This window comes from Aquibaculum sediminis (assembly GCF_040712085.1).
Classification (GTDB): domain Bacteria; phylum Pseudomonadota; class Alphaproteobacteria; order Kiloniellales; family DSM-21159; genus Aquibaculum; species Aquibaculum sediminis.
On the sequence record NZ_JBFCVK010000007.1, the window covers coordinates 1 to 55,493 of the forward strand.

Sequence of the window (55,493 nt, forward strand, 5' to 3'; positions counted from 1 at the left end):
CACAGCCATCATGCGCAAGCTCGTGATCCTCGCAAACGCCCTCCTCAGAGATCAGCGTCCATGGGTCAACTTTCCTTCTTGATCAACACGGATACTCTAAGCGACTGCTTCTTGTGCCGCCGACCGGGTGGCATCCAGGAAAGCATCGACCTCCTCGTCGCGCGTCGACCAGGCGGTCACCAGGCGCGACGCACCCTCGTGCATCTCGGCATAGAACTGGAAGCCCTGGGCCTGCAGCTTCTGCGTGACCGCCCTCGGAAAGCGCGCGAAGACCTGATTGCTTTCCACAGGGTAGTGCAACGCGACTCCCGGCACCTTCTCCAGCCCTTCGGCCAGGCGCGCGGCCATGGCGTTGGCATGCCGGGCATGGCGTAGCCAGGCATCGTCGGTGAGGTAACCTTCGAACTGCGCTGTGAGCAGGCGCATCTTCGAGAAGAGGTGCCCGGTGCGCTTGCGCAGGAAGGCGGCATTCGCGGCCAATTCTGGTCGGAAGAAGACCACGGCTTCCGCTGCCAGGCAGCCGTTCTTGGTGCCGCCGAAGGACAGCACATCGACACCGGCCTTCCAGGTGACGTCGGCGGGATGGCAATCCAGCGCCGCCACGGCGTTGGCAAACCGCGCCCCGTCCATGTGGACGTGCAGACCCGCGTCTCGGGCAATCTGCGTCAGCGCTGAGATTTCAGCCGGTCGGTAGAGGGTGCCGGCTTCCGTACTTTGCGTCAGCGAGAGGGCCGCCGGCTTGCTGTGGTGGACGGAACCGCTGCGGTCGATGGCCGCCTCCAGCGTTGCCGCCTCCAGCTTGCCCTGCGATCCGGCCACGGGCATCAGTTTGGCGCCGCCGCTGAAGAGCTCAGGCGCACCGCACTCTGAATTCTGGATGTGCGCCTCTTCATGGCAGTAGACCGCGCCCCAGGGCGGAGCGAGCGCCGCCAGAGCAAGGGAATTCGCGGCGGTGCCGGTCGCCACCAGGAAGACCTTCACATCAGTACCGAAGACTTCACCCAGGCGCGCCTCGATCGCCTGCGTGGCGGCATCATTGCCATAGGGCATCCGCGGCCCGCTATCGTTGGCGTCGATCACCGCCTGCAGGACTTCGGGGCAGGCGCCGGTCACATTGTCGGAAGCGAAGTTCACCATTTTTGCAGCACTCTCGATTCATTCCGCCGGGAGGTCGATGCGGCCACGGAAGCCCCCCTGGCGCGCGTCAAACAGCAACACCGCCCGACAGCCTTGTTCCACCGGCCCTGCCAGGCGCAGCAGCAACAATCCGCGTCCATCGGCCGTCACCTCGGCCAGCGTACAAGCCTCCGGGACGGTCTGCTGCGCCGCGACGACGTCAGGCGCATCGCGCAGGCCGTCAGCTTGGCGCACCATTCCGTAGACCACCAACCCCATCCCCGCGACGATCACGACCGCCATTCCGATCACCAGGGCCTTGAGCGCCGCCATTGCTTCGTGTCCTCTTGTTCCATCATGCCAGCAAGCACTCCCCCTCCCCGCTCCCCGAGCGGAACCGTCCATCCCGGTCGCTATTGCTTCAGCGTGGAAGAGGCCGATGTCGGGCTGCGGCTCGATCGCTTTCTTGCCGCAAGCCTTGTCGGAATGTCACGCAGCCGAGTCAAGCAGTTGATCGAGGAAGGGAGGGTCAGCAGCGACGGCGCGACGATAGTCGAGGCCTCATTCAGGGTCAAATCCAGTCAAAGTTTCGCCATAGAAATACCGGAGATTAAAGAGGCTCCGCCCGAGGCCCAGGCCCTGGATCTCTCTATCCTGTACGAGGATGCAGAACTGATCGTGATCGACAAGCCCGCCGGCCTTGTTGTCCATCCCGCACCCGGTAACCCGGACCACACCCTGGTCAACGCTCTGATGGCCCACTGCGGCACGGAGCTGACCGGGATCGGCGGTGAGCGTCGGCCGGGAATCGTCCATCGCCTGGACAAGGACACCAGCGGGGTGATGGTCGCGGCCAAAACGGAAAAAGCGCTGCACTCACTGACCGAGCAGTTTGCTGCGCGCAGCATTGAGCGCGCCTACGACGCTTTTGTCTGGGGCAGTCTCTCGCCGCCCGCCGGCGAGATCAGCGGCAACATCGGCCGCAGCCCGCGCAATCGCAAGAAGATGGCCGTGTTGCGTCGGGGCGGCAAGACCGCTGTTACCCGCTATCGCACGATGGCCCGCTACGCCGGAGGAACAATCAGCCGGCTCGAGTGTCGTCTCCTCACGGGGCGCACGCACCAGATCCGGGTTCATCTGACCGATGCAGGTCATCCGCTTTTGGGTGATCCAGTCTACGGCGGCAGCGTACAACGAAAGATAAAGGAACTGCCCGTGGAACTGCGCGAAACAATTGCGGAGCTTGGCCGCCAGGCGCTGCACGCGCGTACCCTGGGCTTCACCCATCCGGTCAGCGGAGAACGTCTCAGCTTCCAATCGGATCTACCACCCGATCTGAGGAACTTGACCACTCTTCTGGAATTAGTCTAATATCACGCAATTCGGATGGCATTGGTATGGATTGGGCAACGGGCCGGTTCAGCCAAGTGAAAAGTCCGATCGAAAGGGGTGATAGATCATGAGTACAGCAACCGCTTCCCCCAAGCTTCCGGTGCTCACCGCCGAGAGCAATCTGACGCGCTACCTGCAGGAAATCCGCAAGTTTCCTATGCTGGAAGTCGATCAGGAATACATGCTCGCCAGACGCTGGCAGGAGCGTGAGGACCTTGAAGCGGCACATCAGCTTGTGACCAGCCATCTGCGGCTCGTGGCCAAGATCGCCATGGGCTACCGCGGCTATGGTCTGCCTCTGGCTGAACTGATCAGCGAAGGCAACGTCGGCATGATGCAGGCCGTCAAGCGCTTCGATCCTGAAAAGGGCTTCCGTCTCGCAACCTACGCAATGTGGTGGATCCGCGCGGCCATCCAGGAATACATCCTGCACTCCTGGTCGCTGGTGAAAATGGGCACCACGGCAGCGCAGAAGAAACTCTTCTTTAACCTGCGCAAACTCAAGGGCCAGATGCAGGCGATCGATGACGGCGACCTTCATCCTGAGCAAGTCAGCCACATCGCCACGCAACTCAGCGTGCCCGAGGTCGATGTGGTGAATATGAACCGTCGTCTGGCCGGACCGGACCATTCGCTCAACGCGCCGCTTCGCATCGATGGCGATGGTGAGTGGCAGGACTGGCTCACCGACGATAGCGAGGATCAAGAAACCCGCTATGCGGAGGACGAGGAACTGACCAAGCGGCGCGCGCTGCTGGTCAGGGCCATGGAGAACCTCAACGATCGGGAAAAGCACATCCTGAACGAGCGGCGCCTCAAGGAGGAGCCGACCACCCTGGAGGAGTTGAGTCAGGAGTACGGCATCAGCCGCGAGCGTGTGCGCCAGATCGAGGTGCGCGCCTTCGAGAAGCTGCAGAAGGCGATCCGCAACGCCGCCATCGAAGAGCGACTGGCCACGGCGTAAGCGGAAACCGTTTCAGGGCCGTCCGACAGGCGGCCCTTGGCGGTTCAAACACCCAAGTATCAGTCCCAACAAAAAGGGCGGCCTGTATAGGCCGCCCTTGATGCTTGTGCGATCCGGATGGGATCAGCGCTTGGAGAACTGGAAGCTCCGACGCGCCTTGGCCCGGCCGTACTTCTTGCGCTCCACCGCGCGGCTGTCGCGGGTGAGGAAGCCGACCTGCTTCAGCACCGGCCGCAGTTCCGGCTCGTAGTGGGTCAGGGCACGAGAGATGCCGTGGCGCACGGCACCGGCCTGGCCGGAGAGCCCGCCGCCGGAGACGGTGCAGATCACATCGAACTGGCCGTCCCGGTTCGACACCAGGAAAGGCTGCGCGATCAGCATGCGCAGCACCGGACGTGCAAAGTAGACATCCAGCGCCTTGCCGTTGACGGTGATGTTGCCGCTGCCCGGCTTGATCCACACACGGGCAACCGACTCCTTGCGGCGGCCGGTGGCATAGGAGCGACCGAACTCATCGCGCTTCGGCTGCGCGGTGACCGGCGCGGCTTCGCTGGTGGGCTCCGCCACCGCGGTGCCGCCGAGTTGGTCGAGGGAGGTCAGGGTCTGTTCGGCCATGGGGTCAGGCCCTCTTGTTCTTCGGGTTCATCGCGGCGAGGTCCAGGACCTCGGGCTGCTGGGCCTCATGCGGGTGCTCGGCACCGGCATAGACGCGCAGTTTCTTGAACTGGGCGCGCCCCAGGGGGCCGCTCGGGATCATGCGCTGCACGGCCTTCTCGATCGCCCGCTCCGGAAAGCGGCCGCCGAGGATCTGTCCCATGGTGCGATCCTTGATCCCACCGGGATAGCCCGTGTGCCAGTAGAAGCGCTTCTGTTGCAGCTTCTTGCCGGTCAGCTTTACCTTCTCGGCGTTGATGATGATGACATGGTCGCCGGTATCGATATGCGGAGTGTACATTGCCTTGTGCTTGCCACGCAGCACGTTGGCAACCCGACTGGCGAGACGGCCGAGAACGACGTCTTCGGCGTCGATCACGTACCACTTTCTCTCGACGTCAGTCGGCTTTGCGGAATAGGTCTTCATGTTTGGCCTTCGCTGGTCGACGGGTGTCGCTGAAAACTGCCTGCGCGCAGAAAAACGCATGGCTTCTGCCGCGCGGTCCGAGGGCTTTTACGCTCCGCTCAGACCAAAGTCAACGCCGGAAAATGGCGATAAATCAGCATCTTTAGTGTTGTGGTAACTATATACCGCATGGTGCAGAGGAGACGCAGCGATGATCGAAAGCCTGAGCGCCGTGACACTGGCCACCCACGACATGGCAGCGGCCGTCGCCTTCTATCGCAAGCTTGGATTTCGGCTCAAGTATGGTGGCGAGAACGCCGACTTCACCAGCTTCCACGCGGGCCCTGGCTATCTCAATCTCATCAAGGTGGGCCCGGAGCAGGAGATTGGCTGGTGGGGCCGGGCGATCTTCTACGTCACAGACGTCGACGACTGTCACGCGCGGGCCGTGAATGCGGGACTTGCGCCCGACTTCGCCCCGGAGGACGCGCCTTGGGGTGAGCGATACTTCCACATCCGCGACCCCGACGGCCACGAAATCAGCTTCGCCCGTCCGCTTTGACCCCTGCCTGCTGTTAACCAGCGAAGGGATCGCGCATCAGGATGGTGTCATCCCGGTCGGGGCTGGTGGAAAGCAGTGTCACCGGCGCGCCGACCAATTCCTCAATGTGCCGGACATACTTGACGGCAGTCGCCGGCAGGTCGCCCCAGCTGCGCGCACCCTGGGTGCTCTCCCCCCAACCAGGCAGGGTCTCATAGATAGGCACCGCCTTGGCCTGCAGCGCCGGGCTGGCCGGCAGGTAGTCGTAGCGCTTGCCATCGATCTCATAGCCTACACCGATCTTGAGTTCGGAGAGACCATCGAGCACGTCCAGCTTGGTCAGCGCGATGCCCGTGATGCCGCCGGTCTGGATCGCCTGGCGCACCAGAACGGCATCGAACCAGCCGCAACGCCGACGCCGACCGGTGACCGTGCCGAACTCGCGCCCGCGTTCGCCAAGCCGCTGGCCGATCTCGTCATCCAACTCGGTTGGGAAGGGACCGGAGCCGACACGGGTTGTGTAGGCCTTGGTGATGCCAAGCACCTGATTGATCACGGCGGGGCCGGTGCCGGATCCGGCCGCCGCCTGCCCGGCGACGGTGTTGGAGGAGGTCACATAGGGATAGGTGCCGTGATCGACATCCAGCAGCGCCCCTTGCGCGCCCTCGAAAAGGATGCGCCTGCCACTGCGCCGCGCGGCCTCCAAGCGCTGCCAGACCCGGTCCACATAGGGCAGCACCTTCGGCGCGATCTCCAGCAGCTGCGCCATGAGTTCCGCCTTGTCGATCTCGGTCTCGCCCAGCCCACGCAGCAGGGCATTGTGATGCACAAGCAACTGATCCAGGCGGTCGGAGAGCAGATCCGGATCGGCCAGATCGCACAAGCGCACGGCCCGCCGGCCGACCTTGTCTTCATAGGCCGGCCCGATGCCCCGACCCGTCGTACCGATGGCCTTCTTGCCCTGCGCCGCCTCCCGCGCCCGGTCCAGGCGGCCGTGCGGTGGCAGTATCAGAGTCACGTTCTCGGCAATCTTCAGATTGTCCGGTGTGATGGCCACGCCCTGCTCGCGAATGCGTTCGATCTCTTCGGCCAGGGCCCAGGGGTCGACGACCACGCCGTTGCCAATGACCGAAAGCTTGCCCGGCCGCACCACGCCCGAGGGCAGCAGCGAGAGCTTGTAGGTCACGCCGTCTACCACCAGGGTGTGGCCTGCGTTGTGCCCGCCCTGGAAGCGCACCACGACGTCGGCCCGCTCGGACAGCCAATCGACGATCTTGCCTTTACCCTCGTCGCCCCACTGGGAACCGACGACCGCTACATTCGCCATGACTCACTCATTCTCCACTTCGTGCAGGACCCCGTCCCGCAGCAGATGGCCACAATGCAGGCGCCGGGCTTCCGCCAGGGGATCTGCTGCAGGTTCCAGCCCCGCCACGGTCACCCATCCCGTCGCCCTCAAGCCCCGGGCCTGCGCCGGATCCGTGCCGATCGGCAGGTAGACGCGCTTTCGGCGCTGCACGGCAGGCAAGGCACGCAGCAGCGTGTCCATGAAGAGCGTAAAGCCCGTCGCCCGATCCTCTTCGCCCTGCGCTCCGATTGCAGCATAGCGCCCTCCCCGGCCCAACTCGCCGCGCACGCCGGTGGCGAAAAGCGTGAAAGACAGACCGGTTTGGTATTCGTAACCGCGGTGCTCGACGGGATCGACGGTCAGGCGCAGATCAGGCGCCTCTCGCTCCACCTGTTCGACCACCTGTGCCAGACCGGCCACCTCGCGCCGCGCAGCTTCAGGCAGGTCCAAGGCCTGGAGCGCCGGCAGGGCCTTGCCCACTGGGCCCACGGCACGCACGAGGCCGTCGAACAGGGGTGCAGCGTCGCCAGCAGCCGCGTGCACAGCGGCAGCGTCCTTGCGGTCGAGGGCGGAACGCAGCGCCCTTCCCGAGTGATCCGAGATGCCAAGATCCGCCAGCAGGCGGCCCACCAGCGTCGGCAGGGAGAGGTCGATGCTGAGAGACTTCAATCCCAGGCTTTGCAGCGCGTCGGCCGCCAGCCGCACCACCTCCGCATCCGCGGCGGGTGCATCGCTGCCCAGCAGCTCGGCGCCCACCTGTGCGAACTGCCGCTCCGGACGCAACTGATTGCCGCGCACCCGCAGCACCTCACCGGCGTAACAGAGCCGCAATGGCCGGGGCGCCCGGCCGAGACGCGAGGCGGCGATGCGCGCCACCTGCGGTGTCATGTCGGCGCGCAGGCCCATCATGCGCTGGCTGATCGGGTCCATCAGGCGGAAGGTTTGCTGTGCCACCTGCTCGCCCGGGCCGGCCAGAAGCGAGTCCTCGAACTCCAGCAGCGGCGGCTTGACCCGCTCATAGCCGTAGCCGGCCAGCGTGGCGATCATCTGCTCCACCAGCGCCGCCTCGTGCGCGGCGTCCGGCGGCAGACCGTCCTGCAGACCGGCAGGCAGCAGTGCCAGCCCGGCCGCATCTGATAGCTGGGTGATGCTCATGGTCTCGCTTCGCTCCCGACTTTCGAGGCCGTTAGTAGCGGGTTTGCCCCGGCCTCGAAAGTCCGGACTCGAAAGCCTCCCCTTACGGGTGACCAGAAGTCAGAAACGCAAGGGCTCGGCGCGCAGCACCTGCGGGAGGGCCCGCACCTCTGCGAGCGCGGCCGGGGGAATCTCTGCGTCGAGCTCGATGAGACAGATGGCATCGCCGCCTGCCTCGGCACGACCCAGGTGGAAGGTGGCGATGTTCATGCCGGCCTCGGACAGAATGCGTCCCACACTGCCGATCACGCCGGGCGTGTCGTGATTGGTGAGATAGAGCATGTGCTGTCCGAGCTGCGCTTCGACCTGGATGTCCTTGATTTCCACCAGCCGCGGCTTCGAACCGCCGAACAGCGTCCCTGCCACCGAGCGCACCTGTTTTTCTGTGTCCAGGGTCACGCGGATCAGGGTCTGGTAGTCGCAATCACGCTCGTACTTGGTTTCCGCCACCGCAATGTCCCGCTGCCGCGCCAGCACGGGAGCGTTCACCATGTTCACGGAATCAAGCATCGGGCGCAGCACACCAACCAGCACCGCTTGCGTCAGCGGCCGGGTGTTGAGGCCGGCCACATGGCCTTCGTATTCGATGCGGATGGCTTTCAGGCCCGTGCGCGTGAGCTGCCCGGCAAAGGAGCCAAGCTGATCTGCCAGCGCCATGTAAGGGCCGAGATGCTTGGCATCTTCCGCAGTGAGCGAGGGCATGTTGAGCGCATTGGTCACCGCACCGGTCAGCAGATAGTCGCTCATCTGCTCAGCCACCTGCAGGGCCACGTTCTCTTGCGCTTCCGCGGTCGAGGCGCCCAGGTGCGGGGTGCAGACCAGGTTCGGCGTGCCGAAAAGCGCGTTCTCCTTGGCAGGTTCGACTTCGAACACGTCGAGAGCCGCGCCTCCAACCTGACCGGATTCCAGCGCGACCTTCAGATCCTTCTCCACCACCAGACCGCCACGCGCGCAGTTCACGATCAGCACGCCCTTGCGGCACTTCGCCATCGCTTCGGCGTCGAGAATCCCGCGGGTCTGGTCGGTCAGCGGCACGTGGAGCGTGATGATATCGGCCCGGCGCAGCAGCTCCTCCAGTTCGACCTTCTCGACGCCCAAGTCCTGGGCGCGATCGGGCGAGAGGAAGGGGTCGTAGGCAACGACCTTCATGCGCAAGCCGTGTGCACGGTCGCAGACGATGGAGCCGATGTTGCCGCAACCGATGACGCCCAGCGTCTTGCCGGTGAGCTCGACGCCCATGAACTTGGACTTTTCCCACTTCCCGGACTGGGTCGAACGGTCGGCCGCCGGCAATTGCCGGGCCAGGGCGAACATCATGGCCACGGCATGCTCGGCCGTGGTCACCGCGTTGCCGTAGGGCGTGTTCATCACGACCACGCCTTGAGCCGTTGCGGCGGGCACGTCGATGTTGTCGACACCGATGCCGGCGCGCCCGACCACGCGCAAGCGCCCTTGCGAGCCTGCCTCCAGGACAGCTGCCGTGGCCTTGGTGGCGGAACGCACGGCCAGGCCGTCGTAATCGCCGATTCGGGCCACCAGTTCCTCTTCCGAGAGGCCCTGGACCACATCCACTTCGACGCCCCGCTCCTCGAAGAGCTTGGCGGCACGCGGGCTGAGCTTGTCGGCAATAAGTACCTTGGGCATGACTCTCTTACTCTTTCCTTCGTGTCATTCTGGGTCGCTGTGCTGGCTTCAAGCCTGCTCGTTACGGAGTTTGGCCCAGGTCCAATCAAGCCAGGGCAGCAGGGCTTCCAGATCGGCGGCTTCGACCGTCGCCCCGCCCCAGATGCGCAACCCCGGCGGCGCATCGCGGTACGCGCCCACGTCGTAGGCGACGCCTTCCGCATCGAGGGTCGCAGCGAAAGACTTGGCGAAGGCGGCCTGCCGCTCGGACGAAAGCTGCTCGAACCAGGGATCGACGAAGCTGAGGCACATGGAGGTGGGCGAGCGGGTTTCTGGCGCCTTGGCCAGGAAATCGATCCAGTCGCGACTCGCAACCCAATCGGCCAGACAGCGGTAATTGGCCTCACTGCGCGCGATCAGGGCCGACAGGCCGCCGATGTCTTCCGCCCAACGCAGACCGTCCAGCGCATCCTCGACCGCCAGCATCGACGGCGTGTTGATGGTCTCGCCCTTAAAGATCCCTTCGATCAGCTTGCCGCCCTTGGTCATGCGAAAAACCTTGGGCATCGGCCAGGCCGGCGTGTGGCTCTCCAGGCGAGCCACGGCCCGCGGCGAGAGGGCAAGCATGCCGTGCGCCGCCTCCCCGCCGAGCACCTTCTGCCAGGACCAGGTCACCACATCGAGCTTTTCGTAGTCGAGCGGCATGGCGAAGGCAGCCGAAGTGGCGTCGCAGATCGCCAGGCCGTCGCGGTCGGCCGCAATCCAGTCGGCATTCGGCACCCGCACGCCCGAGGTGGTGCCGTTCCAGGTGAAGATCACGTCGCGGTCCTTCCCCACCGCGCCGAGATCCGGCAACTCGCCGTAGTCCGCTGCAAGCACGCGGGCGTCGCTCAGCTTGAGCTGTTTGACCACGTCAGTCGCCCAACCCTGGCCGAAGGACTCCCAGGCCAGAACATCGATTCCGCGCGCGCCGAGCAGCGACCAAAGCGCCATCTCCATCGCGCCGGTGTCAGAGGCCGGGACGATCGCCAGGCGCCAATCCTGCGGCAGCCCGAGCAGCCGGTGCGAGCGCTCGATCACCTCCGCCAGCTTGGCCTTCCCGGGCTTGGCGCGATGCGAGCGACCGAGGAAGGCGCCCTGCAGGGCTTCCAGCGACCAGCCCGGGCGCTTGGCACAGGGGCCGGAAGAGAAATTGGGGTTGGATGGGCGGCGATCCGGCTTCTCGGGGAGAAGCGGTAAATCGGCATTCGAGAGCATAAAAAGGCGTTCCTTCGCGCAAGACTGTCGCTTCAGGACTAGCGATGGCGGCGGATAGTAGGAGCCATGTTGCAGTGCGTCAACGCAGCCTCGGCAGCCCCACTCGCCATACGAAACCAGAAGACAATTGCAGCCGCAGGGTAGACCTTGCCGCCGCAAGGTCGCATACTTCGACATTATGACGAGCGGGGGCGGGGGAGTTCGATGATCAGCAGGCGGCAGTTCAGTCTGGTCTGCTTGGCCATGCTCACCACCCCCCTGTCAACCACCCTCTCGTCCGCAGAAGCCCTCCCGATCACCGTCGGTGGCTATGTCTTCCCACCCTTCGTAAGTATCGCTGCCGACGGATCCCCGAAGGGACTGACCATTGAGATGATCGACTGGCTGAACGAAGCTCAGGCCGATTACCACTTTTCCTTCTTCTTGACCTCACCAGCCCGTCGCTTCGCCGACTTCGAGGCGGGGCACTTCGATGTGATGTTCTTTGAGAGCCCGGACTGGGGGTGGAAAGGCAGGGAGTTTTCGATCGATGCAACCGAGGTGTTCCTGCTCGACTACGATCTCTTCGTTGCCCGCAAGGAAGACGGCCGTACCCAAAGCTTCTTTCAGGACTTGAGTGGCAAGCGCATCGCCGGCATGTGGGGCTATCACTACGCTTTCGCCGGTTTCGAGCGCGACCCAGGCAAGCTGGAAAGCGAACACGGGATGATCCTGGTCAATGACAACCGCGCTGCGATCGAACTTGTTCTGGCCGGGCGCGCCGACATGGCTATCGTCGCCCGCTCCTATCTGGAGTACTATTTCGCCCAAACGGGGCAAGGGGTCTCGGGCCTTTTAATGTCGGATACGCCTGATCAGATCTATCGGTACCGCGCACTGGTGCGCGCAGACTCACCTATCGAGGCAAACCAGCTATTCAACTGGATCAGCCGAGCGATCGACGAACTCGGCTACCGGGATCGCTGGATGGAGGCCGGCGGCAGCCTATGAGCGGCTCTTCTGGCACTCACGGGCTGCGTGGTCGCAAGCTGCGCGAGTCGGAACTCGCTGCGCGGCTGCTGTTCCGCACCTTTCCTTTCATCGCGCTGATCGTCCTGCTAACCCAGGGCACCATTGCCTGGCTGGACTATCGCGATCGCTACGACCAGCTTGAGCAGCGTGTGACGGTGGTCGCGCAGTTGACCGCCGAGGCGTTGGCCCGGCCGGTGTGGATGCTCGACCGCCCTACCTATGCCGCACAGGTCAGCGCCATCGAACAGGACCCGGCCTTCGTATCCGCGCGCATCCTAGGCGAGAATGACGAGGACATGCTGTCGATCACCAGTGCACGCTCGACCGCAGCAGGCACGATCACGGCCTCCAGCAACATTCTCGATCCCCGTGGCTCGGTCATCGGACGCTTCGAACTGGTGATGAGCCAGGAAGAACTGCGTCGCGCATTGCAGCGGCAACTCCTGATCGCACTCAGCGCCTTCGTCATCCTGCTGCTCGGCTCCTCCATAGCCTTCCACTACGCCGTGCGCCACCTCGTGATCACGCCGCTCGAACAGATGCTGGAAGCCATGCGCCTGGTCGAACGAAAGGTCTGGCCGCACCTGGGGTGGAAACGCAAAGACGAACTGGGACGCGCAGGACGTGCGTTTGACAGCATGGTCAGCGGCCTGAAAAGCGGCGACGAGGCAAAGCGCCTGCTGGATGAACTGCAGCAGACCCAGAACGCCCTCGTCGAGAAGAACGCGGAGATCGAGTCGGCGCATCGGCAGATCACCGAGAGCCTGAACTACGCGCGCAAGATCCAGGAAGGGCTGATGGCTGATCCGACGGACCTGGAGCGCCACTTCGTGGAAGCTGAATTGCTCTGGCGCCCGCTGCAGCGGGTGGGCGGCGACCACTGCTGGGTGGTGGAGCAAGGCGGCCGATGTGTGATCTTCCTGGCCGACTGCACAGGCCATGGAGTGCCCGGAGCCTTCATGTCCTTGATCACAGCCTCAGCCCTGGATCAGGCGCTGCGGCAGAGCCACACGCCCTCCCCGTCCCGCCTGCTCTACAGCGTGGATCGCCTGGTCCGACAGCACCTCTCGCACAGCGCCAACAACGAAGCCGACGACGGCCTGGATGCAGCCTGCTGTGTCTATGATCCAGAGAGTGGCGAACTGCACTATGCCGGAGCCAGCATCCCATTGCTGATGCAACGCAACGGCAAGATGGAAACCATTCCCGCCACCCGCGGCAGCCTGGGCTATCAGTCCTTGCTGCCGCCCGGCGAACTACCGGAAACGCGGCTCACCATCGAACCAGGTATGAGTTTCTACCTATTCACCGACGGCGTGACCGACCAGATGGGTGCACCGGACCCGAACAGCCGCCAACGGCTGTTCGGACGCCGGCGCATGCTGCGGGTGTTGCAGCAATACGCTGCACTTCCACTGAATGAACAACTCGCACGATTGGAAGAGGCGCTCGCGAGCTGGCGCAGCGACGAGCCGCCCCGCGACGACTATACACTTGTCGCCTTCCGTCCCCTATAATCCCCAACAGTGGTATGAAGGGCAGAACTATATGACTCACACCGGGGGTGCATCGAGCGGGCTGGCCAAGACCTACCTCGCCTTCAAGCGGGACCAGGACGAAACCGGCGCCATTCTCTCCTACAGCGGCTTCGTATCGGAATCGATCCTCTTCGCGCTCGGCGAGACGCTGCGCCGGCGGGTCGAGCAGGAGGAAAGCGATAGCAACCGCACCAAGCGACTGTTTTCCGTTTTCGTCGAGCAGGTCCAGAACATCATTCGCTATTCCTCCGACAAGCTCCCGCAACGGGATCCGGATGATGGAATGCTCGGCTCCGGACTTGTTTCGGTGGGCAAGGACGGGCAGAACTTCTTCATTGTCTGCGCCAACACGCTGGAACGCTCGCGGAAGGATGCTTTGCGCGAGCGCCTGACTCGGCTGTCAGCGCTCGACAAGGACGAACTGAGAACCGTTTATCGAGAGAAGCTGCGCGAACCGCCCGAGGAAGGCAGCCTGGGCGCGTCGCTTGGCCTCATCGAAATTGCGCGGCGTTCAAGCCAACCGATCGAGTTCGATTTCGTCGATATCGATGACCAACGCTCCTTCTTTTGTCTGAAGGTCCACGTATGACCAGCGACCCCAAAATCATCGAGATCCCTTCTGGAGAACGCTCGCCCTATATCTGTTTTGATTTCACCAAAGGTCGGATGAAGATCAGTGGCGAGTCCTACCCCGAAGATGCGGCTGCCTTCTTCGGACCGCTTTTGAAGGAGATCGAGGACCAATTGAGCGCGCCTGGACCAGACCTCGTCCTCGACCTGAATCTGGCCTACTTCAACTCCAGCAGCGCCAAGGCCTTGATGAATATATTCCAGATGCTTGAGGACGCCGCCGCACAGGGGCGGAAAGTCTCCATCAACTGGCACTATCATAACGACGACGATACGATGGAGGAGTTCGGACACGACTTCGCCGAGGATTTCCAGCACGTCAACTTCGCGCTTCAACCCTATAGTTAACCAATGACGGGCCAACGGAAGCAGACCGGCGAGAAGCAAGACGGCTTTACCCTCTTCGATGCGGAAGAGCGACTCATTCTCGAGTCCGAAGAGATGGTCGGGATGCTCCATCGGGCGGCTGACCGACTGGAATGGATGTCCAAGGTCGTGCGCCAGAGCCTGCGCGAGCAACGCCGGCTCATTCGCCTGAGCGACCGCAGCCAGCTCGAACTTCAGGTGGCCAACCGCAACCTGGCCGACCAGGCGAAGGAGCTGACCCGGCTGAACACGGCACTGCAGCAGGAGATCGTGCGCGGCGAAGAATTGGCGGAGGAACTCCGGCGTCAGGCAACGGTCGATATGCTCACCGGCACGGCCTCACGTCGCCACTTCTTCACTCTGGCCGAGCGGGATCTGCGCAACGCGCAGCGCTTCGGCGAAACCTTGGCGGTTCTGCTGTTCGACCTCGATCACTTCAAGGAGATCAATGACCGTCACGGGCATGCAGTCGGTGATGAGGTGCTCAAGCACTTCGGCCAGATCTGCAACGAGATCTTCCGCAACATAGACACTGTCGGTCGGCTCGGCGGCGAGGAGTTTGCCGTGTTGCTGCCGCGCACCAACGCCGCTGCCGCGGAAACGGTCGCTGCGCGCTTTTTACGCCACCTCAGCGACTCGCGCGTGACCCTGGACGACGGGACAAGCCTGCACTATCAGGCCTCAGTGGGGATAGCGGAGTGTCTCGCTGAGGATGTCAGCATCGAACGCGCCCTGGCGCGGGCGGACAAGGCGCTCTACCTGGCCAAGCAAAGCGGGCGCGACTGCTACAGGGTCTATACCGAGGGGACAGATGAGCCCTCGGCTGATCTGCGGCGCAGTATCTGAACCGTTTCCAGCCGCATCACCTCTTCGCGGCGCTGGTTGAACACGCGATAGAGCATGGTCACGATGCCCCGATCGGGCTTCGATTGAGAAGCGCGTGCGTCAAGCACTTCGAGTTCGGTTCTGATCGTATCTCCAGGCCGCACAGGGCGCATCCAGCGCAGCTTGTCCATTCCGGGCGAACCCAAACTGGCGGCCGTGAAAATACGCGCCTGCACCACCATGCGAAAAGCCGCGCAGAGTGTATGGAAGCCGCTGGCGATCAGTCCACCATAGCCCCAGCTTTCCGACGCCTCGACATCGATGTGAAAAGGCTGCGGATCCCACTGCAGGGCAAAGTCCAGGATCTGCGACTCGCTCAAGGTGACGCCCCGCGTTTCGAAGCGGCGTCCGACGGTGAAATCCTCAAACCAGAGATCCTGCGACATTGCTGCGTCCCTTCTTCCTCAAACCGCTTCGATACGATCACTCGCCGGCCGTAGGTCGCGGCAGGCGTTGTCGCGGCGACTCCGGCCAGGCCGCGAGCACGGCCTGCACAACGGTAGCCAAGGGAATGGCGAAGACAATGCCCCAGAACCCCCAGACCCCACCGAAGAAGAGAATGGCCACGATGATCGCCACAGGGTGGAGATCCACGACCTCCGAAAAGAGAACAGGCACCAGGACGTTCCCGTCCAGGGCCTGAATCACCAGGTAGGTCCCCACCGCCCAGATAAAGCCCGGCCCCAATCCGAACTGGACATAGGCGATGACAGCGACCGGCAAGGTGATGACGGTCGCCCCGATGTAGGGCACCAGCACCGACAGGCCGGTCAGGACCGCCAGCAAGAGCGAGAAATTCAGGCCGACCAGCATGAAGCCAATATAGGTCACCACGCCGACGATGATAATCTCGACGACCTTGCCCCGGATGTAGTTGCCAAGCTGTCGATCCACATCGCGCCACACCCGATCCGCAAGGGGACGTTCCTCCGGGAGAAACTGCACCATCCAGTTCACGATCCGCTCGCGGTCCTTCAGCATGAAGAAGACCAGAAGGGGCACCAGCACGGCGTAGATCGCCAGGGCGGCAAGGGTGTAGAGGGAGGTCACCGACCAACCCAACACCCGCTGCCCCAGGATGAGGACTTCACTGCGCAGGGACGCAATGACCTGCTCCATCTGCTGCGGGTCGAACAGCGCCGGATACTGCTGTGGCAATTCCATCAGTGCCGTCTGCATCGCAGCGAAAATCGAGGGCAAGTTGCGCGCAAGATCGACGGCCTGCTGCACCATGACCGGCACCACCGTCAGCATCAGAAAAGCGACGGCCGTCAGGAACCCCACGAACACCAGTACAACCGCCAGCAGGCGCGGCACGTGCAGCCGCTCAAGCAGGCGTACGGGACCAAGCAGCAGGTAGGTGATGACCAGGGAGACGAGGAAAGGAAGCAGAATTCCAGCAAACGCCATCACCGCCAAGGTGAGACCTGTCAACAAAAGCACCAGGATAATCACCTGGGGGTTGTTGAAATGTCGCCGGAACCAATTACTGATCGGATTCATTCAAGATTACCGGGCACAAAGAACGTCCGCTCCATCTGGCCGCTACTCGAAAAAGGTACTCCCGGCAGAGGCGTACGTACAGAGCGGATGAAGCTCATTGCACAGCTATCAGGGCCGCTGCGACAGCGCGCTCCTCAGCCATCAGCACGTTGTAGGTCCGCGCGGCCGCGCCGGTGTCCATGGCCTCAATGACAATGCCGTGGTCTCGCAGGCTTGCGCGGAAATCCTTCGACGGCAGTTGGGCGCCCTTGCCGCAGCCCAGCAGCAACACCTGGATGCGATCGTCAGCCTCGATAAGCGGCGCAAGGCTTTCCAGCGTTATCTGCGCAAAGGCCTGGGGCGCCCAGGACAGCGTCCGCTGCGGCATGATCAGGACCGAGCCCTTCCAGCGCGTGCCCGACACGCGAAAGCCGCCGTCGCCGTAGGTCTCAATGACCTGCCGCCCCTCGGGGATCAGCGGTGTGACGTCCATTCTTGCCGCCTTACCTTAGCCGACGGTTTGATTGCCGGCCTGCTCCTTGCCGCCCTCTTCGGAGGGCTGCATTGTCGCCCGCTTCAGCCCCAGATAGTACAGCAGCGGCACGGCAATTCCGACAGTCGAGAAGGTGCCGATGATCACGCCCCAGATCAAACCCGCCGTGAAGCCGCGAATGACCTCGCCACCAAAGAAATAGAGGGTGCCCAGTGCAATCAGCGTGGTCACTGAGGTCATAATTGTGCGCGTCAGCGTCTGGTTCAATGCCTCATTGAGCATCTCGGGCATCGATTTCTTTTTGTATTTGCGCATTGTTTCACGCACACGGTCGAAGACCACAACCGTATCGTTGATAGAGTAACCCGCGATGGTGAGCACGGCTGCCAAGGTGGTCAGGTTGAACTCGATCTGCGTGAAGGAGAAGAATCCGATAGTGACAATGACGTCGTGCACCAGCGCCAGCAGGGATGCCATGGCGAAGTGCCATTCAAACCGGAACCAGATATAGAGCCCGATTCCCAACAGCGAGAGCAGCGTGGCCATCATGCCGGCGCGCCGCAGCTCCTCGCCCACCCGGGGGCCCACGAACTCGGTCCGGCGATATTCCGCCACTTCATCGCCGAGTTCCGCCCGAACCGCGTTGATGGCGTCCATCTGCGCGTCCTCGGTGCCGTCCTGGCGCTGGAGGTTGATCAGGACGTCCGTCGGTTCACCGAACTCCTGCAGCGTGACCGGGCCAATATCAAGTGCACCCAAGCGGCTGCGCATGTCTTCCAGGTCCGCTGGCGCGTCGGTGCGGACCTCCATGAGGATGCCTCCGCGAAAATCAACCCCGAAGTTGAGGCCCTGGACAAAGAAGGTGGCAATGGAGCCGGTCATCAGGATCATGGCAATCGCCAGGAACCAATAACGGACCGCAAGAAAGGGGATTCGCGGTTCGGCGGGAAGGAGTCGAATCAGTGGCATTGGCGCGCCTCCGTTAGATCGGCAGGGCCTTCTTGGCGCGGCCGGCACGGAGCCAGCCGACCACCATGAGGCGCGTGATCATGATTGCTGTGAACATTGAAGTGACAAGACCGATCCCCAGGGTCACCGCAAAGCCGCGGATCGGACCCGTGCCGAAGTTGTACAGCAGCACGGCGGCGATCAGGGTCGTCACATTAGCGTCGATGATGGCCGAGAGCGCCTGTCGATAGCCGATGTCGATGGCCGATACGGGACCCCGGCCGTTCCGCACTTCCTCACGGATGCGCTCGAAGATCAGCACGTTGGCGTCGACCGCCATGCCGATGGTCAGCACGATGCCGGCGATTCCCGGCAGCGTCAGCGTTGCCTGCAGGCCAGACAGCACCGCTAGGATCAGGATCAGGTTGAGCAGCAGGGCGCAAGCCGCCATCAAGCCGAACAGCCCATAGGCCGCCGCCATGAAGAGCATCACCAGGACAAGTCCCAGCAGTGACGCGGTTTCGCCTGCGGCGATGGAATCCGCACCGAGACCCGGTCCCACTGAGCGCTCTTCCAGTACCGTCAGCTCTGCGGGCAAAGCGCCGGCGCGCAGAAGCAACGCGAGGTCCTGCACCTCCTGGGTGGCGAAACTCCCGGAAATCACGCCGCGCCCGCCCAGAATGGGCTCGCGGATCACCGGAGCGGAGATGACCTCTTCGTCGAGCACGATGGCAAAGAGGCGACCCACGTTGTTGCGCGTGGTGTCACCGAAGCGCTGTGCCCCCACCGAATCGAAGCGGAAGGAGACGACGGGCTGGCCTTCCTGGAAGGTCGCCTGCGCGTCCACCAGGTTGTCGCCACTGACCATCACGCGGTTGCGCACCACATACTCGCGCACCTGTCCGGTCGGGTCGGCTTCCTGAGCCGGAAGGAGGCGCGATCCGGGCGGCACACTGTCGACGCCCGGCACCACATCCTCATCGACGAGATGAAACGACAAGCGCGCTGTCTGGCCCAGCAGATCCTTCACCCGCTGCGGATCATCCACACCCGGCAGCTGCACGAGAATGCGGTCCTCGCCCTGACGGGCGATTGTCGGCTCGCGCGTGCCGGTTTCGTCGATGCGTCGGCGCACAATCTCGATGGATTGCTGCACCACGCTTATGCGACGCTCGGCCATGGCCTGATCGCTCAGCGTAATAGATCCGCTGCCATCATCGGAGATCCGCAAGGTGGCATCCCCGATATAGTCCCGCAGCACCTCTCGCGCCCGGTCGATCTCGGCGGTATCGCGCAGGCTGAAGACGACGCTGTTTCCCTCGAGACCGAGGCCAGTGTAGCCGATGTTCGCCCGACGCAGTTCAACGCGCACGGAATCGACGAATCCGGCGAGTTGCTCCTCGAAAACCCCATCGACATCGACCTCCAGAAGGAGGTGCGAGCCTCCCCGGAGATCGAGGCCAAGATTGACCTGTTGATTGGGAAGCCAGGAGGGCAGCTGATCGAGCGTGGCGCGGGACAGAAGATTTGGCAGGGCAAAGATCAACCCTGCCAACAGCACCACGATCACGGCAAACAACTGCGCGCGGGAAATGTTAACCATCGGCGCTTACCACCCCTACTGCACGACTGGAAGCGCGCGCTTACTTACCTGAACCGCGACGGCCGCTCTTCTCTTCGGCCTCGGCATCATCGTCAGCATCGTCAGACGAAGTTTCCACCGCCTTGGACCGCGTGGCCGGATCGGTCTTGTCCAGCACATCGGTGATGGTGTGCCGGATCACACGCACCCGCGTGCCCTGAGCAATCTCGACCTCGACCTCACCGTCGTTGAGGACCTTGGTGACCTGGCCGACGATGCCCCCGGAGGTGACGACGCGGTCACCGCGGCGCAACGCCTCGACCATGGCCCGGTGCTGCTTCACCTTCTTCTGCTGCGGACGAATCAGCAGGAAGTAAAACACCACAAAAATCAGAACGATCGGCAACAGCGACACCAGAATGTCGCCACCACCACCGCCAGCCGCCTGCGCATAGGCCGGAGAAATCAACATGCTCGCTCCTCGGTAAAGCCTTCATTGAACGGCCAGACAGCCGGCCGCAAATTCAGGCGGGACTATAGCCCCGTGCCCATGAAATGCAATGAAAGCCCGAGCGCTCGATTGACGACGCTCCGGCGCCCTCGCTAGCTTAGCGCTTCGTTCCCGCCTGCCTGTGCGCGACGATGACGCAAGGGCCCTGCCCTGGCGCTCTTCGCGACGCCATGACATCAGAGAAACCATGACCAGTCCCGACCCTCAGGAAACCCACGCCCTGCTCATCCGTATCGCCGACGCGCTTGAGCGCATGGCTCCTCCTCCGCCGCCAGCCATGACGCTGGAGGGCAGCGATGTCTTCGTCTGGCACCCGGAGGAGGGCCGCCTGGCGCCCGTGGGTCGCCCCAACCGCGTGGAGCTGGAACTGCTGCGCGGCATCGACCGGCAGAGTGATCAATTGCACGACAACACGCAGCGCTTCGCCCGCGGACTGCCGGCGAACAACGCCCTGCTCTGGGGCGCGCGCGGCACCGGCAAGTCGTCACTGGTGAAGGCGGTGCATGCTGCCGTGAACGAAGAGGCCAAGGTCGGCGACTATGCGCCACTGGCGCTGGTGGAGATCCATCGCGAGGACATTCCCTCGCTGCCGCGACTCTTGACGCTGCTGCGCGACGAGGAGCGGCGCTTCATCCTCTTCTGCGACGACCTCTCCTTCGATCAGGACGATGCAAGCTACAAGTCACTCAAGGCGGTGCTGGAGGGCGGCGTCGAGGGTCGGCCCGACAACGTGATCTTCTATGCCACCTCCAACCGTCGGCACCTGCTGCCGCGCGACATGATCGACAACGAGCGTTCCACCGCGATTAATCCCGGCGAGGCGGTGGAGGAGAAGGTGAGCCTATCGGATCGCTTCGGCCTTTGGCTGGGCTTCCACAACTGCGATCAGCAGACCTACTTCGAGATGATCGAGGGCTACGCGCGCCGCTTCAATCTCGAGTTGGAACCGGAGACGCTCCGACGCGAGGCAAACGAATGGGCTGTGACGCGCGGCTCGCGCTCAGGCCGTGTCGCCTGGCAGTTCATCCAGGATCTGGCAGGTCGGCTGGGACAGAGGCTCGAGTAGCCTCGACCCGACAAATCGCCCCCTGATCAGCCCCCTGCCCCGTCCAACAGTGGCAGGGGGTCGATTGCCCGGGTGCCCTTGCGAATCTCGAAATGGAGCTGCGGCTGCCCAACGCTGCCGCTGCTGCCGACTTGCGAGATCACCTGACCGCGCGAGACCGTGTCTCCGGCGCTGACCAGCAGGCGGTCATTGTGAGCGTAGGCGGTGATCCACTCATCGGAATGCTTGATGAGCAGGAGATTGCCGAAGCCGCGCAGCTCGTTGCCCGCGTAGGCCACAACTCCATTCTCCGCAGCGCGAACCTCGGCGCCGCGTTCGGCCGCGATGTTGATGCCGTCATTGTGGCGGCCATCGCCCTGGGGACCGAAACGCGCGATCATCTCACCCTCCAGCGGCCAGAGAAAACGTCCTCCCGACCGCGGCGGCGGTGCGCTCACCTGCTCCGGAGTCGCGGTGGCGCTGGCGACGGATTCTTCCTCCTCCTCCGCCGCAGCAGGAGGCGTGGTCTCGATCGCCTCTGCCGGCTCCGGCGCGTCCTGCTCGTCCTGGACAGCACCTTGCTCAGGGGGAGCTTCTTCGGCCGGCACCTGGGTTGGATCCTGACCGGCCGGAGAGGTAGCAGCCGCGGCTTCGGCCAATGTCACATCGACCTCCCCGCGGGACTCAGACGCGGCGCCTCCCGGCAGCACCAGCCGCTGCCCTGTCCAGAGACTGTAGGGTGGTTCGAGGCGGTTGGCTTCGGCCAGCTGGGCCGGGGTCGTCTCGTACTGTCCCGCGATAACCTGGAGGGTTTCGCCGCGCCTCACCTCGTGAACCTGGACCGATGGTATGTCCAAGCGCTGCCCCACCCGCAGATCGAAGGGCGGGGTCAGATTGTTGGCGTCGATCATCGCGGCCAGGGGCACGTCGTAGCTCTGCGCAATGGAAAAGAGCGTGTCCCCAGCCACCACGCGGTGGGCTGATTCCTGCGGCTGTACGCGAGTCGCCGCGGCCGGCGCTGGTTCGCTGGTGGCCGGTTGGCTGGAAGGCGGTTCGCTGGAGAGCGGTTCACTAGAGAGCGGCGCTACGTCAACGTCCCTGTTGTCCGGTGTGGCCGCCTCCGGGAGAATGGGGCCACTGGTTTCCGGCTGCGACTGCGGGCTCGATTGCGGCAGGGTGGCGTTGCGGATGCGCTCGGGGTTGCTGCAGGCCGTCAGCAACGTGGCGCCCAGCAAGCCCAACGCCAGGAGTTTCGCGAATCCGCCTGATCTCATACTTCTGCCCTCATGCCGTCGAGCGTCTTGCGGTGGTGTCCTCGGCAACCAGGGGCACAAAGCGCACGATGCCGAGACTGGTTTGCTCCACGCCGTCCGGCGTGCGCTGGATGCGCAGGAGTTCCTGGGTGCGTCCCTGCGTGCCCACCGGCAGAATCATGATCCCCCCTTCCGCCAACTGACGCAGCAAGGGTTCGGGCGGCAGGGCCGCCGCGCAGGTCACGATGATCCGATCAAACAGGCGCTGCTCCGGCCAGCCCCGCGAGCCGTCGCCGAGACGCGGTGTGATGTTGGTGATGCGCAGTTCATTGAACCGCTTCTCAGCCTCGTTCAGTAAGGCCTTGTGCCGCTCGATGGTGTAGACCCGACGCGCCACCCGCGCCAGAATCGCCGCCTGGTAGCCTGAGCCAGTACCGATCTCCAGCACGGTGTGCTGTCGGGAAGACTGCAAGGCCTGGGTCATCATCGCGACGACCTCTGGCTGGCTCAGGGTCTGTCCCTGACCGATCGGCAGGGCGATGTTCTCGTAGGCCTGGTCCTGAAAGGCTGGCGGGACGAAAATCTCGCGCGGAACCCGTTCGATCGCCGCCAGCGTCGCAGTATCGGAAATACCCGCGCGCCGTAGCTGCATGAGCAGACGTATTTTGCGCGGTTCCGGGGTCACGCGAAGCGTTCCTTGAGCAGCGCGAGCGACTTCTCGTGCGTGAGATCGAGGTGCAGCGGCGTCACCGAAATCGCGCCATCCTGAATCGCCGCCAGATCCGTGTCTTTCTCTTCCGTGGCGTCACCGCCCCAGTGGCCGATCCAGACATAGGGATGGCCTCCGGGATCGCGGCCTTCCACCATCCCCACCATATCGTCCCGGCGCCCCTGGCGCGCCACCCGCACCCCCGTGACCGCATCCGGGCTCACGGGAGGAAAGTTCACGTTGAACAGGCGGTCGCGCATCTCCGGCATCTCATAGAGCCGGCGCACGATGTCCGGCGCATGCTGTTCCGCCACGGCGAAGCTCGTGGGGGCATCGCTGCTACGCAACTGGCTGAAGGCAATGGAGCGGATGCCGAGCAGGGTGGCCTCCATTGCCGCGGCCACCGTACCGGAGTAGCCGACATCCTCGGCCAGGTTGCCGCCGTGGTTCACGCCCGAGAGCACGAGTCCCGGTCGGCGATCCTTCAACAGGTGATTGACCGCCACCACCACGCAGTCGGTCGGCGTGCCGTCCACGGCAAGACGCCGTTCGGCAAAGCGTCGAATGCGCAGCGGCCGGCGAAGGGTCAAAGAGTGGCTTGCGGCCGACTGCTCAACCTCCGGGGCCACCACCCAGACATCGTCGGACAGGCTGCGGGCCACCGCCTCCAGGGCACGCAGACCCGGTGCGTGAATGCCGTCATCATTCGTAACGAGAATTCGCTCTCCGCGCAGCGCCTGTGCAGCCGTCGTCATGCCTTGCTGGTACCCCAAAATTATCGTGGGGCGGTGCTCTGGGCCTCCGTGCCGGAGGAGCGACTCGCCGCCCGGGTTGCTCTCCCCCGCTTATAGAGCTTCACAGGGTCGAGGTCCACGAAACCGGCGGCAGGACACCAACGTGAAGGCACAAGCAACAGCGGGGCGGGCCTCCGCCCCGCGCTGCATCAGTCCTCGATTCCGGCCTCGCGGTTCAGCTCTTCTTCGCGCTGTGCGCGTTTGCGTTCGACCATCTTCGCCAGATAGATCGAAATCTCATAGAGCAGAATGATCGGGATCGCGAGGCTGATCTGGCTGATGGGATCAGGTGGCGTGAAGATGGCCGCAACCACGAAGACGCCCACGATCGCATACTTCCGCTTGGCTGCCATGCCTGCCGACGTCGCGATGCCGGCCCGCGCGAGCAGAGTCATGAGCACGGGAAGCTGGAAACAAATGCCGAAAGCGAAGATCAGCTTCATCGTGAGGGCGAGGTACTCGCCCACCTTGGCCTCGAGCTGGATCGGCAGCGTACCTTCGCCGCCGGTGGTCTCGAAATGCAGGAAGAATTCCCAGGCGAGCGGCAGGATCAAGAAGTAGACCAGCGCACCGCCGGTGAAGAAGAGGAGCGGCGAGGCGACCAGGAACGGTCCAAAGGCCTTGCGTTCCTCCTTGTACAGGCCGGGCGCCACGAACTTCCAGATCTGGGACAGAAAGATCGGGCAGGTAACGAAGGCAGCGAAGAAAAAGGCCACCTTGATGTAGGTGAAGAAGACCTCGGTCAGATCGGTAAAGATCATCCGGGCCATGCGATCGTCGCCGCGCTGCAGCAGAATATCTGCCAGCGGTTGGACGAGAAAATTGTACAAATACTCGGCAAAAAAGAAGCTGACGAAGAACGCCACGAAGAGGGCGATCACCGAGTAGAGCAAACGTTGCCGCAACTCGATCAGGTGTTCGAGCAGCGGCATCTTCTGGGAGTCGACCGTATCGTCTGCCACGGCGGATCAGCCTGCTTTCTGGGTCTTGTCGTCGGAGCCGCTCTTGGCGGTCTCCTCGCCTGACGCCGACGCACTTTTCATCGCGTCATCAGACTCTTCGCCGCGGCCCGGATGTCGGACGACCTTGCTATCCGTGCCTTCAGCTTTGCTTCCGGTGCTGCTCGATCCTGCCGATGGCCTTTTCACCGATGTACCGCCGGACTTGCCGGCGGCGTCACGAGCCGTGCGATCGACATCGCGCAATTCCTTCTCGACCTCGTCTTCAGGGTCGAGGGCCTTGCGAATCTCTCGGTCCAGATTGCGACCGCCGGTCTTCTCGATGGCTTTGCGCGCGTCGTCCAGTTCCGCTTCGCGCATCACTTCGTTCAGGCCAGACTGGAATTCCCGGCTGAGCGAGCGCGCCTTGCGCATGAATTGCCCCATGGTACGCAAGACCCGGGGCAAGTCTTTCGGACCGATGACGAGCAACGCCAGCAGGGCGATGATCGCCATTTCGCTCCAACCGAAATCGAGCATGCCTGAACCTCAAAGGCGTCCGCGGGCAGGCCGAAGCACAACACCGCCCGCCGGCCACCGAGTTGTACTAGCCGTTGACGGCCTTCTTGTTTTCTTCGCTCGACGACGCGGTGGCCTTGTCGGTCTGAGCCGTGGTGGTCCCGGTCTCGTCCTCGATCGATTTCGACTCGGCAGTCGTTTCTTCTTCTTCCTTCATGCCGTGCTTGAACTGCTTGATGCCCGAGCCGAGGTCCTTCATCAGGCGCGGAATCTTGCCGCCACCGCCGAACAGCACCAGAACGACCGCCAGAACAATCAGCCAATGCCAGATACTAAAGGAACCAACCATCGCCACCGTGACCATATCGGTCAACATAATGCTCCCCATCAACAGGGTCTCCTCAACAGCTGTCCCAGCCCCAATGCGGGCCGCCTTTGCGGACTATGGCAAAATCCTTTGATCACCGCAACGACAGCCCATGCCCACTATGCACGCGTGCGTGATTCAAAGACGAAGGCTTGATGCGGATCGAGATCGATGGAGAAAGTCTGCCCTTCTGGCGGCAGAAAGCGTCCCGGCACGCGCACGTGCAGATGAAGGTCGATCTCGTGGCGAGGATCGGCGACGGAAAGGTGTACCAGACTGGTGCGGCCCAGCAGCTTTGCGGTCACCACTGTGCCCGGCACCTGCCCTGATCCGGCATGCTCGCCCGGCGGCAGGAGCTTGATCGCCTCCGGGCGAATCAGCACGTCAACCGCTGCACCTTCTCCAAGGCCCTGAGCATCGAGCATGCCCAGAGGCGTCTCCACCTGGCCGTCGCGGACGCTGGACTCCAACCGGTTGATCTCGCCGAAGAAAGCGGCCACGAAGGCGCTAACCGGTTGATAGTAGAGTTCCTCCGGGCGCCCGATCTGCTGAATGCGACCCTGGTGCATCAACGCAATCCGGTCAGCCATGAACATGGCCTCTTCCGGGTCGTGGGTGACCATGAGGGTGGCGGCGCCGGACCGCTTGAGCACATGCAGGGTCTCGTCCCGCACCTCCTGGCGCAACTGCACGTCCAGCCCGGAAAAAGGTTCATCGAGGAGCATCAGACTGGGCTGGGGCGCCAGCGCACGTGCCAAGGCCACCCGCTGCTGCTGTCCGCCCGAAAGCGTGTGGGGATAGGCCTCGCCGTAATCCTCCATGGCCACCTGCTTCAAGGCGGCACGCGCCCGGGCTGCGCGCTCGTTGCGGCTCGCCTTGCGCACGCCGAAGGCGACGTTTTCCTGCACACTGAGATGGGGAAAGAGCGCGAAATCCTGAAACACCAGCCCAACGGAGCGTTCTTCCGGGGGAACGTCGCGCTGGCCATCGGCCATCACCTCGTCGCCGATCAGGACGCGCCCCCGCTGCAGCACTTCCAGGCCTGCCGCCAGTCGCAATAGCGTCGTCTTTCCACAACCGGACGGACCGAGCAGACACACCAGTTCCCCGGCGTCGACCGAAAGGCTTACATCATCCACAGCACGCAGGTTGCCGTAGGCATGACTGACGTGCTCGAACACGAGATTGGACATGGATCGCTGCTTCTATGGCTTGGGCAGCGGGACACTATTGCCTGTGCTGGGGGAAAACAACGCTGCGCACAATCGTGGATGACCTGGCGACCCGTTCCAGACTTGCCATACCGTCCGACCGTGTGCCTGATGGGTGAAAGCGATGCACAGTGCGGGATCGATACAGCATGCTACACGACCAGAAACTGCCCATGGATCGCATCTACGTTCCGACGAAGCTGCGCACGCTACTGGATCCCGAGAAGGTCGAGGAGATCGCGGCGAGCATCCTGGAAGAAGGGCAGAAAACACCGATTCTAGTGCGGCGCGACGGCCAGCGCTTCGTCCTTGTCGAAGGCGTGCACAGGCTGGAAGCCTGCCGGGCTCTCGGGGAGAGCACAATCACCGGACTGCTGGTGAACGCGCGGCGCTGAGCTGCGGCACACTGCAGTGCTCTCAGCAGTGCGCTCGGGCGTGCCCTCAGGCGCGACGGCCTTCCAACGGCGGTCGTGGCGGCAGGTCGATGTTGACCTCCAGGCGGGCGGAGCCTCCCTCCTGCGCCATACGCACCGACACGTGATCCTCCGGGATCGGCACGTACTTGGAGATGGCGGCCAGGATGTCCTTCTGCAGCCGCGGCAGGTAATCGGGCGCGTCACGCCCCGCCCGCTCATGCGACAACACAAAGCTCAGGCGTTCCTTTGCCGCGGAGGCCGCATTGTCCCGGCGCTTAAAGAGTCCGAAAAGGCTCATGCCGGCCTCCCCATCAAGCGTGCAAAGAAGCTTCGCCGAGCAGCCCTCACGAAACGCTGCTCGATTATATCTCCTAGGAAGCGTCCCACCGCATCCTCGTAGGCCTGGGCCGGCGTGGTGCCCTGATCCAGGATGACCGGCTGGCCGATGTTGGAGGCCCGCAGCACGGCCTGGCTCTCGGGAATCACGCCCAGCAGCTTGATTGCCAGAATTTCCTGGACATCCTCGACTGAGAGCATCTCCCCCTGCTCGACGCGGGCCGGATCATAGCGTGTGACCAGAAGGTGTTCCTTGACCGGATCCTCGCCCTTCTCGGCCCTGTGGGACTTGCTGGAAAGGATGCCGAGAATGCGATCGCTGTCCCGCACCGAGGAGACCTCGGGATTGGTGACGATGATCGCTTCGTCGGCATAGTAGAGCGCGGCCAGCGCGCCCTTCTCGATGCCTGCCGGGCTGTCGCAGACAATATAGTCGAAGTCCTTGCGCAGTTCGTCGAGCAGCTTGCCGACGGCATCGAGTTCAAGGGCTTCCTTGTCCTTGGTCTGCGATGCGGCCAGGATCGAGAGGTTTTCCATCCGCTTGTCGCGAATCAGCGCCTGGCGCAGCGTCGCCTCGCCGTTGATCACGTTGACGATGTCGTAGACCACCCGGCGCTCACATCCCATAACGATGTCGAGATTGCGCAGGCCGACATCGAAATCGACGACGGCGGTTCGATGGCCCCGCGCGGCGAGGCCGACAGCAAAGGCCGCACTCGACGTCGTCTTGCCGACGCCGCCCTTGCCTGAGGTCATCACGATGATTTTGGCCACGTTTCTGTCCTTCCGACCTTTCGCTCTCAGTCGATGGTCTCTATCCGCAGGTTGTCCCCCTGCAAGCGAACCTGTACGGGGCGCCCCTGCACCGCATCCGCAATCTCTTCACTTACCCGGTGATGGCCGGCAATGGAAAGCAACTCCGCCGCCAGCCGCCGACAAAAAATGCGCGCGGAGGTATCGCCCGACACACCGGCCAGGGCGCGGCCACGCAAGGGCGCATAAACATGAATGCTGCCATCAGCCAGCAATTCCGCCCCCGCACTCACCGGCGCAGTGACCACCAGATCGGTGCCCTCCGCATAGATCTGCATACCGGAACGCACCGGCCGATCGATCAACAGGGGCTTTCGTGGCTCAGGAGGCGCCTCCTGCCGGACGCGCTCACTGGCGGGATCGATCGCTCTCGTTGATTTGTTGCTGGCGCGCCAGGAGGGGAAGATTGCCAACCCCACCCCGATTGCAGCCTCATGCTGGCGCTCGTCCCCGCCCTGCACGCCGACAAGGGCCAGGCGCAGTTCTCGGAGTCGGCGCTTCAGTTCCTCGAAATCCTCAGCCGACCCCCCTGCCGTTCCGTCGAGGTCAAGCAGCATGGGCGCGCCCTCGAAGAAGCTCGGTGCCTGGGAGATCTTGGCCTGCAGCCGGCCAAAGAAATCCGGCTGCGCCAACTCCGCCAGACGCAACACCATCATGGTGTAGCTTGCCCCGCGCAGCGGCATAGGCGTCAGGCGCGACGGCTTTTCCTCGCTGGCGTCTGTGCTTTTCTGCGGGTCAACCGCCACCCACTGATACTCCAAATTGCTCCGATGTTCGTGCGGCGTGGCCGGCGAAGAGAGCCGGTCCAGGCGACCGCTGGCACCATGACTAGGACAGCCACAGGAGTCGGGGAAAGTGGCGTTTGTGAGACCTGGCAGAAAGATTGCCGCAAGCGGCAGCCGCGCTGCTTCCATTGCCATAGCATTACGAGTTAAGGTCGCGCCCGGCGCCGGCTGCTCGCGAAGCACAACGCTGGCGCCCACAAGTTTCACTGCAATCAAGAAAAGTTTAACGGGTGGTTTCAATGAGAGTTACGCGTCGCGATACCCTTCGCCATGCTTCTGCTTGGACCCTTGGCGCCGCCGGACTGGCTGCCGGAACTACGGTGATGCCCGGAACAGCTCGTGCATCACGCACCTTGACCATGGTGACAGCCTGGCCACCCGGCTTTCCCGGGCTGGGCACAACGGCCGAGCGATTCGCAAATCGCGTGAGTACGATGTCGAATGGCGAACTGCATATCCGCCTGCTGGCTGCCGGCGAACTCGTACCGGCCTTCGAGATCTTCGATGCCGTGGAAGCCGGCACGGCCGATCTCTACCACGGCGCCGCCTACTACTGGCAGGGACAGCATCCTGCCTATTCCTTCTTCACCTCGGTTCCCTTCGGCCCCACCCCGATTGAGTTCCAGGCTTGGCTGAACTTCGGTGGTGGCCAGGAGCTGCTCGACGAACTGGGCGAACAGTTCGGACTGAAGCACCTCGTCGCCGGTGACACTGGCGTGCAGATGAGCGGCTGGTATCGCCATCCGCTGGAAACGGTGGACGACCTGAAGGGCCTCAAGATCCGCTTCCCCGGTTTCGCCGGTCAGGTCCTGACCCGGCTGGGCGCGGTGGTCGTGAACCTGCCTGCAACCGAAGTGGTCACCTCACTGGCAAGCGGCTCGCTGGATGGCACCGACTGGGTCTCCCCCTGGCCCGACCGCGCCATGGGGCTCTTCCGGGTAGCTCCCTACTATTACTACCCCGGCTACCAGGAACCCAGCGGGCTGCTCGATCTTGGCATCTCACTTGCGGTGTGGAACGACCTCACGGAGGCGCAGCAAGCGATCCTGCGCAACGCGGCCCAGGCCGAAACCCTGGAAACCTTGGCCGAGTATCAGATCCGCAACGCGCAGACCTTGAAGACGCTGGTCGAAGAGGACGGCGTCGAAGTGCGTGCCTGGCCGGAGGATATGCTGGACCGTTTTCTGGAGGTGTCCCGCGAGGTGATCGCGGAGACCGCCGACAAGGATCCCTTGACCGGCCGCATTCGGGAATCACTGGCCGCTTTCCTGGAGAGCTCCGCACCCTGGAGCCAGATCTCCACCGAAGCGTTTCTGGTCGCCCGGCAGCGCCGGCTGGCGTTGTAGGCCGCCCTTGGCGCAGCGCCGGTGAAAACCACGTCCACGAGCAATCCCGTGCAGGAAGGGGCAGTGCCTCTTCCTGCCTTGCTGCTGAATGGTCTTCAGCACATCGCCATCATTGCGCCGATCGGACTCGTGTTTCCGCTCCTGGTGCTTCGGGCAGCTGGCGCGGATACGCAGTTGCAGGAAGCTGTCATCAGCGCTTCGCTGGTGGCGCTTGGGCTCGGAAGCATCCTGCTGTGCGCCCGGCACCGGGCCTTCGGGAGCGGTTACCTGGCTCCTGCAGTCTTCACTGCCGCCTATCTTCCCGCCTCGTTGATCGCCGCGCAGCAGGGTGGTCTGCCGCTCGTATTCGGCATGACGATTTTCGCCGGCTTCTGTGAGGTTCTCTTCTCCTTCTTCCTCAGACGGCTGCGCCCCTATCTGCCGGTGGAGATTGCCGGCCTGGCCGTGGTCATGATCGGCTTCATCCTGGGGCTGATCGGGTTCCGGCTGCTTTTTGGGCTCGATACCCTCGGCGTCTATCGAGGTTCCGGGCCGGATGGTCTGTCATTGGGGCTGGGATTCCTCGCCCTGGCCATCATCATCGGGCTGAACGTTTGGGCCAGAGGCGCCTTCAAGGTCTTCTCCGTGCTGATCGGCGTCGCGCTCATCTATCCTCTCGCATGGATGCTCGACCGCACCGACCTGAACAACGAACTGCTGGAAGGGCACAACACGCTTTTCGCGCTGCCCAACTTTCCCCTGCTGGTTCCGACCTTCGATATTGCTTTGGCCGTGCCCTTCATGGTGGGGGCCCTGGCCTGCGCGCTGCGTGCCATCGGCGACATCACGACCTGCCAGCGGATCACCGATCCCAAGTGGGTGCGCCCTGACATGAGAAGCCTGGAGAAGGGGGTGCGTGCCGACGGCATAGCAACGCTGCTCGCAGGTGCAGTCGGCACAGTGGGCCTCAACACCTTCTCCGGTTCCGTCGGCCTGGCGCAGGCCACGGGCATGATGCAGCGCCGGATCGGCTATGCCATCGGCGGGCTTTTCATCCTGCTTTCGCTTTTTCCGCATGTGGTGGTTCTGACCATCGGCATGCCGGATTCACTTACCGGCGCCATTCTCATCTTTTCGTCCGCCTTCATCCTGGCAAACGGGTTGAGCATCATCGTATCGCGCATGCTCGACGAGCGACGGATCATTGCCGTTGGCGTCGCGCTGATCCTTGGCGTCAGCCACGATATCTTTCCGCAGTTCTACGAGACCCTGCCCCACTGGCTTATGACGATCACTGGCTCGTCGCTGGTGGTCGCGGTGGTCACTGCACTGCTTCTCAACGGGCTGTTCCGCATCGGCATCAGCCGCAAGGCAGGGGCACAGTTCCCGATCAATGCCGACCTCATCAACGAGATGGTTGCATTCTGCCGTCTGCATGGCGCCCAGTGGGGCGCACGGCGCGACGTTATCGATCGCGTGATCAATGCCATGACCGAGGCCGGGGAAATGGCGGTTTCTCAAGGCCATGCCCATGGCTCGGTGGACATCGAACTGCACTACGATGAGTACCGCATCCTTGCACGAATGGTCTTCAAGCCCGACGACGCCAAGGATGGAGGCGGGGCCGGGGCAGATGAAATCGACGATTTCGCGCCGGAGGCCTCGGACCTGGAACTTCGCCTCATGCGCCACTTCGCCGACAAGGTCAGCATCGAGGAGCAAAGGGAACGACGGGTGCTACGGCTGGTCTTTCAGACCTGACGCCATAGACCGAATCGCGTCCAATCTGAGCCACAAGGCATCAGATTAGACGCGTCAATCCGGTCTACACTGAAGAATTAATCCGGATCGCGTTCAATCTGAACCGCAAGGTTTCAGATTAAGCGCGGCCTGCTCTGGCCTCCGCCACGGCATCGCGCAATCGTCGGGCCGCTTGCGCCGGATCTTCCGCTCCGCCGATGGCCGAGACCACGGCCACTCCGTTGGCGCCGGCTTCGACCACCGCTGCGGCGCTGTCTGCCGAGATTCCGCCGATGCCCACCAGTGGCTTGTCGGTCAGACGTCGCATCGATGCCACGCCTTCCAGACCGATCGCGGCCCCGGCATCGTCCTTGCTGGAAGTCGCAAACACCGGCCCGACGCCGATATAGTCGACCGCGTCGAGCGGCACCCTGGCCAATTCCTCGGCATTGCCGGCGGAGACGCCCAGGATCCGATCCTCCCCCAGGCGCGCCCGCGCTGCGGCGGCCTCGTCATCGTCCTGTCCCAGGTGCAGGCCATCCGCACCGAGCGCCAAGGCGACATCCAGACGATCGTTGACGATCAGAGGCACCCGCGCGGCCCGGCACAGCGGCATCAAGGCCTCTCCCAGTGCCAGCATATCGTGGTCGCTGGCCTCCTTGTCCCTGAGCTGGACCAGGGTGGCGCCCCCGGCCAGCGCACGCGCCACCACGTCACTCATGCGCCGGCCGGCACAATCGCCGGGGCCAATAACGAGATAAACCGAAAGATCGAAGGTCGGGCGAGTCATGGCAGCCTGGCTTCCTGGTCCAATTGCTCGGTTTCAAGGCTGTAGAGGGCGTCCAGCAGGGCCACGCGAAAGGATCCCGGCCCGCGCGCCACCGCCGCCGCTCGCTCACCGGCCACGCCCATGATGACGAGCGCATCGCGCGCCGCACGCATCGGGTCCTTGCACACCGCAGCCGCAGCCCCGGTCAGTGCGGTGAGTGCGCAACCGGCCGCGGTGACGCGGGTCAACAGCACATGTCCGTTCGCGATCCGCAGGACGGCCTCTCCATCCGTTACCAGATCCACCTCGCCCGTCACCGCGACCACCGCGCCGGTGTTCAGGGACAGGCGACGTGCCTGATCCAGAACGGCATCGGCGGCCAGGGTCGAGTCGACACCCTTTCCGCCAGAGTCCTGCGCGCTCGCGCCGGAGAGTGCCGCGATTTCCGAAGCGTTGCCGCGGATGATTGTCGGCCGCATCTTCGCCAGGCGCGAAGCATTCGCCAACCGGAACTTGGTGGCGCCGCAGCCCACCGGGTCGAGCACCCAGGGTGTGCCCGTCGCCACCGCCTGTGCCGCTGCGGCCACGGCGGCCTCGAGCCAGTCACTGGTGAAAGTGCCTGTGTTGATGGTCAAGGCGGACGCCAGGGTAACGAACTCTTCCACTTCCTCACCCGCATGGGCCATGGCCGGCGAGGCTCCCACCGACAGAAGCAGATTGGCTGCCAGGTCCATGGCCACGAAGTTGGTGATGTTCTGCACCAGAGGACCCGTGTCCCGAATGGCCGCAAGCGTAGCGCCCGGTCCCTGGTCTGCTGCGAATGACTGTTTCGACATGAGAAACTTTCCTCCCGTTGCTAATTACGGGAGACGTCGCGGCGCGAGGCACAAGCCCCTCGTCAGTCGGCGGCTCCCTGCGCTGGCATGACCCAGATCAGGTTCCATGGGTGTCATCTCAGCCCCGCCCTATCCCCGGCGGGACACCCCAGGCCAGTCGGCACTGTGGCTTTCACCGCGCTCCATGTCAAAGAACCCGAAGCAGTTCGGTCTCAGAAGACATTGCCTCGCAGGGCCAGCCCGCCTATTCACGAAAACCTTCCAGCCGGAGTGACTGCCATGATCCTGTCCGACCAAGAGACGGCGCGGCTGACAGCCGAAACCCTGCTCGATATCGAGGCAGTGCTGTTCCGCCCGCAAGAGCCATTTACCTTTACCTCCGGCCGCAAGAGCCCCGTCTATGTGGACTGTCGGCGGATCATTTCCTTCCCACGGGCGCGTGGGCTGATGATGGATCTGGGGTGCGGGCTGCTGGCACGCAAAGCCGGGGTTGAAGCCTTCGATGCCGTCGCCGGAGGCGAAACCGCCGGCATTCCCTTTGCCGCCTGGGTTGCCGAACGGCTGGGCCTGCCCATGGTCTACGTCCGCAAGAAGCCCAAGGGTTTTGGGCGCAACGCCCGGATCGAGGGGACCTTTCCTGAGGGCGCCCGGATCCTGCTGGTCGAAGATCTCGCCACGGACGGCGGCAGCAAACTCAGTTTTGTAGAGGCGCTGCGCGAAGCCGGTGCCGAGGTGGCGCACAGCTTCGTCATCTTCCATTACGGCATCTTTCCCCAGGGCATTGCGCAGTTGGAAGCGGCCGGCGTGAAGCTGCACGCGCTCTGCACCTGGTGGGATGCGCTCGCCGCCGCCGAGGCGAAGGGCTATCTTGATGAAGCAGGCATCGCCGAAGTGAGACGGTTTCTGCACGATCCGGACGGCTGGGCAGCAGCGCAAACGGACTGACGCACAGGGTACGCACTGGGCGCGGAATGACGGCAAAAGCCCTCTTGCGCAGTACAGCACTCCCAACGATACTGCGAATCATTCGCATCATCGTTGGGAGGCACGAATGCCCGCATGGCAGACACTGAACCTACAGCTTGTCGCGCGCCTGCTGCTCGCGGCTTCGCAGGAATGGCGCCAGCCACCACGGCCGTGTCGTGCTTCCACATCGGACACGCCCGGTCCTGCTGTGAGCCAAAAATCAGCTCGTCGATCACGGTAGGACGTAATTGCAATGGTAGCTGCGTCAGGCGGAGAAAGTGAAACGTGATGATCCTGCTCTACACCGATTTCGGCTGGGCCGGGCCCTATGTCGGGCAGATGCATGCAGTGCTGGCGGCGCAGTGCGCCGATCATACGATCGTGGATCTGCAGCACGACGCACCGACCTTTGCACCGCGGGCTGCCGGCCATCTCCTGGCGGCCGTTGCCGAGCCCCTGCCGCCGGGTTGCATCGTGATCGCTGTCGTCGACCCGGGCGTCGGATCGCCGCGCCGAGCAATCCTGCTCGAGGCCGGCGGCCGAACCTACCTGGGCCCGAACAATGGCCTGCTCACCCCGCTGGCGCTGCGCGATCCCGCGGCACGGGCAGCGGTCATCGAGTGGCGCCCACATGTCCTCTCCGCCAGCTTTCACGGCCGGGATCTCTTCGCACCGGCCGCCGCAAAGCTCGCCAACGGCGAGCCCTTGCCGAGCGAACCACTGCCGCTCCGGGACCTCGTGGGCGCCGATGAGCCCTCTATCCTGGAAGAGGTGATCTACATCGACGGCTACGGCAACTGCTGGACCGGGCTGGCGGTGAAGGAACTCGCGCCCGATAGCCGGATCGTTTGCGCGGGCTCACCCCTCGCCCGGGCGCGCACCTTCTCGGACGTGGAAATCGGCCAGCCCTTCTGGTACGAGAACTCTGCCGGTCTGGTCGAGATCGCCGTCAATCAAGGTTCTGCCGCAGCCGCACTCGGGCTGACCATCGGCAGCGCGATTGGAGTGCGCCCTGGAGACCGGCTGTCTCGATGAAAGGCTTCCGAGGTGGACTGCACGCGATGACAACGCTTACCCGCGGCCTGTTGCTGGGCACCCTGGCAATGGCGCTCCTGGTCACGGCCTCCAATATCCTGGTGCAGTTCCCGGTGAATGATTTCCTCACCTGGGGCGCGTTCACCTATCCAGCCTGTTTCCTGGTCACCGACATCTGCACTCGGACCCTGGGAGCCCAGCGCGCGCGCAAGGTGGTCTATGTGGGCTTCGCCGTGGCCGTCGTGCTGTCCGTCGCGCTTGCAACACCGCGCATTGCAGCAGCCTCCGGCGCCGCCTTCCTGACCGCACAACTCCTGGACGTCGCGATCTTCGACCGTCTGCGGCGGGCGGTCTGGTGGCTGGCCCCTCTGGCCTCCTCGCTCTTCGCCTCGGCCATCGACACTGCCTTGTTTTTCTCCCTGGCCTTCGCCGGCACTGGATTGCCGTGGATCACGCTGGCTCTGGGCGATTATCTGGTGAAGCTGGCCATTGCCTTGATCATGCTGATCCCCTTCAGGGCCCTGATCTCGATCCTGCCCAGTCGCGAGCGGATACAGGGCTCGGGTCTCTCACCCTGACGCCTGGCGTTTCGACGCCGGTGCCCGGGCCGATGTGCCCAGGTGGCGGTTCCACCAGAAAATCAAGGGCGTCAGGGCTACTGTCGGCCCGAGCCATAACAGTAGCGGCGGCAGGAAGGTCAGGTTGACGACGGCGACTGCGGTAATGGTCGCGATCAGGCCGCCCAGCATCCGCCCGAGATGCCGCGCGATACGGGCCTTTCCCTTGTCCCCACCCCGCTTCAGCCAGCCGATGTCCGTCACGGCGAGCCAGAAACCGAGCGCACCGAATACCAAAAGCACCAGGGACTGATCCGAGCCTGATTGCCCCGGAAGCCACGCGCGCAGTCCCCAGAGCATCATGGCCCCGGCCGTCAACAGCATGATCACAGTTGCCACCACATCGATCCTCTGCGGCCGTCCGTCCCGGCGAAGGGCAGCCCGCCACCCGGTGAACACCAGGTAGAAGCTGAACAGGCCGATGGCGAAGAGAAACGGCGAGGGCCGCAGGCTGGCCAAGGCCAGGGCACTGGCCGACACCACAAACATCGACCAGACATAGCAGCGCCCGCTGCGCACATGCCCGTCGCCCCCCTTGCGCAACAGGGCAGCCGCCACGCCGCTCAGCAGTGCCAAGGTGCCCGCTGCGATGTGCAGCACCAGCAACAGCGTGATCACGTTCTGCATCTTGCCTTCCCCCTTCGACTGTTTGCCTGCTCCCCGGCATGCCAACCGCGACCGAAAGGCCGCAAGCCGAATTGCGTGAGCGCCTCGGCCTCTGCGCGGTTGGCGTGCTATCATCCATTCACGATGCGTGAACGACCTCCCCTTCGCTGGATCGCCCGGGTTCTGCGGGTGCTGCTGCCTCCCCTGCTCACGGCAGTGATGCTGGCGCTGCTGGGCCCCTTCGGCACCCATGCCTCTCAGAGCCTGCCGCAGCGGCTCGGCTTCTGGTCCATGGCGGTGGCAGGCAACTGGCTGCTGTGCCATCTCGCCATCCTGTGGCTGGAACAGCTCTGGTTCTCACCCAAGAGCCCGGTCCGTGGCGCCTCGGCTCACCTTCGCCGCCTGGCGCTCCCCCTCCTGGCCGCGCTGCTGGTGCTGCTGCCGGCAACGGCGCTGGTGAAGCTGGCCGGAGACACCTTTGGAGGGCTCGGGGCCGCCTCACTGCCAAGCCTGGCACTGCAGGTCTACCTGATCTGTGCCGCCATCTCCCTGATCGGCTACAACCTCATCGATATGGCGGAAGAGGCACGCACCGCGAGGAACGCGCAGGAAACCGCAACGGCGGAGGTATCGAGCGATGGCCGGAACCCAATCCTGCCACCGCCGGATAGCCTCTTCCGACAGCGCCTCGCCGCAGATGATCCCGGCGGGCCCTTGTTGTGGCTGCGTGCCGAGGATCATTATTTGCGAGTGCGCACCGAAGGCGGCGAAGCACTGATCCTCTGCCGCCTGGAAGACGCGGCACGGGAACTCGGAGACTGCGGACAACGGGTCCATCGCTCCTGGTGGGTGGCAGAGGATGCCGTTCGCGGCTCCTCCGCCGGCACCACGCCGCATCTGACCCTGGCGGACGGAACCCAGGTTCCGGTCAGCCGCAGTTACCGGGCAGACTTGCGAGATCGCGGCTGGATACCCTCAAGGCGCCGGGCATGACACAGAGCCGCCCTCCCCTGCCCCCGGTCATCGCCGTGACCAGCCCGACGGCTGCGCGCATCGCCGCCCACTGCGCGGCAGAACTGGCGCGGCAGGCGCTGCTCCTCTGCCCGCAGGAAGCGGCGGCATTCGGCGGCCCTTCCTGGTACCGCGAACTGGTCGATGCGGCTGCCCGGCAGAGCAGTGCACAGCTGTTTGCCGGTCTGGATGCCGGAGGCGATGCCGGACTCGCCCTGGAGGCCCTTCACCTCCGGCTGGATGTCGTGATCTTTTCCGGACCTGAAGGCACCACCGAACGGCTTCGGCGGTTGGGGGAGAGCCTGGGTCAGCAGGTGCTAACCGATATGCCCGCTGCCCTGCACCTCACAGGTCGGGATCCCGAAGCCGCCTGTCGTGCCTGGCTGGAGCGATCATGAACCGCCGTCGATTGCATCCCTAGCAGCCATGGGCTATTCCACGGGCGGACATTCGCGGGCGCCTGCGGCCCCGCTCTTGCTTGCGTCACAACTCAGCGTGAAAGGGATATAACCATGCGGGTCCACCAACGCGTAAAGCGGATCCTGAGGCACTATGAAAGCGACAACCCCGGCACCAAGGCCAACCTGGCGCGCATCCTGACGCACGGCCGCCTCGGCAACACCGGCAAGCTCGTGATTCTGCCTGTGGACCAGGGCTTCGAGCATGGGCCGGCGCGCAGCTTCGCGCCCAATCCCGACGGTTACGACCCCCACTATCATTACCAGCTTGCCGTCGATGCCGGGCTTAACGCCTTCGCCGCACCGCTGGGCATGCTGGAAGCCGGGGCCGACAGCTTCGCCGGCGCCATTCCGACGATCCTTAAGCTCAACTCCTCCAACAGCCACGCCGCTGCGAAGGACCAGGCGATCACCGGCAGCGTCGGCGACGCGCTGCGCCTGGGCTGCTCGGCAGTCGGCTTCACCATCTACCCCGGCTCGGATGACTGCTTTGCCATGATGGAGGAGATCCGCGAGCTGGCCGAGGAGGCCAAGTCAGTCGGTCTCGCCGTGGTGATCTGGTCCTACCCGCGCGGCGGCAGCCTCTCCAAGGAGGGCGAGACCGCCATCGACGTGACTGCCTATGCCGCCCACATGGCGGCCTTGCTCGGCGCCCACATCATCAAGGTGAAGCCGCCGACCGATTACATCGAGCAGGAAGAGGCTCGCAAGATCTACGAGACTCAGGGCATCGACATCTCCACGCTGTCGGCGCGCATCGCCCATGTGATACAGTCCAGCTTCGCGGGGCGTCGCCTGGTGGTCTTCTCCGGCGGCGGCGCCAAGGGCACTGACGCACTGCTCGACGAAATCCGGGCGCTGCGCGACGGTGGTGCCTCGGGCTCGATCATCGGCCGCAATTCCTTCCAGCGGCCGCGCGAAGAGGCCCTGGCTCTGCTCGACTCCGTGATCGATATCTACCGCGGAAAGGCGTGACGGGCCGAAATGGCCTCCGCACCGACCTGTCGACTCTGTCTGGTGACACCGCCCGAGCTTGTCTCGGGCGGTCTTGCCATTGAGCGCTTTTCAGATTCCTTTGCTGCGGCCTTCACGGGCGGCGATGTCGCAGCGATCATCCTCAGCGGAACCTCCTCCGCAGACACGCCTCCCGCTACCCTGATCGAACCACTGCGCGATATCGCCCAGGCGGCAGATGCGGCCTTTCTCCTGCAAGACGATGTCGATGCGGCAGTCAGGTATCACTGCGATGGCGTTCTGGTCGCGGCCGAGCCTGCCTCGATCCGCGCAGCGCGTTCACGCCTCGGGTCGCAACTCATCGTGGGCGCCGACTGTGGTACATCCCGACACGCAGCCATGATCGCGGGCGAGGAAGACTGTGATTTCGTGGTGCTGGACGCCGGCGACCCCGAACTGCTGGCCTGGTGGGCGGAGCTGATGGAGTTGCCCTGCGTCGCCTGGGGCAGTGTAACCCTTGAGAACGCACCTGCCCTGCTCGCCACCGGTATCGAGTTCCTGGCCGTGGGTGATGCCATCTGGAATCATCCAGAAGGCCCGAAGGCCGGCGTGGCTGCTTTCAATGCCCTTTGTGCAGCTGCAGCAACCCCGGGACCCCCGGGACCGTAGTTCCCCCTCCCTGACAATCAGCTCAGACGGCCCGGGCAAGCGCCAAGGCCTCGCCATAGTCGGTCGCGTGCACCAGGCGGCCGCTCTGAGGTCCCAGATCCATGCGCTGCAGCACCGCAGCGACCTCCGGCTGGACCGAGGTCACGATCACCTTGGTGCCATGCGCTGCCGCCCGGCGCACCAGACCGGCCAGGGCTTCCGCGCCACTGGCATCGATCATCGGCACCTCCCGCATACGCAGGATAAAGACCCGGGGCGGCTCGCCCACGCTGTCCAGGAGGTCTCCCACGGTCGAGGCCGCACCGAAGAACAGCGGACCGCGCATCTGGAACACCTCGACGCCGGACGGCAGGGCGTCGCGCTGGTCATAGGTTTCGGGGTCGCGCTGGAAGTCGTCGATGTCCCGTTGCAGCACGGCATCGCCCTTCTCCACGGCCACGAGCCCGGCCATGCGGTGCATGAAGAGAATGGCTGCCAGCACGACGCCGACCTGGATGGCGACCGTGAGGTCCACCAGGACGGTCAGCAGGAAGGTGAGGACCATGACCAGCCGGTCGCCCAAAGGCGCGCGCAACAGCAGGTGAGTGAGCTTTCCGACCTCACTCATGTTCCAGGCCACCACGACCAGGATCGCAGCCAAGGCCGCCAGAGGCACCCAGTAGGCCAAAGGCGCCAGCAGCAACATGAACAGCAGCAGGAAGACCGCGTGCAGGATGCCCGACACCGGGCTGCGCGCGCCGGCGCGGATGTTTGTGGCCGTGCGGGCTATGGCACCGGTGGCGGGCAGACCGCCGAAGAACGCAGAGCCAATATTTGCCACACCCTGGGCCATGAGTTCGCAGTTTGACCTGTGTCGCCGCCCGGTCATGCCGTCCGCGATCACAGCGGAGAGCAGGCTTTCGACACCCGCCAGGAAGGCGATGGTAAAGGCGCTGGGCAGCAGGACGCCCATACGCTCCAGGGTGATCTCCGGCCAGACCGGCGCCGGCAGGCTGCTGGGAATGCCACCGAAGCGGCTGCCGATGGTATCGACCGGTAGCCCGAAGGTAAGCACGATGAGCGACGCTCCGGCAACCGCGAGCAGGAAGCCAGGAAGTTTCGGCGCCCAGCGGCGCAGCCCCAGGATCAAGGCCAAGGAGGCCCCTGCCAGCACCAACGTGGTCAGCGAAAGACTGTCGCGGGCAGCCCAGAAAACCACCAGTCGTTCCAGAAAGTCGCCGGGCACACTGTCGAGCGACAACCCAAAGAAGTCGCGGATCTGGCTGCTGAGGATGATGAGGCCAATGCCGGCGGTAAAGCCGATCACCACCGGTTCCGGGATGTACTTGATCCAGGTGCCCAGGCGCGCGATGGCCGCAATGATCAGCATGACCCCGGCCATCAACGTGGCCAGAACCAGTCCGTCGTAACCGTGCTCGGCAATGACATTGAAGACCACGACCACAAAGGCCCCGGTGGGCCCGCCAATCTGGAAGCGGCTGCCGCCCAGCGCGGAAATCAGGAATCCGGCCACCACAGCAGTGACCAGCCCCTTGTCCGGCGTGGTGCCTGACGCGATGGCCAGCGCCATGGCCAGCGGCAGCGCCACGATGGCAACCGTGAGTCCGGCAATGACATCATGCCTGAGATCGCCCAGGCCGTAGCCCTGACGCAGGGTGGTAATCAGTTTCGGGACGAAAAGGTGCCAGGCAGGCGAAGCGGTGGGCGTCGGTCTTTGTGTTTCAGCCATGGTCCGGGAAGCAGGAGAAAGGCGCGGCCGGTTCCGTTCAGGGAACCAGCCCGCGCTGGGTGCAGCAGGAGCGGTGTTGATGCTCCACGCTGCCACGCACTACCCCTAGAGGCCAATGCAAAATTCACAACACTGTTGTGTATTATGAAGCCCCGGCTTCTTTTCCGCCAGCGGCTGAGGCGGCCGACCAGCCTGCAGAGCGTGGTGATGCGGGTGCTCACCACGAAGGGCACGAAGAATTGCACGAGGTGCACAAAGAGTTTTTTCTCAACCAGGCTTGAAAGCGGTGTGGTTGTTTCCTGGTGAACTTCGTGAAGCCCTTGGTGTCCTTCGTGTCTGGACCGGATTCTCGGCGACGCAAAGGCCTTGAAGGATGGCCGAAATAAAAAGACCCCTGGCGTCATCCCGACACCAGGGGTCACTTTCCTTGATACTGACCGTTGGCGCAGATGCGCCGCGGTTTACCGCTCCAGCGGCTTGTACTTGATGCGGTGCGGTTGATCCGCTTCGGCGCCCAGGCGACGCTTCCGGTCGGCCTCATAGTCCTGATAGTTGCCTTCGTACCAGACGACCCGGCTGTCGCCTTCGTAGGCCAGGATGTGCGTACAGACGCGGTCCAGGAACCAGCGATCATGGCTGATGATCATGGCGCAGCCGGCGAAGTCCAGCAGCGCCTCTTCCAGCGAACGCAGGGTGTCCACATCCAGGTCGTTTGTCGGTTCGTCCAGCAGCAGCAGGTTGGCGCCGGATTTCAACATCTTGGCCAGATGCACCCGGTTGCGCTCACCGCCGGAAAGCTGACCCACCTTCTTCTGCTGGTCGCCGCCCTTGAAGTTGAACGCGCCGACATAGGCCCGCGAAGGCATCTCGCGCTTGCCGAGCTGCACCACGTCAAGGCCGTCGGAGATCTCCTCCCACACGCTCTTGTTTGCATTCAGGGCATCGCGGGACTGGTCGACGTAGCCGGACTTCACCGTATCGCCAACCCGGATCTCGCCGCCATCCGGCGTTTCCTGGCCCACGATCATGCGAAAGAGCGTGGTCTTGCCCGCGCCGTTGGGGCCGATGATGCCGACGATGCCGCCGGGCGGCAGCTTGAAGCTGAGATCATCGATCAAGAGGTGATTGCCGAAGCCCTTGCGCAGGCTGATGGCTTCCACGACCAGGTCACCCAGGCGCGGGCCCGGCGGAATGGTGATGCTGCCCGGCTCCGGCGCCATCTCGTTGCCCTGACGCAGCAGCTCCTCATAGGCCTGAATACGTGCCTTCGACTTGGCCTGACGCGCCTTGGGCGACTGCCTGATCCACTCCAGCTCGTGGTTGACCGTGCGCTGGCGCGCCTTTTCCTCGCGCGCCTCCTGCTCCAGGCGCTTGCGCTTCTGCTCCAGCCAGCCGGAATAGTTGCCCTGGAAGGGAATACCGCGGCCGCGATCGAGTTCGAGGATCCAGCCGGCGACATTGTCCAGGAAGTAGCGGTCATGGGTCACGGCCACGACGGTGCCCGGATACTCCTCCAGATAGCGCTCCAGCCAGGCCACGGACTCGGCGTCCAGGTGGTTGGTCGGCTCATCCAGCAGCAGCATGTCGGGCTTGGACAGCAGCAGGCGACACAGAGCCACGCGGCGGCGCTCACCGCCGGAAAGCTTGGTGACCTCCGCTTCGCCCGGCGGGCAGCGCAGCGCGTCCATGGCGATCTCGACCCGGCGCTCCAGGTCCCAGGCGTCGGCCGCCTCGATCTTTTCCTGCAAGTCCGCCTGTTCGGCCAAGAGCGCATCGAAGTCGGCGTCCGGGTCGGCGAACGCCTCGCTGATGGCGTTGTAGCGATCCACCAGTTGCTTCAGATCGCCCAGCCCTTCCATCACATTGCCGGCGACGTCCTTCGTGGCGTCGAGCTCCGGCTCCTGCGCCAAGTATCCGACCTTGACGCCCTCGGCGGCCCAGGCTTCGCCGTTATACTCGGTCTCGATGCCGGCCATGATCTTGAGCAGCGTCGACTTGCCGGCGCCATTGAGACCCAGCACGCCAATCTTGGCCCCCGGCAGGAAGTGCAGATGGATGTTCTCCAGCACCTTCTTGCCGCCGGGATAGGTCTTCGAGAGACCCTGCATGGTGTAGATGTACTGATAGGACGCCATAGGGCTCCCCTCACCGTTTCGCTGCTGTAGGAGGCTAGACCGGATCGCGTTCTCTCGCATCGCACAGCGATCCGAATAGAACGCGATCTGCTTTAATTGCCGCGCATCCTAGCCAGGGAAGGCCACGGGTCAACGACACTTCCCCGCCGGCGAGAAAGTCTGCGACGGCGCTTGCCAAAAAGTCTGCCTGCCAACGCGAAACGCCCGAACCATGCGATCAGGTTCGGGCGCTTTCGCGGTCGTGAGTTTGGAGCCCTTGCAGACCCCGCCGAACGCTCGTCAGGCCGCTTCGGAGCTGCGGTCGCGCGATTTCACGACATAGGCGACGGCGCAATGCTCGGCGCAATAGGGCTTGCCCCCAGCGGCCGGCGCCTCACAGAAGTGGAAGTCCGGCGTTGCCGGATCACCGATCGGCCACTGGCAGCGTCGTCCCGTGGATTTCTCCTGCTGCTGCACGCGCACCATTGGCGGGCGCCGCCGCTCTTCCTTTGCTGGCGCGGCCGGCATCGGCGGCGGGGTCTTCAGCACCGGCGCCGGCTTGCGGGCCGGCTGAGCCGGCTTGCTCTCGCGGCGGATAGGTGACGGTCGCGCCGGCAGGTTAAGGCGGTGCGCCTTGCCCACGACGGCGTTCTTGGAAACCCCCAGCCGCTTGCCGATGGCGGAAGCCGAATGGCCGGCGTTCCACAGCTGGGTCAATTCCTCGATTCGTTCTGGCGTCCAAGCCATGCCATGCTCCCCACATGTTGAGGTCGTCGCCGACGAGGCACACTATATTCAGGCTCCTGCGGGGAGTCGAGTCGCTTGGCACAATATCTTGTGGAAAACTTCCACCCGGCCGGCAGGTCTTGCGTAGGGCGCCTGCTGGCCGCTTTCTGCAAGGCTGAGGGCAACAATTCAACCGCCTCCTGTGGAAAGCTTCAGCTACTTTGGAACTGCATCAGTAGCATCAGGAGCGGCGAGCTGCGGCCCGGCCGACATTGCCCCAAGTGACGAGCGCGACATCAGCAACACCGGCGCCGGCCAGTCGGCGCCGAGCCGTAGAACTCATCATCATTCTCGGCGCCATGACGGCCTTTGCGCCGCTGTCGATCGATATGTATCTGCCGGCCTTCCCCACCCTGCAGGAAGCCTTCGACACCACGGCCGGCCGCATCCAGCTCACGCTGTCCTCCTTCTTCGTCGCTTTTGCCTCCGGGCAGATGCTCTACGGGCCCTTGGCGGATCGTTACGGACGCAAGAAGCCAGCGCTCTTCGGCCTCGGACTCTTCGTCCTCACCTCCATCGGCTGCGCGTTTGCCGCCACGGTGGAGCAGCTGATGGTGTTGCGCTTCCTCCAGGCGCTGGGCGCCGGGGGCGGCGTGGTGGTGGCCCGCGCCATGGTGCGCGACCTCTTTCCGCCGTCCGAGGCTGTCAGCGTCTTCTCGCGCCTGATGCTGGTCATCGGCATTGCACCGATGCTCGCCCCGCTCTTGGGCGGCTACCTGCTGATCTGGTTCGATTGGCAGGCGATATTCTACTTTCTGGCCCTGTGCGGCCTGCTCTGTGCCCTGGCCGTGCAGTTTCGCCTGGCGGAGAGTCTGCAGCCGCATCTGGCGCAGTCTCTGTCGCTCCGTGCGATCATCAGCGCCTATGGGCGCCTGCTGGTCGACCGCCGTTTCATTGGTCCCGCCCTGGTGGGCGGCCTCTCCATTGCGGGCATGTTCGTCTACATCACTGCCTCACCCTTCGTGTTCATCGAGGTGCTGGGGCTGTCTCCCGAAGCCTATGGCTGGGTCTTCGGGCTCAACGCCCTCGGCTTCATTGCTGCCTCCCAAGTGAATGCCCGCCTCGGCCGAACCTTCGGGCCGGAAGGCGTACTTTCGGTGTCGAACCTGGCGCTGGCGCTGGTGGGCGTGGCGCTGATCCTCGGTGGCGCGCTGGGCATTGGGGGACGCTACGGCGTCTTCCTGCCGATCATCGCCTACATCACCTGCCTGGGCTTCATCATGCCGAACACGGCCGCCCTGGCGATGGCGCCTTTCGGACGCAACGCGGGTTCAGCCTCCGCTCTTTTGGGAACCTTGCAGTTCGGGCTCGCAGCGGTGGCATCGGCCATCGCCGGCACCTTCTCGCATGAAACGCCGGTAGCCCTGTCGCTCATGGTCGCGGGCCTGGGCTTTTGCGGAACCCTTGCCTACTTCCTGCTCTGCCGAAAGGCCCGGCCCGTCGTCTGAAAGCAGGCACTCACAGCCGGGTCATGAAGCGCTCCAGCCGCTCCAAGGCACCATCGAGCACGGCGTCGCGTTTGGCGAAGCAGAAGCGCACCGCCGTGGTGACCTTGTCCTCGGCGTAGAAGGCACTCACCGGAATGGCCGCCACGCCGGCCTCGCGCACCAGCCGCTCGCAGAAGGCCACGTCATCGCTCAAGCCCAAAGGCGCGATGTCGACATTGAGGAAGTAGGTCGCCTGGCAGGGCAGAACGGTGAAGCCGAGCCGCTCCAGGCCCGAGGCAAAGCGGTCGCGCTGCCTCTGAAAGCTCTGGCGCTGTCCGGAAAAGAAATCGTCGTCCTTGCCCAGGCCATAGGCCACGGCAGTCTGGAGGTTCGGCGGCGTGGTGAAAGTCAGGTACTGGTGGGCGCGGGAGATGGCGGCATGCAGCGGCGGCGCTGCTGCGACCAGTCCAACCTTCCAGCCAGTGAGAGAGAAGATCTTGCCGGCCGAGCCGATCTTGACCGTGCGCTCGCGCAGGGCCGGCACCGAGAGCAGGCTTGTGTGGGCGACATCGTCAAAGGTGATGTGCTCCCACACCTCATCGCAGACCACAGTGGCGTCGTAGCGCTCGACGAAATCGGCGAGAAGTTCGATGTCCTCGCGCGCCAGCACCGTGCCTGCCGGGTTCAGCGGCGTGTTAAGCAGCACGACGCGCGTCTTGTCGCTGAAGGCCGCTTCCAGTTGGGCGGCATCGAAGCGCCACTGCGGCGGTTGCAGCGTGACGAAGCGCGGGACACCGCCGGCGCGCAGAACCAGCGGCAGATAGGCATCGTACATCGGCTGGAACAGCACCACCTCGTCACCCGGCTCGATCAGCGCGAGGAGCGATGCCGCCAGGGCCTCTGTGGCGCCAGAAGTCACCAGCACCTCGCGCTGCCAATTCAGATCGACGCCATAGAAACGCTGGTAGTGCGCAGCGATGGCCTGGCGCAGGTCGGGCAGCCCGAACATCGGCGGATACTGGTTCCAGCCATGCACCGCGGCGTCTGCCGCCGCACGCCGCACGTCCTCGGGGCCCGGATCGTCGGGAAAGCCCTGGCCGAGGTTGATGGCCTCGTGCTCGCGGGCCAGTTGGGACATGGACTCGAATACCGTGGTCGGCAGCGAGGCGAAGAGCGAGTTCATAGCGCGAAGGTCCGGTAGCAATGCGTGACTTTGCGCCAAGCATGGCCGTGGGAGACCGGAAATCAAGGGTCAGGCCGTGGTGCGCGCCCTGCCCCGTCTATTGCAACGGCGAGGGCTCCGCTTCCCCCTCGAGGTCGGCGGCGGTCACCTGGGTGGGGCCGGCATGATGATGAACCAGGCGCCACTCCCCCTCTTCCTGCACAAAGACATTCGTCGCCAACAGCAACCCCTTGCCCATCTGCTCATAGCACAAGACCATCGCGCTCTCCGGCGTCAGCGGTACCACGCGCGGCTCCCGGCAGCGCAGGGCTTCGGGCACACCGCCATTCTCGATGATGGCCTTCCAGCTTTCCATGACTGCCTCCCGGCCCACCAGCGGCGCCCAGCCTGGATGTGCGCAGGCCACTGGCGCTGTGCGTGCCCAGAGCCCATCCATCGCCTGCAAGTCGCCGGTGCGAAAGGCCTCGTAAAAGGCATCATTGGTGAAAAGGATGACAGCTCTCTCTCGCATAGATTTCTCCAGCCTGCGTCGCGGTTGGTGCGCCCGGAAAAGCATCAGTTGCGACCACTGCAAGCTTTGCCTAGAAGTAGAGGTCGGTGTCACTCGAGAAAAGAGCACCACGCTCATGTTTGGGCGAGCTTGGGGGCGTCACCGGCAGAGGAAGAGCGACACAGCACGCCGCAATATCGCTCTACACCTCCGTCACTGCCCCGGACGACCGAATCAATACGTTGCAAGAATAAACGGGAAGCGGCCGAATGCACAGAACGCTCACTTGGACCGCTGGGTTCCTTTTCCTGACAGTCGGAGCCAGCCACGCCGCCGACGACGTGATGGTCGTCTATGACGGCTCCAACTCGATGTGGGGGCAGATCGATGGCGTCGCCAAAATCGAGATTGCCCGCGAGGCCATGGGCAGCCTGCTGGGCGAATGGGCGGACGGAAGCAACGTCGGCTTGATGGCCTACGGGCATCGGCGGGAAGCCGATTGCGGCGACATAGAAACGATCATCCTGCCCGGCCCGCTCGAGCGCGACAGCTTCATGGAGCGCGTGCATGCCATCACGCCGCGCGGCAAGACGCCTCTCACAGCCGCGGTGGAAGAAGCCGCCCAGGTGCTGGCGTTTCGGGACAACCCGGCGACAGTCATCCTGATCACTGACGGTGTCGAGACCTGCCAGCGCGATCCCTGTGCGCTTGCGGATCAACTCGAAACCGCCGGCGTTGGCTTCACCGCTCATGTGGTCGGCTTCGATCTGAGCGGCGAGGATCAGGAGGCCGTTGCCTGCCTGGCCGATCGGACCGGCGGCCGCTTCCTGGCAGCCGATAATGCCGATGAACTCAGCAGCGCGTTGGGTGAGGTCGGTGCAACCCTGGCTCAGGCCACCGTGCCGGAACCAGAGCCGGAACCAGAGCCGGAGGCACCGGCCCTGCCGTCGGTTGAGGTGACTGCGCCCGAAACCGCGACAATCGGATCGGCCGTAAAGGTCCAGTGGAATGCCCCCGAACAGTTGGAGCGTGACATGATGACCATCGTCCCATTCGGCACAAAGGACGGCGAGGCCGGGAAGTACATCCGTGTCCGGGACGACAACGCGGGCACACTGCGGGCTCCCGCCGACACGGGACTCTACGAGGTGCGCTATGTCGTGAATGACGGACGCAGGACCGCCGGCTCGGCTGAGCTTGAGGTGGTGGATGCGGCCATCACGCTGGAAGCGCCTGAGAACGCCACCAGCGGCGCAACCTTCGCCGTTTCCTGGTCCGAATCCATCCATCCACAGGACTATGTGACCATCGTCCCCATGGGCGCCGAGGAAGGCGAGAGCGGTGACTACGTCCGCACACGGGACAACACCGAAGGTTCGCTGCAAGCCCCGGCTCAGCCCGGCCTCTATGAGGTTCGCTACATTCTGAACGAAGGCAGAAAAACCCTGGCATCAGCGGCGATCGAGATCGTTGAGGCCGAAGCCTCGGTTTCGGCGCCCGAGCAGGCAACCGCCGGCGCCGCCTTTCAGGTCAGCTGGTCAAACTCCATCCATCCACAGGACTACGTGAGCATCGTCCCCATGGGCGCCGACGAAGGCGAGAGCGGTGACTACGTCCGCACACGGGACAACACCGAAGGCTCTCTGCAAGCCCCGGCTCAGCCCGGACTCTATGAGGTCCGCTACATTCTGAACGAAGGCAGGAAAACGCTGGCTTCTGCAGCGATCGAGATCGTCGAGGCCGAAGCCTCGGTTTCGGCGCCCGAGCAGGCAACCGCCGGCGCCACCTTCCAGGTCAGCTGGTCAAACTCCATCCATCCACAGGACTATGTGACCATCGTCCCCATGGGCGCCGACGAAGGCGAGAGCGGTGACTACGTCCGCACACGGGACAACACCGAAGGCTCTCTGCAAGCCCCGGCTCAGCCCGGACTCTATGAGGTCCGCTACATTCTGAACGAAGGCAGGAAAACGCTGGCTTCTGCAGCGATCGAGATCGTCGAGGCCGAAGTCACGGTTTCGGCGCCCGAGCAGGTCGTGACTGGCGCAAGCTTCCAGGTCAGCTGGACCAACCCCATTCATCCACAGGACTATGTGACCATCGTCCCCATGGGCACTGGTGAGGGCGAGTATGGCAACTACACGAGGACGCGCGACAACACGCAGGGTTCCGTGACCGCACCGGCCACTCCCGGCCTCTACGAGGTGCGCTACATTTTGAACGAAGGACGAAAGACCCTGGCATCAGCGGAAATCGAGGTGGTCGAAGCAGGCATGGAACTGTCGGGACCGGACACAGTCCGGGCCGGCGACCAGTTCCGGGTGGCCTGGACCGGCAGCGCGCCGAGCCCGCGCGACTACGTCTCCATTGCGCCTCTCGGCTCCGACGACGGCGATTACGAGACCTACGCCCGTGTGCGTGATGCCCAGGAGGCTGATCTTACCGCCCCGGAGACAATGGGCTTTTACCAGCTCCGCTACGTCCTGGACGAAGGACGTCGCGTGCTCGCCCGCCACGACCTCGAGGTGGTTTCCGCAACAGCCGCCCTGGATGACGGGGGATCCCTGAGTGTGCCCGAGACGGGCACGCCCGGAGAGTCCATAGCGGTGACCTGGTCGGCCGAGGACAACGGAAACGACCGTCGCATCTCCCTGGCTCAAGCCGATCAGGCGGACTTCACCTGGATCGAGATGCAATCGGCAAGCGCGGAGGAACTGACCTTCACCCTGCCCGATGCCCCCGGCAGCTACGAATTCCGCTTGCTGGACATCTCCGAGCGCAAGGTCCTGAGCCGCGCCATCATCCAGGTGCAGTAGGGCTGGCGGCTCCTCCGGTCTTCTTGCCGGAGGGCCGCCTGCTCGACCGCGCTGCGTCCCGAAAAGGCCCGGACAAGGTTTCGGACTTTTCCTTGACGAACGGCGGTTGGGAGCGTTTTGCTGCCCATCCCTTCACCTTCTGACGGATCCCGCCTCATGCTCGATACGCACGGTGCCCTCATCTACACCATGGTCCTTGCCTCCGTGGCGGACCAGGAAATGAACGACCGTGAAATCCGCATGATGAGCGAAATGATCCGTCTCCTGCCGGTGTTTCAGGAATTCGAGTTCGACCGCTTGAGCCCGACAACGCAGGCCTGTGTCGAACTGCTGCAGGATCCGGACGGCATCGACACCGCCCTGGATGCAATCGACGAAGCGCTGCCGGAAAGCCTGCGGGAAACCGCCTATGCCCTGGCATGCGACGTCGTGGCGGCAGACGGCACAGCGACCCAGGAGGAACTGCGGCTGCTGGAAATGCTGCGCCATCACATCGGCGTCGGCCGGCTGGAAGCGGCCGCCATTGAGCGCGGCGCGGGCGCACGCTTCCGCACTGCCTGACGGCGCCCTGGCAGCCACTCTGGGAGACGGCTGCTAATCCTTTGTTATATCTAATTTTTTGTTGCCAGTCGCGTTCAAGACCGGGCAAGATTCCTGTGCGTTGTTGATGGCTCGACAATCAGGGAGGTTCCGGATGTCCGCACTGGCGCTTCAGTTGAAAGACTATCGGCTGACCACGGCCGAGATCCTGTATCACATGCCCGATCACCCGCATCTGCTGCAGAGCTACGTCTGGCAGGATTACGACATTTCACCGGAGTTTCCGCAGTTGCGGCGATTCCTCGACTTCTGGAGCCGGAATCTCGACGGCAAGCTGCACAGCGTCAAGGTGGACAGCCAGAAGCTGATCGGACAGAGCGAGTTGCGCCGGGCCGATTGCATGCTTTCCCTGCACTGAGGTCGACGCCGCGCCCGCGAGTAACCTGACCCGGCCGCGGCATTCCGCCGCGCCGGAGCTCCTGTGGCCGGCTTGCTCCGCCGCAAAGCGCGGCTAGACTGCCGCGCATGTCCACCTCAGGTCACACCTCGCCCGTCGACGCCACGCTTCGGTCTGGCGTCGATGCGCGCAGCCAGCCACGCGCCGTGGCGCTGTGGCTCGGCTTTTCTGCCGCCATGGTCTTCGCCATGGCCGTCATCGGCGCCATTACGCGCCTGACGGAGTCAGGTCTCTCAATCATGGAATGGGCGCCGATCACCGGCACCCTGCCCCCCCTGTCCCAGGCGGAGTGGCAGCGGGTCTTTGACCTCTACCGCACGATCCCGCAGTACCAGCTGCTGAACCAGGGCATGACCCTGGAAGAGTTCCAGACCATCTTCTGGTGGGAATGGATCCACCGCCTCTGGGGTCGGCTGATCGGTCTCGTCTTCTTCGTCCCGCTGGTCTGGTTCTGGCTGCGTGGGCGGCTTCCGACCTGGATCAAACCGCACGCCATCATGCTGCTCGCACTCGGGGGACTTCAGGGTTTCATGGGGTGGTTCATGGTGGCGAGCGGCTTTGCCGACCGCACCGAGGTGAGCCAGTACCGACTCGTCCTGCACCTGGGACTGGCAGTGTTTATCTACGCCTACATGCTCTGGCTGACGTTCCGCCTGGTGACACCCGCGCCGACGCGCAGCGCGCCGGAAACCCGCTCCCTGCGGTGCTGGCTGGTGGCATTGCTGGTGCTGATCTGCATCACCCTGGTCTCCGGCGGCTTCGTTGCCGGGCTCCGGGCCGGCTTCACCTACAACACCTTCCCCCTGATGGATGGACGGGTGATTCCCGGCGGCTATGGCATGCTTCAGCCCTGGATCGCCAACCTGTTCGAAAACCACGCGACAGTGCAGTTCAACCACCGTCTGCTGGCGACACTGACGCTCATTGGCGCCGTGGTGCTCTGGGCCTACGCACGCCGTCAGAAACTCGCCACCGCGGCGGCCAGGGCAATGGCTGCCATCGCCGGGATGGCGGTGATCCAGTTCCTCCTGGGAGTCACCACTCTGCTGCTGGTGGTGCCGGTCAGCCTGGGCGCCCTGCATCAGGCCGGGGCGCTGATCCTGCTCGGCCTGACCCTGTTGGCGCTGCATCTGCTGCGCCCGGTCGAAGCCGGACGCAGCAGCCAGGGGTCATAGCCCGCTTACTCCGCAGCCTGACGCAAGGCCAAGGGGTCGTAGGCCAGGTTGGGGGCAAGCCAGCGCTCGGCCTCCTCCACGGTCCAGCCCTTGCGACGGGCGTAGTCCTCGACCTGATCGCGCTCGATCCGGCCGACGCCGAAGTACTGGCTTTCGGGGTGGGAGAAGTACCAGCCCGACACAGTCGAGGCCGGCTGCATGGCGCAGGATTCCGTAAAGGTCACGCCGCAACGCTTCTCGGTCTCGAGCAGCGGTAGCAGCGTGCGCTTTTCCGTGTGGTCCGGGCAGGCTGGATAGCCCGGCGCCGGACGGATCCCGCGATACTTCTCCGCAACCAGATCCTCGTTACTCAGATCCTCGTCCGGCGCATAGCCCCAGAACTCCATGCGCACCCGCTGATGCATGCGCTCGGCAAAGGCCTCGGCCAGACGATCGCCCAGGGCCTGGATCATGATGGCCTCGTAGTCGTCCTCGCGCGCCTTGGCTTCCGCCACACGCTTTTCGATCTCCGGACCGGAGGTGACGCAGAAGGCGCCGAGCCAGTCCGGCGGACCGTCGAGCGGGGCCACAAAATCCGAAAGGGCCAAGTGCGGGCGCTCCCGCCCCTCTCGCCGGGCGATCTGCTGACGCAGGTGGTACAACCGCTTCATTTCCTCGCCCGATTCCGGATCGAACAGAACGATATCGTCCCCGTCCGAAGCCGCGGGCCAGAAGCCGAGCACCGCCTTGGGGCCGGGCCAGGATTCCGCAACCATGCGCTCCAGGATCTTCTGTGCATCGTTGAAGACGCTGCGGGCGGCCTCGCCCACCTTCTCATCCTTCAGGATCGTCGGATAGCGCCCGTGCAGCTCCCAGGTGGAGAAGAAGGGAGTCCAGTCGATGCAGGAGATCAGCTCTTCCAGATCATAGCCCTGGAAATCCCGCAGGCCTTCGAAAGTCGGCCGCGGCGGCGTGTAATTCGCCCAATCCAGTTTCAGGGCATTGGCCCGGGCGTCCTCGATCGCCACACGCGCGCGCCCGCTGCCCTTCTTGGCGTGGGACTCGCGCATCTTCTCATATTCCTGATCGATGTCCTTCACGAAGGGCTCGCGCAGCGTTGGGGAGGCAAGCCGACCAGCCACGCCAACTGCGCGGCTGGCGTCCAGCACATGCACCACCGGGCCCTTGTAGTTGGGCGCGATCTTGACGGCAGTGTGGATCTTGCTGGTGGTCGCCCCGCCGATCAGCAGCGGCAGTTCGAAACCTTCGCGCTGCATTTCGCTGGCGATGTAGCCCATCTCCTCCAGGCTGGGCGTGATCAGTCCGGAAAGACCGATGATGTCGACATTTTCCGCCCTTGCCGTCTCGAGGATCTTCGCGGTGGGCACCATGACGCCGAGGTCGATGACCTCGTAGTTGTTACACTGCAGCACGACGCCAACGATGTTCTTGCCGATGTCGTGCACGTCACCCTTCACGGTGGCCATGAGGATGCGACCCTTGGTGTCCCTGTCGCCCTCCTGCTTGGCCGCTTCGATGTAGGGCAGCAGGTGCCCCACGGCCTTCTTCATGACCCGCGCAGACTTCACCACCTGCGGCAGGAACATCTTGCCGGCGCCGAAGAGGTCGCCGACCACGTTCATGCCGTCCATCAACGGCCCCTCGATCACCTCGAGCGGCTTGTCATGGTTCAGGCGGGCTTCCTCCGTGTCCTCAATGATCCACTTGTCGATGCCGTGGACCAGCGAGTGCGACAGGCGATCGTTGACCGGCATCTCGCGCCAGGAGAGATCCTGCTCCTTGCGCGCGCCAGCGCCATCCGAGCGATAGCGCTCGGCAATCTCCAGCAGGCGCTCGGTCGCCTCCGGATTGCGGTTGAGGATCACATCCTCGCAGGCCTCACGCAGCTCGTCGGGAATGTCCTCGTAGACCGTGATCTGTCCGGCGTTGACGATGCCCATGTCCATGCCGGCACGGATCGCGTGCAAGAGGAACACCGAGTGCATGGCTTCACGCACCCGCTCATTTCCGCGGAACGAGAAGGAGACGTTCGAAAGGCCGCCCGAGATATGCGCGTGCGGCAGCTCGTTGCGGATACGGGTCGATGCTTCGATGAAGGCCCGAGCATAGTCATTATGGTCCTCGATTCCCGTCGCCACCGCGAAGATGTTGGGATCGAAGATGATGTCCTCAGGCAGGATGCCGACCTTGTCCACCAGCAAGCGGTAGGCGCGCTCGCAGATGGTGAACTTGTGGTCAGCGGTTGCCGCCTGACCTTGCTCGTCAAAGGCCATCACCACCACGGCGGCGCCATAGCGCTTGACCAGGCGCGCCTGCTCCAGGAAGGGCTCTTCGCCTTCCTTCAGGGAAATCGAGTTGACGATGGGCTTGCCCTGCACGCACTTCAGGCCGGCCTCGATCACCTCCCACTTGGAGCTGTCGATCATGACCGGCACGCGCGCCACATCGGGCTCGCCGGCGATCATGTTGAGGAAGCGCGTCATCGCCTGGACGGCATCGATCATGGCGTCGTCCATATTGACGTCCAGGATCTGGGCACCGTTCTCGACCTGGGTGCGGGCCACCTCAACAGCGGTGGCGTAGTCCTCGGCAGCGATCAGCTTCTTGAAACGGGCGGAGCCGGCGACGTTGCAGCGTTCGCCGACGTTGACAAAACGTCCGGT

General features: G+C 64.0%; 57 protein-coding genes and 1 riboswitch (1 of these 58 running past the window's edge). Of the genes, 24 read left to right on the top strand and 33 right to left on the bottom strand.

Translation table 11 applies throughout. From position 1 onward, the window contains the following. Positions 1–96: 96 nt before the first annotated feature. Together ABZ720_RS12200 and ABZ720_RS12205 are read right to left on the bottom strand one after the other, a co-directional pair. Positions 97–1,137 carry a threonine aldolase family protein gene (locus ABZ720_RS12200; protein WP_366555808.1) on the bottom strand — a complete coding sequence of 347 codons (1,041 nt, stop codon included), beginning with the start codon at positions 1,135–1,137 and terminating at the stop codon, positions 97–99. Between the two features lie 18 nt (positions 1,138–1,155). Then, positions 1,156–1,449: a hypothetical protein gene (locus ABZ720_RS12205; RefSeq protein WP_366555809.1), complete on the bottom strand. Its 294-nt coding sequence runs from the start codon at positions 1,447–1,449 to the stop codon at positions 1,156–1,158. 93 nt (positions 1,450–1,542) lie between these two features. On the opposite strand from ABZ720_RS12205, the gene ABZ720_RS12210 reads away from it, so the two are divergent. Beyond that, the gene (locus tag ABZ720_RS12210) at positions 1,543–2,487 is read left to right on the top strand and encodes an RluA family pseudouridine synthase (RefSeq protein WP_366555810.1); all 945 of its coding nucleotides are present in this window, start codon (positions 1,543–1,545) and stop codon (positions 2,485–2,487) included. Positions 2,488–2,575: 88 nt separating this feature from the next. Next, a complete protein-coding gene (rpoH, locus tag ABZ720_RS12215; RefSeq protein ID WP_366555811.1) occupies positions 2,576–3,472 on the top strand; it encodes an RNA polymerase sigma factor RpoH in 897 nt (298 codons plus the stop codon). 123 nt (positions 3,473–3,595) lie between these two features. On the opposite strand, the gene rpsI is transcribed toward rpoH, so the two are convergent. Both rpsI and rplM read right to left on the bottom strand, forming a co-directional pair. Then, positions 3,596–4,087: a 30S ribosomal protein S9 gene (gene rpsI / locus ABZ720_RS12220; protein ID WP_366555812.1), complete on the bottom strand. Its 492-nt coding sequence runs from the start codon at positions 4,085–4,087 to the stop codon at positions 3,596–3,598. Positions 4,088–4,091: 4 nt separating this feature from the next. Further along, a complete protein-coding gene (gene rplM / locus ABZ720_RS12225; protein ID WP_366555813.1) occupies positions 4,092–4,553 on the bottom strand; it encodes a 50S ribosomal protein L13 in 462 nt (153 codons plus the stop codon). A gap of 190 nt (positions 4,554–4,743) precedes the next feature. On the opposite strand from rplM, the gene ABZ720_RS12230 reads away from it, so the two are divergent. Then, positions 4,744–5,094 (top strand): VOC family protein, encoded by a 351-nt coding sequence (locus tag ABZ720_RS12230; RefSeq protein WP_366555814.1) that lies wholly within the window; start codon positions 4,744–4,746, stop codon positions 5,092–5,094. A gap of 13 nt (positions 5,095–5,107) precedes the next feature. On the opposite strand, the gene ABZ720_RS12235 is transcribed toward ABZ720_RS12230, so the two are convergent. The 4 genes from ABZ720_RS12235 to ABZ720_RS12250 all read right to left on the bottom strand — a co-directional run bounded on the left by ABZ720_RS12235 (position 5,108) and on the right by ABZ720_RS12250 (position 10,495). Then, the gene (locus tag ABZ720_RS12235; RefSeq protein ID WP_366555815.1) at positions 5,108–6,400 is read right to left on the bottom strand and encodes an adenylosuccinate synthase; all 1,293 of its coding nucleotides are present in this window, start codon (positions 6,398–6,400) and stop codon (positions 5,108–5,110) included. Positions 6,401–6,403: 3 nt separating this feature from the next. After that, positions 6,404–7,570, bottom strand: a complete 1,167-nt coding sequence (locus ABZ720_RS12240) for an ATP phosphoribosyltransferase regulatory subunit (RefSeq protein ID WP_438264103.1) — start codon at positions 7,568–7,570, stop codon at positions 6,404–6,406. Positions 7,571–7,675: 105 nt separating this feature from the next. Then, complete coding sequence (gene serA / locus ABZ720_RS12245) at positions 7,676–9,259, bottom strand: phosphoglycerate dehydrogenase (protein ID WP_366555817.1); 1,584 nt, start codon at positions 9,257–9,259, stop codon at positions 7,676–7,678. Between the two features lie 48 nt (positions 9,260–9,307). Further along, entirely contained in the window at positions 9,308–10,495 is a 1,188-nt protein-coding gene (locus ABZ720_RS12250) for a phosphoserine transaminase (protein WP_366555818.1), read from the bottom strand. A 204-nt stretch (positions 10,496–10,699) separates the two neighbouring features. Between ABZ720_RS12250 and ABZ720_RS12255 the strand changes: the two genes are divergently transcribed. The 5 genes from ABZ720_RS12255 to ABZ720_RS12275 are packed head-to-tail and all read left to right on the top strand — an operon-like array spanning position 10,700 to position 14,886. Continuing rightward, entirely contained in the window at positions 10,700–11,485 is a 786-nt protein-coding gene (locus ABZ720_RS12255) for a substrate-binding periplasmic protein (protein WP_366555819.1), read from the top strand. Next, positions 11,482–13,023, top strand: coding sequence for a SpoIIE family protein phosphatase (locus tag ABZ720_RS12260; RefSeq protein WP_366555820.1), 1,542 nt, complete (start codon positions 11,482–11,484; stop codon positions 13,021–13,023). Before ABZ720_RS12255 ends, ABZ720_RS12260 begins: the two co-directional genes overlap by 4 nt. A 31-nt stretch (positions 13,024–13,054) precedes the next feature. Then, entirely contained in the window at positions 13,055–13,633 is a 579-nt protein-coding gene (locus ABZ720_RS12265) for a SiaB family protein kinase (RefSeq protein ID WP_366555821.1), read from the top strand. Next, complete coding sequence (locus ABZ720_RS12270; RefSeq protein WP_366555822.1) at positions 13,630–14,022, top strand: DUF1987 domain-containing protein; 393 nt, start codon at positions 13,630–13,632, stop codon at positions 14,020–14,022. Before ABZ720_RS12265 ends, ABZ720_RS12270 begins: the two co-directional genes overlap by 4 nt. Positions 14,023–14,025: 3 nt before the next feature. Then, positions 14,026–14,886, top strand: coding sequence for a GGDEF domain-containing protein (locus ABZ720_RS12275; protein WP_366555823.1), 861 nt, complete (start codon positions 14,026–14,028; stop codon positions 14,884–14,886). Here the strand turns inward: ABZ720_RS12275 and ABZ720_RS12280 are convergent. From ABZ720_RS12280 to yajC, 6 genes are all read right to left on the bottom strand, one after another. Then, the gene (locus tag ABZ720_RS12280) at positions 14,835–15,311 is read right to left on the bottom strand and encodes a MaoC family dehydratase (RefSeq protein WP_366555824.1); all 477 of its coding nucleotides are present in this window, start codon (positions 15,309–15,311) and stop codon (positions 14,835–14,837) included. The two genes, ABZ720_RS12275 and ABZ720_RS12280, sit on opposite strands and share 52 nt — an antisense overlap. Positions 15,312–15,348: 37 nt before the next feature. Further along, entirely contained in the window at positions 15,349–16,428 is a 1,080-nt protein-coding gene (locus ABZ720_RS12285) for an AI-2E family transporter (protein WP_366555825.1), read from the bottom strand. Positions 16,429–16,522: 94 nt separating this feature from the next. Then, positions 16,523–16,900 (bottom strand): Mth938-like domain-containing protein, encoded by a 378-nt coding sequence (locus ABZ720_RS12290; RefSeq protein WP_366555826.1) that lies wholly within the window; start codon positions 16,898–16,900, stop codon positions 16,523–16,525. A 15-nt stretch (positions 16,901–16,915) separates the two neighbouring features. Next, positions 16,916–17,869, bottom strand: coding sequence for a protein translocase subunit SecF (gene secF, locus ABZ720_RS12295; protein WP_366555827.1), 954 nt, complete (start codon positions 17,867–17,869; stop codon positions 16,916–16,918). Between the two features lie 13 nt (positions 17,870–17,882). Continuing rightward, positions 17,883–19,451 (bottom strand): protein translocase subunit SecD, encoded by a 1,569-nt coding sequence (secD, locus tag ABZ720_RS12300; protein WP_366555828.1) that lies wholly within the window; start codon positions 19,449–19,451, stop codon positions 17,883–17,885. A gap of 40 nt (positions 19,452–19,491) precedes the next feature. Next, the gene (gene yajC / locus ABZ720_RS12305) at positions 19,492–19,902 is read right to left on the bottom strand and encodes a preprotein translocase subunit YajC (protein WP_366555829.1); all 411 of its coding nucleotides are present in this window, start codon (positions 19,900–19,902) and stop codon (positions 19,492–19,494) included. Between the two features lie 226 nt (positions 19,903–20,128). Between yajC and ABZ720_RS12310 the strand changes: the two genes are divergently transcribed. After that, positions 20,129–21,007, top strand: a complete 879-nt coding sequence (locus tag ABZ720_RS12310; protein ID WP_366555830.1) for an ATP-binding protein — start codon at positions 20,129–20,131, stop codon at positions 21,005–21,007. Between the two features lie 26 nt (positions 21,008–21,033). Here ABZ720_RS12310 and ABZ720_RS12315 read toward each other — a convergent pair whose 3' ends face one another. From ABZ720_RS12315 to ABZ720_RS12345, 7 genes are all read right to left on the bottom strand, one after another. Further along, positions 21,034–22,260, bottom strand: coding sequence for a peptidoglycan DD-metalloendopeptidase family protein (locus tag ABZ720_RS12315; RefSeq protein ID WP_366555831.1), 1,227 nt, complete (start codon positions 22,258–22,260; stop codon positions 21,034–21,036). 10 nt (positions 22,261–22,270) lie between these two features. Next, positions 22,271–22,924, bottom strand: coding sequence for a protein-L-isoaspartate(D-aspartate) O-methyltransferase (locus tag ABZ720_RS12320; RefSeq protein ID WP_366555832.1), 654 nt, complete (start codon positions 22,922–22,924; stop codon positions 22,271–22,273). Further along, positions 22,921–23,703 (bottom strand): 5'/3'-nucleotidase SurE, encoded by a 783-nt coding sequence (surE, locus tag ABZ720_RS12325; protein WP_366555833.1) that lies wholly within the window; start codon positions 23,701–23,703, stop codon positions 22,921–22,923. Before surE ends, ABZ720_RS12320 begins: the two co-directional genes overlap by 4 nt. A gap of 188 nt (positions 23,704–23,891) precedes the next feature. Beyond that, positions 23,892–24,704 (bottom strand): twin-arginine translocase subunit TatC, encoded by an 813-nt coding sequence (gene tatC / locus ABZ720_RS12330; RefSeq protein WP_366555834.1) that lies wholly within the window; start codon positions 24,702–24,704, stop codon positions 23,892–23,894. A gap of 6 nt (positions 24,705–24,710) precedes the next feature. Continuing rightward, the gene (tatB, locus tag ABZ720_RS12335; RefSeq protein WP_366555835.1) at positions 24,711–25,220 is read right to left on the bottom strand and encodes a Sec-independent protein translocase protein TatB; all 510 of its coding nucleotides are present in this window, start codon (positions 25,218–25,220) and stop codon (positions 24,711–24,713) included. Positions 25,221–25,287: 67 nt separating this feature from the next. Further along, complete coding sequence (locus tag ABZ720_RS12340; RefSeq protein WP_366556006.1) at positions 25,288–25,587, bottom strand: twin-arginine translocase TatA/TatE family subunit; 300 nt, start codon at positions 25,585–25,587, stop codon at positions 25,288–25,290. A gap of 98 nt (positions 25,588–25,685) precedes the next feature. Further along, the gene (locus ABZ720_RS12345; RefSeq protein ID WP_366555836.1) at positions 25,686–26,759 is read right to left on the bottom strand and encodes an ABC transporter ATP-binding protein; all 1,074 of its coding nucleotides are present in this window, start codon (positions 26,757–26,759) and stop codon (positions 25,686–25,688) included. Positions 26,760–26,926: 167 nt separating this feature from the next. Between ABZ720_RS12345 and ABZ720_RS12350 the strand changes: the two genes are divergently transcribed. Next, positions 26,927–27,172, top strand: coding sequence for a ParB N-terminal domain-containing protein (locus tag ABZ720_RS12350; RefSeq protein WP_366555837.1), 246 nt, complete (start codon positions 26,927–26,929; stop codon positions 27,170–27,172). Positions 27,173–27,218: 46 nt separating this feature from the next. Here the strand turns inward: ABZ720_RS12350 and minE are convergent, their stop codons facing one another. The 3 genes from minE to minC are packed head-to-tail and all read right to left on the bottom strand — an operon-like array spanning position 27,219 to position 29,088. Continuing rightward, entirely contained in the window at positions 27,219–27,491 is a 273-nt protein-coding gene (gene minE, locus ABZ720_RS12355; protein ID WP_366555838.1) for a cell division topological specificity factor MinE, read from the bottom strand. Next, positions 27,488–28,303 (bottom strand): septum site-determining protein MinD, encoded by an 816-nt coding sequence (gene minD, locus ABZ720_RS12360; protein ID WP_366555839.1) that lies wholly within the window; start codon positions 28,301–28,303, stop codon positions 27,488–27,490. The genes minE and minD overlap by 4 nt, the downstream gene beginning before the upstream one ends. A gap of 26 nt (positions 28,304–28,329) precedes the next feature. Next, positions 28,330–29,088, bottom strand: a complete 759-nt coding sequence (minC, locus tag ABZ720_RS12365) for a septum site-determining protein MinC (protein ID WP_366555840.1) — start codon at positions 29,086–29,088, stop codon at positions 28,330–28,332. A gap of 398 nt (positions 29,089–29,486) precedes the next feature. On the opposite strand from minC, the gene ABZ720_RS12370 reads away from it, so the two are divergent. Further along, positions 29,487–30,473, top strand: a complete 987-nt coding sequence (locus ABZ720_RS12370; protein WP_366556007.1) for a TRAP transporter substrate-binding protein — start codon at positions 29,487–29,489, stop codon at positions 30,471–30,473. A gap of 63 nt (positions 30,474–30,536) precedes the next feature. Then, positions 30,537–32,213 carry a solute carrier family 23 protein gene (locus tag ABZ720_RS12375; protein ID WP_366555841.1) on the top strand — a complete coding sequence of 559 codons (1,677 nt, stop codon included), beginning with the start codon at positions 30,537–30,539 and terminating at the stop codon, positions 32,211–32,213. Positions 32,214–32,331: 118 nt separating this feature from the next. On the opposite strand, the gene thiE is transcribed toward ABZ720_RS12375, so the two are convergent. Together thiE and thiM are read right to left on the bottom strand one after the other, a co-directional pair. Continuing rightward, complete coding sequence (thiE, locus tag ABZ720_RS12380) at positions 32,332–32,982, bottom strand: thiamine phosphate synthase (RefSeq protein WP_366555842.1); 651 nt, start codon at positions 32,980–32,982, stop codon at positions 32,332–32,334. Next, on the bottom strand, positions 32,979–33,797 hold the full coding sequence (gene thiM / locus ABZ720_RS12385) for a hydroxyethylthiazole kinase (protein WP_366555843.1): 819 nt from the start codon (positions 33,795–33,797) through the stop codon (positions 32,979–32,981). The genes thiE and thiM overlap by 4 nt, the downstream gene beginning before the upstream one ends. Before the next feature lie 57 nt (positions 33,798–33,854). After that, positions 33,855–33,958, bottom strand: a riboswitch (TPP riboswitch). A 118-nt stretch (positions 33,959–34,076) separates the two neighbouring features. Here thiM and ABZ720_RS12390 point away from each other — a divergent pair. From ABZ720_RS12390 to ABZ720_RS12400, 3 genes are all read left to right on the top strand, one after another. After that, positions 34,077–34,742: an orotate phosphoribosyltransferase gene (locus tag ABZ720_RS12390; RefSeq protein ID WP_366555844.1), complete on the top strand. Its 666-nt coding sequence runs from the start codon at positions 34,077–34,079 to the stop codon at positions 34,740–34,742. A gap of 309 nt (positions 34,743–35,051) precedes the next feature. Then, complete coding sequence (locus ABZ720_RS12395) at positions 35,052–35,798, top strand: SAM hydrolase/SAM-dependent halogenase family protein (RefSeq protein ID WP_366556008.1); 747 nt, start codon at positions 35,052–35,054, stop codon at positions 35,796–35,798. 26 nt (positions 35,799–35,824) lie between these two features. Next, positions 35,825–36,376 carry a queuosine precursor transporter gene (locus tag ABZ720_RS12400; protein WP_366555845.1) on the top strand — a complete coding sequence of 184 codons (552 nt, stop codon included), beginning with the start codon at positions 35,825–35,827 and terminating at the stop codon, positions 36,374–36,376. Here ABZ720_RS12400 and ABZ720_RS12405 read toward each other — a convergent pair. Next, a complete protein-coding gene (locus tag ABZ720_RS12405) occupies positions 36,368–37,042 on the bottom strand; it encodes a DUF2306 domain-containing protein (protein WP_366555846.1) in 675 nt (224 codons plus the stop codon). The two genes, ABZ720_RS12400 and ABZ720_RS12405, sit on opposite strands and share 9 nt — an antisense overlap. A 123-nt stretch (positions 37,043–37,165) precedes the next feature. On the opposite strand from ABZ720_RS12405, the gene ABZ720_RS12410 reads away from it, so the two are divergent. The 4 genes from ABZ720_RS12410 (at position 37,166) to ABZ720_RS12425 (ending at position 40,113) form a co-directional block, all read left to right on the top strand. Continuing rightward, positions 37,166–38,014 carry a LytTR family DNA-binding domain-containing protein gene (locus ABZ720_RS12410; RefSeq protein WP_366555847.1) on the top strand — a complete coding sequence of 283 codons (849 nt, stop codon included), beginning with the start codon at positions 37,166–37,168 and terminating at the stop codon, positions 38,012–38,014. Further along, entirely contained in the window at positions 38,011–38,430 is a 420-nt protein-coding gene (locus ABZ720_RS12415) for a hypothetical protein (RefSeq protein WP_366555848.1), read from the top strand. The genes ABZ720_RS12410 and ABZ720_RS12415 overlap by 4 nt, the downstream gene beginning before the upstream one ends. 114 nt (positions 38,431–38,544) lie before the next feature. Beyond that, on the top strand, positions 38,545–39,465 hold the full coding sequence (locus tag ABZ720_RS12420; RefSeq protein WP_366555849.1) for a class I fructose-bisphosphate aldolase: 921 nt from the start codon (positions 38,545–38,547) through the stop codon (positions 39,463–39,465). A gap of 9 nt (positions 39,466–39,474) precedes the next feature. Beyond that, positions 39,475–40,113: a thiamine phosphate synthase gene (locus tag ABZ720_RS12425; protein ID WP_366555850.1), complete on the top strand. Its 639-nt coding sequence runs from the start codon at positions 39,475–39,477 to the stop codon at positions 40,111–40,113. Positions 40,114–40,135: 22 nt separating this feature from the next. Here ABZ720_RS12425 and ABZ720_RS12430 read toward each other — a convergent pair whose 3' ends face one another. From ABZ720_RS12430 to ABZ720_RS12440, 3 genes are all read right to left on the bottom strand, one after another. Next, entirely contained in the window at positions 40,136–41,842 is a 1,707-nt protein-coding gene (locus ABZ720_RS12430; RefSeq protein ID WP_366555851.1) for a SulP family inorganic anion transporter, read from the bottom strand. A 461-nt stretch (positions 41,843–42,303) separates the two neighbouring features. Next, a complete protein-coding gene (gene ettA / locus ABZ720_RS12435; protein ID WP_366555852.1) occupies positions 42,304–43,977 on the bottom strand; it encodes an energy-dependent translational throttle protein EttA in 1,674 nt (557 codons plus the stop codon). Between the two features lie 279 nt (positions 43,978–44,256). Next, on the bottom strand, positions 44,257–44,703 hold the full coding sequence (locus ABZ720_RS12440; protein WP_366555853.1) for a GcrA family cell cycle regulator: 447 nt from the start codon (positions 44,701–44,703) through the stop codon (positions 44,257–44,259). Positions 44,704–44,963: 260 nt separating this feature from the next. Here ABZ720_RS12440 and ABZ720_RS12445 point away from each other — a divergent pair, with 260 nt between their 5' ends. Continuing rightward, positions 44,964–46,190, top strand: a complete 1,227-nt coding sequence (locus ABZ720_RS12445) for a Bcr/CflA family multidrug efflux MFS transporter (RefSeq protein ID WP_366555854.1) — start codon at positions 44,964–44,966, stop codon at positions 46,188–46,190. A gap of 10 nt (positions 46,191–46,200) precedes the next feature. Here the strand turns inward: ABZ720_RS12445 and ABZ720_RS12450 are convergent, their stop codons facing one another. After that, the gene (locus ABZ720_RS12450) at positions 46,201–47,352 is read right to left on the bottom strand and encodes an aminotransferase (RefSeq protein ID WP_366555855.1); all 1,152 of its coding nucleotides are present in this window, start codon (positions 47,350–47,352) and stop codon (positions 46,201–46,203) included. 97 nt (positions 47,353–47,449) lie between these two features. Beyond that, positions 47,450–47,863 (bottom strand): nuclear transport factor 2 family protein, encoded by a 414-nt coding sequence (locus ABZ720_RS12455; protein WP_366555856.1) that lies wholly within the window; start codon positions 47,861–47,863, stop codon positions 47,450–47,452. 248 nt (positions 47,864–48,111) lie between these two features. Between ABZ720_RS12455 and ABZ720_RS12460 the strand changes: the two genes are divergently transcribed. The 4 genes from ABZ720_RS12460 (at position 48,112) to ABZ720_RS12475 (ending at position 52,830) form a co-directional block, all read left to right on the top strand. Continuing rightward, a complete protein-coding gene (locus ABZ720_RS12460; RefSeq protein ID WP_366555857.1) occupies positions 48,112–50,658 on the top strand; it encodes a VWA domain-containing protein in 2,547 nt (848 codons plus the stop codon). A gap of 156 nt (positions 50,659–50,814) precedes the next feature. Then, positions 50,815–51,219, top strand: a complete 405-nt coding sequence (locus ABZ720_RS12465; RefSeq protein ID WP_275823612.1) for a tellurite resistance TerB family protein — start codon at positions 50,815–50,817, stop codon at positions 51,217–51,219. Between the two features lie 133 nt (positions 51,220–51,352). Further along, entirely contained in the window at positions 51,353–51,616 is a 264-nt protein-coding gene (locus tag ABZ720_RS12470) for an usg protein (protein WP_275823611.1), read from the top strand. 107 nt (positions 51,617–51,723) lie between these two features. After that, positions 51,724–52,830, top strand: coding sequence for a COX15/CtaA family protein (locus tag ABZ720_RS12475; RefSeq protein ID WP_366555858.1), 1,107 nt, complete (start codon positions 51,724–51,726; stop codon positions 52,828–52,830). Positions 52,831–52,835: 5 nt separating this feature from the next. Here the strand turns inward: ABZ720_RS12475 and metH are convergent, their stop codons facing one another. Then, a protein-coding gene (gene metH / locus ABZ720_RS12480) for a methionine synthase (RefSeq protein ID WP_438264100.1) crosses the window boundary here: on the bottom strand, positions 52,836–55,493 show its 3' portion. Its footprint extends 6 nt past the window's final position; the window shows 2,658 of its 2,664 coding nt (coding positions 7–2,664); the start codon falls outside the window, past its right edge; its stop codon occupies positions 52,836–52,838.

Coding starts and splice junctions, on each gene's coding strand:
- ABZ720_RS12470 (WP_275823611.1), top strand. CDS start 51,353: ATGTCCGCACTGGCGCTTCAGTTGAAAGACTATCGGCTGACCACGGCC.
- ABZ720_RS12315 (WP_366555831.1), bottom strand. CDS start 22,260: ATGAGATCAGGCGGATTCGCGAAACTCCTGGCGTTGGGCTTGCTGGGC.
- ABZ720_RS12395 (WP_366556008.1), top strand. CDS start 35,052: ATGATCCTGCTCTACACCGATTTCGGCTGGGCCGGGCCCTATGTCGGG.
- ABZ720_RS12345 (WP_366555836.1), bottom strand. CDS start 26,759: ATGTCCAATCTCGTGTTCGAGCACGTCAGTCATGCCTACGGCAACCTG.
- ABZ720_RS12260 (WP_366555820.1), top strand. CDS start 11,482: ATGAGCGGCTCTTCTGGCACTCACGGGCTGCGTGGTCGCAAGCTGCGC.
- rpoH (WP_366555811.1), top strand. CDS start 2,576: ATGAGTACAGCAACCGCTTCCCCCAAGCTTCCGGTGCTCACCGCCGAG.
- rplM (WP_366555813.1), bottom strand. CDS start 4,553: ATGAAGACCTATTCCGCAAAGCCGACTGACGTCGAGAGAAAGTGGTAC.
- ABZ720_RS12230 (WP_366555814.1), top strand. CDS start 4,744: ATGATCGAAAGCCTGAGCGCCGTGACACTGGCCACCCACGACATGGCA.
- ABZ720_RS12420 (WP_366555849.1), top strand. CDS start 38,545: ATGCGGGTCCACCAACGCGTAAAGCGGATCCTGAGGCACTATGAAAGC.
- ABZ720_RS12390 (WP_366555844.1), top strand. CDS start 34,077: ATGATCCTGTCCGACCAAGAGACGGCGCGGCTGACAGCCGAAACCCTG.
- ABZ720_RS12370 (WP_366556007.1), top strand. CDS start 29,487: ATGGTGACAGCCTGGCCACCCGGCTTTCCCGGGCTGGGCACAACGGCC.
- ABZ720_RS12285 (WP_366555825.1), bottom strand. CDS start 16,428: ATGAATCCGATCAGTAATTGGTTCCGGCGACATTTCAACAACCCCCAG.
- thiE (WP_366555842.1), bottom strand. CDS start 32,982: ATGACTCGCCCGACCTTCGATCTTTCGGTTTATCTCGTTATTGGCCCC.
- ABZ720_RS12460 (WP_366555857.1), top strand. CDS start 48,112: ATGCACAGAACGCTCACTTGGACCGCTGGGTTCCTTTTCCTGACAGTC.
- ABZ720_RS12475 (WP_366555858.1), top strand. CDS start 51,724: ATGTCCACCTCAGGTCACACCTCGCCCGTCGACGCCACGCTTCGGTCT.
- ABZ720_RS12455 (WP_366555856.1), bottom strand. CDS start 47,863: ATGCGAGAGAGAGCTGTCATCCTTTTCACCAATGATGCCTTTTACGAG.
- ABZ720_RS12405 (WP_366555846.1), bottom strand. CDS start 37,042: ATGCAGAACGTGATCACGCTGTTGCTGGTGCTGCACATCGCAGCGGGC.
- ABZ720_RS12450 (WP_366555855.1), bottom strand. CDS start 47,352: ATGAACTCGCTCTTCGCCTCGCTGCCGACCACGGTATTCGAGTCCATG.
- thiM (WP_366555843.1), bottom strand. CDS start 33,797: ATGTCGAAACAGTCATTCGCAGCAGACCAGGGACCGGGCGCTACGCTT.
- ABZ720_RS12235 (WP_366555815.1), bottom strand. CDS start 6,400: ATGGCGAATGTAGCGGTCGTCGGTTCCCAGTGGGGCGACGAGGGTAAA.
- ABZ720_RS12280 (WP_366555824.1), bottom strand. CDS start 15,311: ATGTCGCAGGATCTCTGGTTTGAGGATTTCACCGTCGGACGCCGCTTC.
- ABZ720_RS12350 (WP_366555837.1), top strand. CDS start 26,927: ATGCTACACGACCAGAAACTGCCCATGGATCGCATCTACGTTCCGACG.
- ettA (WP_366555852.1), bottom strand. CDS start 43,977: ATGGCGTCCTATCAGTACATCTACACCATGCAGGGTCTCTCGAAGACC.
- ABZ720_RS12275 (WP_366555823.1), top strand. CDS start 14,026: ATGACGGGCCAACGGAAGCAGACCGGCGAGAAGCAAGACGGCTTTACC.
- ABZ720_RS12340 (WP_366556006.1), bottom strand. CDS start 25,587: ATGGGGAGCATTATGTTGACCGATATGGTCACGGTGGCGATGGTTGGT.
- ABZ720_RS12465 (WP_275823612.1), top strand. CDS start 50,815: ATGCTCGATACGCACGGTGCCCTCATCTACACCATGGTCCTTGCCTCC.
- ABZ720_RS12400 (WP_366555845.1), top strand. CDS start 35,825: ATGACAACGCTTACCCGCGGCCTGTTGCTGGGCACCCTGGCAATGGCG.
- secF (WP_366555827.1), bottom strand. CDS start 17,869: ATGCCACTGATTCGACTCCTTCCCGCCGAACCGCGAATCCCCTTTCTT.
- ABZ720_RS12265 (WP_366555821.1), top strand. CDS start 13,055: ATGACTCACACCGGGGGTGCATCGAGCGGGCTGGCCAAGACCTACCTC.
- ABZ720_RS12430 (WP_366555851.1), bottom strand. CDS start 41,842: ATGGCTGAAACACAAAGACCGACGCCCACCGCTTCGCCTGCCTGGCAC.
- yajC (WP_366555829.1), bottom strand. CDS start 19,902: ATGTTGATTTCTCCGGCCTATGCGCAGGCGGCTGGCGGTGGTGGTGGC.
- surE (WP_366555833.1), bottom strand. CDS start 23,703: ATGACGACGGCTGCACAGGCGCTGCGCGGAGAGCGAATTCTCGTTACG.
- ABZ720_RS12200 (WP_366555808.1), bottom strand. CDS start 1,137: ATGGTGAACTTCGCTTCCGACAATGTGACCGGCGCCTGCCCCGAAGTC.
- tatB (WP_366555835.1), bottom strand. CDS start 25,220: ATGCTCGATTTCGGTTGGAGCGAAATGGCGATCATCGCCCTGCTGGCG.
- ABZ720_RS12310 (WP_366555830.1), top strand. CDS start 20,129: ATGACCAGTCCCGACCCTCAGGAAACCCACGCCCTGCTCATCCGTATC.
- ABZ720_RS12440 (WP_366555853.1), bottom strand. CDS start 44,703: ATGGCTTGGACGCCAGAACGAATCGAGGAATTGACCCAGCTGTGGAAC.
- ABZ720_RS12425 (WP_366555850.1), top strand. CDS start 39,475: ATGGCCTCCGCACCGACCTGTCGACTCTGTCTGGTGACACCGCCCGAG.
- ABZ720_RS12270 (WP_366555822.1), top strand. CDS start 13,630: ATGACCAGCGACCCCAAAATCATCGAGATCCCTTCTGGAGAACGCTCG.
- rpsI (WP_366555812.1), bottom strand. CDS start 4,087: ATGGCCGAACAGACCCTGACCTCCCTCGACCAACTCGGCGGCACCGCG.
- minE (WP_366555838.1), bottom strand. CDS start 27,491: ATGAGCCTTTTCGGACTCTTTAAGCGCCGGGACAATGCGGCCTCCGCG.
- ABZ720_RS12410 (WP_366555847.1), top strand. CDS start 37,166: ATGCGTGAACGACCTCCCCTTCGCTGGATCGCCCGGGTTCTGCGGGTG.
- secD (WP_366555828.1), bottom strand. CDS start 19,451: ATGGTTAACATTTCCCGCGCGCAGTTGTTTGCCGTGATCGTGGTGCTG.
- serA (WP_366555817.1), bottom strand. CDS start 9,259: ATGCCCAAGGTACTTATTGCCGACAAGCTCAGCCCGCGTGCCGCCAAG.
- ABZ720_RS12290 (WP_366555826.1), bottom strand. CDS start 16,900: ATGGACGTCACACCGCTGATCCCCGAGGGGCGGCAGGTCATTGAGACC.
- ABZ720_RS12415 (WP_366555848.1), top strand. CDS start 38,011: ATGACACAGAGCCGCCCTCCCCTGCCCCCGGTCATCGCCGTGACCAGC.
- ABZ720_RS12255 (WP_366555819.1), top strand. CDS start 10,700: ATGATCAGCAGGCGGCAGTTCAGTCTGGTCTGCTTGGCCATGCTCACC.
- ABZ720_RS12205 (WP_366555809.1), bottom strand. CDS start 1,449: ATGGCGGCGCTCAAGGCCCTGGTGATCGGAATGGCGGTCGTGATCGTC.
- ABZ720_RS12250 (WP_366555818.1), bottom strand. CDS start 10,495: ATGCTCTCGAATGCCGATTTACCGCTTCTCCCCGAGAAGCCGGATCGC.